Consider the following 57,671-nt stretch of genomic DNA (forward strand, 5'->3'; position numbering starts at 1 on the left):
CAGGATCAGCGCCAGCGGCATCAGCCCTCCGGCGCCCTTGAGGCCGGTGCGGGTAAGCTCGTCGAGGCTCGCGCCCCTCTGCGCCAGGAGCATCAGCCACGCGGCCCCCAGGCCGACCAGCACCGCCCACAACACGCTGGTCGACCCCGACCCATCGAGCATCGATCCGCCGCCGGTCACGTACAGGCCGAGCGGCATGGTCAGCACCATCACCGCGATCGGCACCAGCATATTGCGCGCACGCGGGGCGATGCGGCCCACGGGCGTGGGCGAGAGCACGGTCTCGTCCACCATCGGTTGGGCGTTGGGCCACAGCACCTGCCCCTCCGCGGCCCGCATCTCGGCCCGCTTCATGGGACCGAGGTCGATCTTCCACACGATCGACGCGCCCGCGAGCAGGAAGGCGATGAGGGCGTAGAAGTTCACCGGAATCGCGGCGATGAACACTCCGAGCGCATCCTCCACGCCCAGTTCGTTCAGGATCCCCAGGTTGAGGGCTCCCCAGGCGTTCAGCGGGATGAGAATGCAGATGGGCGCCGAGGTGGAGTCGACGATGTAGGCGAGGCGTTCGCGCGAAATGCGGAAGCGGTCGAAGAGGGGACGCGACACGGCCCCCGCCACGAGCACGGTGATGTTCGATTCGATGAAGATCACGATGCCGATGATCCACGCCAGGAACTGGGCGCGGCGTCCGTCGGTGACCCAGCGGTTGCCCTCGATCCAGCGCACGAACCCGCGCACGCCGCCCGCGGCTTCCAGCGTCGCGATCATCGCCCCGATCACCAGGGTGAACAGGATCACCTTGGCGTTCCCGGGGTCGCCCAGCACCGCTACGGTCTGCTCGATGGCGGTGGCGAGGCCGGTGAGCGGGTTCCAGCCCTCGAGGATCGTCCAGCCGATCCAGATGCCCGCGGCGAGCGACACGTAGACCTGGCGGCTCCAGATGGCCAGCACGATCGCGAGGACGGTGGGAAGGAGCGAAATCCAGGAGGGTTCGTTCATCGGGTTCCGCCTGTGCGCCGGGAGACGTGAGGATTGCCGTGGAGGAAGAAACGCAGTTCGCGCTCGCGCGCCCGCGTCACGCCGATGCGCGGCGACCGCGCGATGATCTCTGCCGGAACCGGCTTCCGGGGAACGAGGCGGAGCGGCGCCCGGTCGAGCGTGTGCCCGTCGAGTTCGCCGGTGACGCCCAGCGCCTGGCAGAGGCGCGCCGGTCCGGAACACAGATCGCAGTGCCGGCCCCGCCGCGCCGCCATCGTGGCCTCACCCGTCACCGGCTCGAGCGCGCGCACCAGCACCGCGGCCGGAAAGTCCTCCCGGCCGGTCACGACGTTCAGGCACCAGTGCATGCCGTAGATCAGATAGACGTAGGCGATGCCGGGGGGACCGAACATGGAGGCGTTGCGGCGGGTGCGGCCGATCCGCTCGGCGGCGTGGGACGCCGGGTCGTCCGGTCCGGTATAGGCCTCCACCTCCACGATGCGGCCCGATGTCGTCAGGCCGCCGACGGTCGACTCCACCTCCCAGCCGAGCAGGCCGGGCGCCACCGCGCGCGCGCCACCCGACAGGAGGCCGGCGAGCGCCCCGTCCACGGCAGCACCGGATGACACCACCCGCTCGACGGGGCGTGCCCGGTCAGGAAGACCCGCGCCGCCGTCCCAGACGGGTCCGGCGCGCCGTGGCGGTTGCCTGCCTGTCGGCCTTCGATTCCGCCCTGGACCGGCGGGAGAAGTCGTCCTGCCAGGCTTCGGCGAGCTTGGCCACCCGATTGCGCGGCAGAACCCCGTTTACCTTGTCCGGGGAGTCGTGCAGCACATGGAACACCCGGTCGCCGAAGGCCTCGATGAGGCGTTCCGCGGTTTTCTCGCCCACGCCCCGATAGCGGTTGGCCAGGTAGCGCTGCACCGCGCTCGCATCGGTGGGCAATCCGAGCCGGGCGGGATCGAACGCGGGTTTCGTGTCCGCACGCCCGTCCTCGCCGGCGCGCTCATCCCTGTCGCGCTCGCGGGCCCGCTGGCTCTGGCGCCACATGCGCTGACGGGGCGAACGCGGTGTGCGGCGCCCTCCCTTCTTTGCCGAGGGCGACGCCGTCGGCTCCGCCGACTCTGCAGAGGCGGCCTCATCCACCGCCGCAGACGCGGCATCCCCTTCCCCCCCTTCGGGGGCCGCGCGCGGCGCAGGGGCCGCAGCCGTTGGCGACGCGCCGGATGCCGCTCCATCTGCGCTGGCGGGCGTTTCGCTCTCCTCTCGCGATCCCGTGGAGGCAGCGTCGCCCTTGCGCGCCCGGTGCGACCGCGGAAGCCGCACGACGAAGTTGCCCGCTTCGTTCCGGCGGATGCGTACGACGTCGTGCTCGTGGGCCTGCGTGAGGAACTTGCTGAACTTGCTGAACCCGAGCCCGGTCTCATCGAAGTTCCGGTCGAGATCCAGCATGCGGCGCTTCACGTCCGAATCCCGCGTCCAGCTGTTGTCGGGGCTGATTTCCGCCAGCGACCGGCGCAGCAGCTCGTACGCGTCGGCCAGCGGGTCCGCGCCCGTTGTCCCGTTCTCGGACGCGCCCTCGCGGCGGGGCTCGCTCTTCGGGGATTCCGCTTCGCCGGGGGCTGCAGCTACCCGCCCGCGTTCCGGCCCACCAGCCCCCCCCGCCCGGCTGCGCGCGCCCGGTTGTTGAGGGGTGGGGCTGGCTGCGGCATCTCGCTGACGCCCCCCCGCGGCAAGGATCTCGTGCTGTCCGTTCTCCAGCTTGCGCAGGCGCACGAGGCCGCGGGCGGCAGCTTCGGCAAGGAATCTGCTGAACTTGCTGAACCCGTGCCTGGATTCCTCGAAGCCCGGGCTCATCTCCAGCATCACCTGCTTGAGCCTGTCCGAGCGCATCACGTCCCCGCGCTCGATCATCTTCTTCGATGCCTCACTGACGAGATGCCAGGGGTCCACCGATTTGCCCTTGTCCCCCACGGAGGCCTTCTGGAGACCGGCGATGGACGAGTACGAGTAGTATTCGTCGCAGTTCTGGACCAGGATGTCGGAACTCGATTCCTGGATCCCGACCCCGATGACATACTTCCCGTACTCCTTGAGCTTCAGGACCAGACTGGAAAAGTCGCTGTCGCCCGTGAGGAGAATGTAGGTTCCGATTTCCGGACGAATGAAGACCAGCTCCATGCCGTCAATGGCCATGCGGATATCGGTGGCGTTCTTCTTCGAACTGCCGTATGCGGGCGCGAAGATCAGGTCGACCGACGCCTCCGAGAGCGGCACGATGTACTGGGGATACCGCCGCCAGTCGGCGTAGGCCCGCTGGACGGTGACCTTGCCCTTGATGATGTCGGAGTTGAGGAGCGTCTTGATCTCTTTGGAAAGATCGCTCCGGATGCCCATCGTCACGTTGTCGAAGTCGATGAGCAGCGCCGCGTTGGGCGCCGAAGACAGGATCGGGCCCGCCCCTTCGACATGCGGGGCGCGCGTGAAGTGGTTGATCATGTGATGTTCTCTCGCAACCGATGTTCCGGTCGCCGAGCTTCCCTCTCCGGTCCACCCTCTCTCCGGCGGCGCACGCCGTGATCGGTCGTGGAGCGGGGCTGGGAAGCCAGGGACCTAGCCGTGCCGGCGCAGGGCCTCGGCCCGCAACAGGCGAGCCAGTTCTCCGCGTCCGACCTTCCCGGCCGCCGTCGCCGGGAATTCGTCAAAAAAGTGGATCCGATCGGGCACCTTGTAGGTGGCCAGCGAGGGGCGGCACCACGCTCTCAACTCCTCCGCCGAGACCATGGCCCCTTCGATCATGTGCACGCAGGCGCAGACGGCCTCACCCAGGAGTTCGTCGGGGAGGCCCACCACCACTACATCCCGCACCGCCGGGTGGGTCGCGATTCTGTTCTCGACTTCCCGGGGATACACATCGAACCCAGCCTTAATGATAACATCGCCCTGGCGACCTACCAAATGCAGGTAGCCGTCCTCGTCCACGATGCCCATGTCGCCGGTGTGAAGGAACCGGTCGGCGTCGAAGTGCCGCCGGGTATTGTCGGGCTGCCGATGGTAGCCGCGCATCACGCCGGGGCCGCGAACCCGGATCTCCCCCAGGCTCTCGACCGGGAGCACGGACCCGTCGCCGTCGCACACGCGCACCGAGGCATCGGGCAGCGGCCGTCCCACGGTAAAGCGCTGCTTTTCGGGAGGATCTTCGGCGCGAGTCATGGACAGGGTGGACCCGGCCTCGGTGAGTGAATAGGCCACCTGCAGGTTCGGGCAAAGCTCCTCGCGCACATGGCGCAGGGCCGGATCCCCGATGGGGCCCCCGGTGACGATGCCGCTGCGCAGGCTGGAGAGGTCGCGCGGCATGCGCCGCTGCTGGTACAGCTCCGTCAGAAAGTGCGTGGGCACCCCGTAGTGCACCGTGACGCCGTGCCGTTCGATCAGATTCAGCGCCTCGTCGCCGTCGAAGCTCTCCTGCAGCACGATCGACGCACCCGTGCTCGCGGTGCCGAGGATGGCGGGACCCAGCGCAAAGGCGTGAAAGATGTCGCTGGGCCCGATGACGCGGTCCGTGGAGGTCACCCCCAGCTCCGCCACGGTCTGGCGCGCCGGTACCACCAGGTTGCCATGGGTCAGCTCCACCCCTTTCGGCTTACCGGTGGTTCCGGCGGTGTAGAGAATCGCGAAGAGGTCGTCGGAGGCGACGTCCGGGCGCGGACATTCCTTTCCCCGTCCCGCCGAGACCAGGTCTTCAAACTGGTAGATCTGGTCGTCGTACCAGAGGTCCTCTTCGCCGACGGTGATCACATAGCCCAGTTCCGGCAGATCCTCCAGCACGTCCTCGGCGAACTGCAGGTAGTCGATCCCCTCGAACATCTCGGGCGTCACCGCAGCCACGGCCTGCGAGTGACGGAGGCGGTAGCGCAGCTCCAGCGGCGGGAGGCGGGGATTCAGAGGCACCACGACGATCCCCAGCCTGGCCGCCGCGAAGACCGCCACGATGAACTCGGGGCAGCCGGGCAGCAGGATCGCGAGACGCTCGCCCCGCTCGATGCCCAGGTGGTGCAGGGATGCCGCCAGGTCGCGGGCCTGGCTCTCCACCTGGCCGTAGGTCATCATGCCGTCCCCGGAAAACAGAAACGGCCGGCCCGGAGCGGCGGCGGCGGCGGCCAGTACCGCGGCGGCAGTGGAGGGCAACGGACCTTGCGGAGAACTCATTCCGCCTCGCCAAGTACGGCCAGCACGACTTCGTCGGGCACGGCGTGCGTCCATCCGCCAGTCCCGTCCACTCGTCCGATGCGGTCCAGGAGGACGTAAGCGACGGACCCCGCGCGCATCTTCTTGTCGGTGCGCGTGCGCGCCAGCACGGCGGCGGCATCGGTGCCCTGAGGAAGGACCGTGGGGAGGCCGCAGGCGTCGAGCGCCTCGCGCAGCCGGTCGGCGGTACCCGGCGCGGTTCGCCCGATGCGCCCGCCCGCCCGCGCCTCCAGAATCATGCCGAGCGAGACGGCCGAACCGTGCGGAAGGGTGTAGCCCGATTCCGCCTCGAGCGCGTGCCCGAGGGTGTGCCCGAAGTTGAGCAGTTGCCTGAGCCCCCCTTCCCGTTCGTCGGCGCTGACGACGCGGGCCTTCAGTTCCACCGACCGGCGCACCACCGCTTCCATGGCGGCGCCGTCTCCAGCCAGCACCCCCGCGGCGGAGCGCCCGACCTCCTCGAAGTAGTCCTCGTCCAGGATCGCCCCGTGCTTGACCGCCTCGGCGAGCCCCTGGGCGCGCTCCGCCGCAGGCAGCGTGCCGAGGTAGTCGGGATCGGCAACCACCAGCCGGGGCGGGTGGAAGGCTCCGATCAGGTTCTTGCCGGCCCGGGTGTCCACCCCCGTCTTCCCCCCCACCGAGGCGTCCACCATGGCGATCAGGCTGGTCGGCACCTGCACCACCGGGATGCCCCGCAGCAGGGTCGCGGCCACGAAGCCGGCGAGGTCGCCGGTCACCCCGCCCCCGAGCGCGACCACGCAGCCGTCGCGTCCGAATCCGGCCGCCAGCAGCTCGTCGGAGAGGCGCGACCAGCTCCGGCGGATCTTGTTCTCCTCCCCGGCGGGAAAGGTGAACAGCTCCCCCCGCGCGCCGCCCGCGGCCAGGCCGTCCAGCAGAGCGTCGCCGTGCAGCCGGGCGACGTTGGAGTCGGCGATCACGGCATAGCGGTGGGCGGGCGCGTATTCGGCGAGCAGCTCCGGCATCGCATGGCGCAGGCCGCGGGACACGAGCACGGGATACCCTCGTCCCCCCCTCGTGCTCACCGGCACGGCGTGCGCCGCCGACGCGCGCGAACTCATGCGCCCTCCACGATCTTCGCCAACGGTGGAGCGGGTACCTCGCCGACCATCAGGACCGCCGCCGGCCGGCCATCCAGCATGCCGGGGTCGAGGGTCGCATCGGTCAGCGCCGCGGCCACCGCCTGGCCGCGGGACACGAACGCATCGCGCGCCGCTTCGTCCTCCCAGACCGACCACCACACCAGCCCCCGGCTGCCGCCGCCTTCCACAAGGGCAAACTGGTCGCCTTCCCAGCCGCGTATCGGCCGCCCATCCCCCGCGACCTCCTCGAAGAGAATCCCGATCTCCGCCACCCCGAGCGAGTTCGTGTAGGTCACCGAAGCACCGCCACCGGAGAACTCGATGTCGACCGGGGCATCCGGTTCGCGCCCGAATGCCCGTTCCGGTTCGAGCACCTGCTCGGTGGAGTGAGGAAGCAGCTCTCCGAAGGGAGGCGGCCGGCCGGGGCGCCGCTGCCACAGCACGCGGACATACTCGGTTCCCTGGACGTAGGGAAAGATGAGCGACTCGCGCACGATTCCGGGAGCGGTGCTCAGGACCGGTGACGAACTCGCGGCTCCCGCCAATGACGGCCCCATCAGGTCGATGAAGTTGGGAATCGCCACCAGGTCCACCTCCGCCCCCTGCTGCTTCTCGAGCGCGTACTCGAGCATCACGAGCGTGGCGTGGCCCTCGGCCGCCGCCTGGGCCGCGATCTGCCGGTCGTTGCCGCGCGCGCGCGCGGTCAGCGCGTCGAGGTCGACGGACTGGTCCTGGGCGGCATGGACGAGCTCGTGGACCAGCACGCTTTCCACCGTCTCCTCGTCCTGGCCGGATCTCACATAGAGCGCTACCGAGTCGGGATCGTAGAAGCCGGCGACCTGCTCGGTATACAGCGCCAGGAAGAGCGCCTCCAGATCGAGTGTTTCGGGCACGAGCCCCAGAAGCGCGTAGCTGTCGCGGATGCGCTCCACCTCGCCCTCCTGAAACTCCTCATCGAGCTTGAAGGTCAGATACCGGACCAGTTCCTCCTCGCTACGCCACTCGACGCGCACCGGCCTGGTAAAGCTGAACCCCGAGCGCTCGCTGATGTCCTCGAGCAGCGCGTTGGCCATCTCCTGCAGGGCGGCATCCGACGAAACGACCAATCCGCTGGTGGGCGATTCCTGGCTGCACGCAACGCTGGGCAGGAGGATGACGACCAGGAGCGCCCACCACCGGGCCGGCAACGCGGCCAAGTCGAGCATTCGGTGGATGCCCGGCCTCATCCCCGTCGCCCGGAACTCCCCGCGCGCCCATAGCGATCCGCGAGCCGGACCACGTCGTCCAGTTCGGGCGTCGACGCCTCCAGGATGTCCACGTCCGTCACCGCCTCCATGCGGTGCACGGTTCCGGGAAGGATGCGCACCGCATCCCCCTCCCTCATCATCCGCTCCTCCAGGTCATCCCGCGCGGGACCCAGCCACAGCCGCATCGACCCGGTCAGCATGTACAGGGTCTCATCCTTCTCACGATGGTACTGCAGCGAAAGCGCTTCGCCCGCGTTCACATGCAGGATCTTGCCCACGTAGCGTCCGGTGTGCGCCCAGATGAGTTCGTAGCCCCAGGGCTTTTCGACCCGGACCGAAAGTGTCTTCATCTCCAGGACTCCGCCAGTTGCCGCATCGCAGGGAATCTATCACCCGGGGCAAGTGCCGGGGACACCGGCTCCCGCCCGCGAAAACCCTCTGCAACAAACGCGCCCGCCACCCCTGCAGGCGGCGGGCGCGGATTGTTGCGGCATGCCGGCGCCGGCGTCAGCCTCCGAAGAACTCCTTGAACTTGTTCTTGTAGTCGTCGCTCTGCTGCACCCACATCTCGGTAATGGACGTGATGCCGTCCGGCTCCAGCACCAGCAGATAATGCGTGAACGACGCGAAATCGCCGACCTGCGCGGCTTCCAGGCGGTCCATCGCGTTTCCGCGTGCATCCAGCGTGATCGTGTTGCCCCGCGACGAAGTGCCGACGCCCGTCGGCGATATGGCCGCGAGGTAGCTCTGGTAATGCAGTCCCGCAGGTGGCGCCGGCAGCCGGTTGAGTTCCACCAGCAGCGAGCTCTCGTAGAAGGACCCGGCGCCCGAGCCTCCACCGAAGAAGGGCCTTATCCCCCCGTCCGCACCCAACTGGCCGAAGGTCATGGCCCCCTGCTGCATGAGGTTGGCGGAGCTCAGGTACTCCTGGAAGAGGAACGGCCCCCCGTTTGGCGAACTCGCCTGCCCGGACTCCGCGCTTACCGCGACGTGCGTGAAGTCGGCGAAGTCCTGATCCATCGACACTTCCAGCTTCGCGTGGTACACGTCCTCCGAGGATGACGGCGAGAAGGTCGAGCCCATCATCATCATGTCCATGTCCATCGCGGGGTAGATCGTGGCATCCGCGGCAGAGTAGGAACTCGAGCCCGCGTCGTACAGCCAAAGCTGGTACGAACCACCGGAGAGCGGCGAGAAGCCTTCCAGCGTGACATCGATCTGGCCCGGCGCGGCGAAGGAGTTGGCGCCCCCGGAGAGCTCGGGTGCGTTGGGCACCACACCAGCCGGGAAGGGCGCCATGGCGTTGTTGATGACGTTGCCGTCGGCATCGACGTCGGGACCCAGCTGCATCCGGACGGTCGGCGGCCCCTCCGGAATGGCGTCCTCGCCCGGCGGCCCCTCGTACAGGAGCAGATAGTTGTACTGCCCGGGCGCGACGTTGGCGCCCACTTCGTTCGAGCCGAACGGGGCGTTGGCCGCAGTGAAATCGCCGGCCGTGGTGACCTCCGCGCCTTCCGCCGGCACCGGCCAGAGGTCGCCGGGAGTGGCCCTGATGATGCAGTCGACTGTGCCGTTGCCGTCGGCGTCGGTCTCGATGATGCCCAGCGCCACCGGGTTGACGGGCGCGCCTACGCGCGTGATCGCGCTGTAGTTACACGTGACGCCCGAATAGACCAGTTCCCGCCCTGGGAGGAACGACAACTCGTCGGGAGCATCCACCGGAAGCCCCGTCAGCACCTGGTTGTGGTCCAGGTCACCGTTCACCTGAAGCGCCATGCGCGCCAGGACGACCGTATAGACCGTGGAAGGCTCAAGACCCGTAACCTCACCCCACATGTCCCAGTCGCCGGGCGCAAAGGCCGGGTTGCTGGAAATCGAAACCAGTTCATACATGCCGAAGTGATTGCCCAGCGCGGCCGAACTCTCCTTGAGGGCGGGAAGCCGGGGATCCTGTGAGGAGTTTCGGACGGCAGGGCCCATGTCCACGGCGGGGGCCGTAAACTGTCCATTGTTCACGTCGCGGAAGAACCCCCCCGCTCCCGTCCCCCGGTCGAACCCGTCCGGAACCGAGAAATCGAACCCGGAGACGACCGCCTTCGAGAGCGCGACCGAGCCGGAGGGGAACACCGCATCCCCGGGCGCGATCGTCATCTTTAGGACCGGCCGGTCCTCGGTGAGGTCGGTGATGTTGTCGGTCTCGCAGGCGGCCACGAGGAGCGCGCCGCACAGGGCGACGCCCACCGCGTGCAGCCGGATTCGCGTGCGTGCTGCTTTCATTTGATCGCCTCCTGCCCGCTAGCGGTTGAGTCCGGGGACGTACGTCAACCCGATCGACAGGCGGATGTTGTGGATCATGTCCTGTTTGTCCGGGAGGTCGGTGCGTTCCGCATCCGGGAACCGGCAGGTCCCGTCGCTCTTGCAGTTGCGGAGTCGCTCCTGGACCGGGTTCAGGACATCGCGGTCGAAGTCCCGGTAGATGACGTCGCGCACGTCCACCTGGATCCCGGCGGCCTCCGTCACCGCGTAGCGCACCCCCGCCCCCCCCAGCACCATCTGATGGGTCACGCGCCGGAAGTCGTCGTTGGCCTGCGTATCCAGGTAAAGCGTGGCTCCGCCCCCGCCGACGACGACATATGGATCCAGCGAGCTTCCCGGCATGACGCTGATGTGCGCGTTCAGGCCGTAGTGGAGCGCGCTCAGCGTCTGGCCTACCTCGTAGATGCGGGTGCTGTCGGCACCGAAGTCGATGGCGGCCACGTAGAAGCTGCCGTCTGTGTCGGCGCGGTGGAACTGAATCGCAGGCCCCACCGCGATGCGCGGGGTGAGCTGATACAACGCCTCCAGCGCGAGCATGGGGCTGTTCATGAGCGAACTCGACGGGGCGTACATCTGGGTTCCCGCGGATACCTCTACGCTCCAGGCGCCCTGTTCGGACTGGGCGTGCACGGCCGAGGGCAGCGCCATCACCAGCCCGGCCAGCGCCAACCGGTTCAGTACTCTCATCAGTCTATTTCCTCCCGTTTTGCCACGGGGTAGCACGGCCAGGCCTCCCTCTCTGCAAGCGAGCCGCATCAGAACTGCAGCTGGAAGCTGAAGACCTGGATGTTCTCCAGCTGCTCCATCGACGTGTAGGCGTAGTCCACGCTCAGCGTGCCCAGCTCCCCGACCGGGAGCCGCAGGCCTCCACCCGCCGCGGCCGCGTGCATGAGCCCGTGGTCGATCTGGTCTTCGTTCGCGAAACGCTTGCCGGCCCGCACGAACGCCAGTCCCATGAAGCCGTACTCAAGTCCAAGCGCGGTTTCCTGGGGCGCGTCGACGGGATCGTTGATGTCGGCCATCAGCCGGAGCGACTGGTCCGCGTCCGGAGATACGATCGCATCGGCGCCCCCGATCAGGTCCAGCATCACGCTGAAGCGGAACGACGTGGGGAGCTCGAGATGGTCGGTCGCCGCGGACAGTTCCACCACCCGGATGAAATCGGCGAGTTGGGACTCGGAGAACGAAGTGTTGACCCGGCGGTCAAGCAGGTTTCCCTGGAATCGGCCCGAAGTCCCGAGGTTGGTGAGCGACGCCCCGAGGGTGACGCCGTAGAGCCCGGTGCGGAACACCGTGCTCATGTCGACGCCGACGTAGCTCGCCGTCGCGTTGGTGATCCCTTCCTCGACCACCTTGCCCGCCACGCCCACCGTGAGGCGGTCGGTGATGGGCTGCGCGAAGTGCAGCCCGATCGCGGTTCCCGTCCAACTGAAGGCCGCGGCGGTCGGATCCTGTTCGCCCCCGTAGCCGGCGTTGGGCCAGTACTCGCTCTGCCAGGGCATTTCCCCGGAGTCGAGGGTGTTCACGCTCACGCCGATGCGGGTGAACCCGAAGGGCATCACCACGCCCACAAAGGTGTGCTGGATGTCGAGTTCCTCGAAGAGCCGCGCCGTCGTCATTCCGGCGGAAAAGCCGTCGATGCGCGACATGGCCGCGGTGTTCCAGTAGAGCGACGTGACATCGTCCGACGCCGCTCCGAAGGCGCCTCCCAGCGCCTGGCCCCGCGCGCCGACGCCCAGCGCGAGGAAGGCGGCGCCCCGGGTTCCGACCCGGGTCACGATTTGTTCCGGCGTCGAGGTCAGCGTTTCCTGAGCCTCAAGCATCTCCGCCGTCGCCACGAGCGTGAGCGCTAGCAGCAGTGCACGGTTCATTGATCTATCTCCTTGGCCTCAGGCTCAGCGAATGACGACGAACTTGCCCATCTTCTTCTGGCCGCCGGATTCGAGAACGAAAATGTACAGTCCCGCTCCCAGGTTGGTGCGCTCGCGGGTCTGCATGTCCCAGTTGAGGTCACCCCCGCAGTCTCCGGCGCCGCAGTAGGCATCGATCCCCTGGAGATCCTCGGGACCATAAATGATCTCCTGGATGAATCGCCCCGCCACGTCGAAGATGCGGATGGTCCCTTCCTGGGGAAGGTTCGTGAACTTCAGAACCCGTGCGTCGGTCGCGCGCTCGAACGCGCTTGCGTACAAGTACGGGTTGGGCACCACGTGCACGTCGTCGAGGGAAACCGCACCCGTCGCCGCGGCCTCCGCCGCCGTGATCGCCCTTTGAACGTCCACCACCACCTCGTCGCCCGACTGAAGCGGGACCAGCCACGGGACCGTCAGCGTGACCTGCTCGGTCACCGGGATGTAGCCGGATTCGGTCGACCCTCCGGTGGTCGGATCGCAGGAGGGACGCGGGGCGTCGCAGCCGAGGGTCACGTCGAAGGTCGCGACCGTGGCCGTTTCCGTCGCGGGCTGCCCGCCCGCGTCGAGGACCGTGTTGCCCTGGTCGTCGGTCACCTCCCGGGTCACGGTCTCGACGAAGTAGATCTGGTCGCCCGGCACCCACACGCCCGCCGGAACCTCCACCCGGGCCGTGTCGACCCCCTGTCCGACGAGCACCGATTCCTGGTGGTCGACCACCGCAATCTGCACATCGCGGCCGTAGGTGTTATTGCGCACCGAGAACGGAAGCGAGTACGACTCCAGGGCTTCGACGTCCGGATTGACCTCCTGAACGGCTGCCAGGACATCCTCGCCCGTGCTCGAGGTCGAGGCCGCCGGCCGCCCCGACAGGGATGCGGCTACGGTGGCCTCGATCGCGGGATCGGGAAGCTGGAAGGGCGCGCCAGCGCCCCAGGAGTCCGCGTTCCAGACGATCGCGTACTCTCCGTACTCGTCACCGCCCGCATACCCTGACGGACTCGTCAGCCACCACACGGTGGGCTGCACGCGCGGCGCGACGGTGTCGGCCGATTCAGTGGTGAAAACCCTGGACGGCGGGTCCAGCGTACCCCCCTCCGCAGCGTCCACCGACACCGTGAAGAAGGGAAAGTCCTCGCGGCTGAAGAAGGCGCCGGGGGTGGCCTCGTCGCCCTCGAGGGTGGTCGACGCGAGCAAGGGGGTGGACCCGGCGGCAACCACCATGCCGAAGCCCCCCTCGAACACGGTGGTGCGCTGCATCGAGCTCTGCATCGCGCTGTCCACCGGCAGTTCCTCCAGCCCGGACATGGTCACGGTGCCGGACCGGTTGAAGTCCACGCTGGCAATCACGACCTCCTTCGGCTCCCCCTCCATGCCGGTTATGGTGCGCACCGTCTGCGCGGCCACGGTGGTCTGGGAGGAGGTCGGCGAACCGGTATCGTCCAGGTTGTCCACCTGGTTGACCACCAGCTTGTCGCCGAAGACGACGCGGTACTGCCCGGAGACGGGCGAGGTTCCGACCACGGACAATTCGACCGGCACGGTGGAGTTCCCGCTGCGGGAGACCTCGTTCAGTTCGGCCCGGCTGGCACCTGCCGCGAGGTTGAGGGGCGCGTACACCACCGCCACGTTAGGGTTGGTGCCCGACGCGGACACGGCTCCGATCAGCTCGGGCGCGAACACCACCTCCTCGGCCAGCAGCGAGTCGACGTGCGTGCCGCGCACCACGTTGAATGTGGCTCCGCGCGTCTCCGTGACGATGGAGTAGGTGTAGGTGACGCCGGGGATCAACGATTCGTCCTCGAATACGTTGGGCAGCGTGCCATCGTCCTCGGCCTCGAAGGTGGTGTAGGGCTGCCACCCGAAGTTCGACCACTTGGAGGTCTCGTCGAAGACCGGGTCGCCGTCGCAGTCCCCGTCCTGCGTCCAGGTGGAACCCCCGTCGCAGGATTTGAAGACGTGGATGGCGGCCACGTTGTTGTTGGAGCGTGCCGCGATCGAATCCGCCAGCCAGTAGTTGCGCGCGACGTCGGCGCTCACATCGAGGTTGGCCAGGTAGGGATCGACCCATTCCTCCGGGGTATCGTCGAAGAAGAGCGAGATCTCGTTTCCGTCGATCTCACCCGTAGATGCGGCCTGGCCTCCAACCACATCCACCGCGGATATCACCGGCGGCGGCGCCGTCTCGGGCCCGAGGTACATCTGCTGGTAGAAGCCGATGGCGTTGTCCAGGGCGGACTCCATCGAGGTGGAGTCCGCGGCGCCCACCAGCGCCACCACGAAGGGGACGGTGTCGCCGGGGGCCATGTGCACCGGACCCACGGCGATATCGGCGATATTGCCGTAGCTGTTGGTATAGCCCGACGGAAGCGTGTCCGCCCACAGGGCCACGCACCCGCGGCTGCCGCAGGCGTCTGCGTAGATGGTGTCCGGCTGGCCATCGTGGTTCCAGTCCCAGGTGGGCGCACCCGCTTCACCCTCGCCAGGGACGTACTTGTTGTAGACCCCCGTGCGCTCCGGCCACGCTTCCGGCCGGAAGATCCGGTGGTAGGCGCCGTCGGAAAGGTCGCCCGGCGTCTCCCCGTCCAGCGTGTATTCGCCGATCGAGGCGAAGTGCCCGAAGTGGGCGCGCTGGCTGCGGCTCCAGGTGCGCGGAATGCAGCCCCCGAACCCGCACTGGCGCTGGTGCTGGAACATGATGGTGTCGCCGGCGCGCGGGTGCGCGGGATTATAGAAGTCGCTCGACGGGTCGCTGAAGAGCTTGTAGCGCGCGTCGCCGATGGGCGTCTTGAGGAACACGATGCCCGCGCCCGCGGCGCCGTTGTCCCAGTCGTCGCTGCCGGTCCGGTTGCAGCCGGAACCCGGGGGATCGATCGCGTCCGCGCAGCGGCTTCCGGTCTCTTTCCAGAGCATCGCGCTGCGCACGGGATCGAAGTAGTGGGCGTCGCCCTGCCCCTGCAGCAGCGGATCGACGTTGATGCCGATGTAGACGGAGTCGTAGGTCATCCCGACGCCGTACACTTTCTCGGACTCGTTGACGATGATGGACTGGAAGTACATCACGTTTCCGACCGTCGGAAGTCCGAAGTAGAACCCGTCGTAGAACTGGGTGAGTCCCAGCGGCCAGCCCGCGTAGTTGGGCGATCCGGCGCCTCCGGGAATCACCGTCCCGTAGCGTTCGAGAGCGTTTCGGTACCAGTCGCTCAGCTCGCCGTAGGTCTGCCAGTCGCCGAGGAACTTCTCGGTGCTCTGCATCTCCTCGGGCACGCGCCAGAACGCGAACGGATCATAGCCGTACGGATCCATGGAATCGTACATGGCCCCGAATTCCGGCGCGGAGGCCTGGAGTTCCAGATACGATTCGGCCGGGATCGGGTGGCTGCCCTGCCATCCGGATGCGGGGAGCGTCGTCTCGCAGTCGGAGGTAGGAGTGAGCTGGAATCCGGAAAACATCCAGCCGTCACGCGGGGCCGAGTGATTCGTGCAGGTGGCGTCCTCGGTGGTCTTGGCCGCCAGGTTCAGCAGATCGACCGGGCTCCGGTCTGAAGCCCACAGCTTGTCGCCCCCACCCTGTACCGCCCCCCCGATGATGAGGGTCGTCATGTTCACCGTATAGCCGCCGCCGCCGAGCCCGCTGGTGGCCGGGTCGATCACGTCCGGCAGGTCGCTCGCGGGCGCGCCCCACTTCATCCCCATGTCGAAGATGGCGGAAGTGTAGAATCCGTTGATCTGGCGGACATACCAACCGGTGCGGCAACCGAAGTTGAAGCGGCTTGAGAAGCCCTGGATGTTCTGCAGGCACCATACGTTGGATCCGTTGGTGCGAACCCCGGCCGCGCCCTCGTCGCCGAACGCCCGCAACTGGAAGAGGTTCGGGCGCGTTGGCACCACAAGATCGTTACCCACACCCCCCGCGTCGATGACCGTCACGTCTTCCTGGGCTCGCGCTTCGCCGGGCGTACCCAGCGGCAGCACCAACAGGCCCGCGATGAGGAGGCCTCCTCTGCGCGTAAGAAGTTTCTTCATGAGAACTCCGATTGGACAAGTTTGGCGTCTCTTTGCATGCCGGCGGCCCATGGGCTGTTAGAAGGTGACCCTCATGCCGGCCGTGATCGTCCTGCGCTGCCCGATGAAGTGCGGGCGGTCGAAGAAGGTGGAATCCGTGCTGGTCCCCACCGTGTTCCCCGCGCGGCGCCGGCTCTGGTCCTCGGAGCCGTCGGTGCACTTCCCGGTCGACTCGTATACCTGAATGCAGTTCAGGCGGTCGGTCAGGTTGTTGACGTTCACGAAGAACCCGTAACGGACGTTGTTGATGGTCCAGTCCTTGCGCGCCTGCATGTTGAGGGTCATGAGCATGGGCGCGCGCCCGCTGTAACGGTCGAACTGTTCGAGTTCCCCGAAGCCCTCGAACGTCAGCGTCGGCGTGTAGGGCAACCCGCTCGACCCGGAGAAGATCACCGAAAGGTTGGTGTTGGCGAGCACGTCGCCGAACGGGATTTCGGGCACGTCGTCACGCACCGCGAGCCGGAAGACGCCGGTGAACTTGTGGGGCTGGTCGATCTCGCAGGGGATCTCGTCCCTGATGAAGGGGTCGCCCTCGTCCGTCTGGGCCTCGAATTCCCGCTCCGGGTCCGCGGCGTTGGTGCGGCACGCCGAGAGGCCGTAGTTCACGTCGAAGCCCCAGTAGTTCTCCACACGCCGGCGCAACGCGATCTCGATACCCCGCGTGGTCGCGAAATCCTGGTTGGTCAGGACGGCGTAGTCCGGCGCGGAAAAGCCGTAGGTCGCGCCCGGATCGATGACCGTATAGGGCGGGCTGCCGACGCGGGCCACCCCCGTGAGGCCGCTCTGGTCCTTCGAGAAGATGACGGCGGAAAGGGCGTACTGGCCGTCGATCTCCTGCGAATACCCGATCTCGTAGGTGGTCGCCTGCTCGGTGACGAGGTGCGGGTTGCCCAGGAAGGGAGTTTGCCCCGCCGAAGCGTTCACGAAGATTGCGGGTCCCGCGATGGTTCCCTCGCGCGCGGTGCCGATCCCCGAGTTCCGGTAGTTGTTGATGAGAATCGGGTTCTGCGAGAGACGCTGGAAGTTCAGGAACAGGCTCGAGCTCTCCGTGACCGGGAAGCTCACACCGATCCGGGGAGAGAACTGTGAGCGGGTATCCGCCTCCGAGAAGTCGTCGGAAGACGCGATGCGCGTGGCTTCGTCGCGGACGTCGAAGGTGCAGCCGGCGAGCGTCCAGCTCGGATCGGCCGAAACCGTGGACGTGCTGACGGTTTCGGTCGCCGCATCGTACTCGCGCACGGTGACGTTCTGCCACTGCGAGGGATTGCTGCATACGTCGAGCGCGGTGGTGCCGTTGGTCGGATCGACGGGATTGGCGAAGAATAGCCCGCTCGCCCTCCCGTAGTCGAAGCGCGCGCCCAGCTTGAGCGTCAGGAAGTCGTATTCGATCTGGTCCTGGATGTAGACGGCGCCGTCCCAGGGCTGGGCCTCGAATAGCTGGTGCAGCTTGACCACGTCGTTGACACCCACGTCGTCCCATTCGTCATAGGTAAGGTCGTGACCCTGGTAGAACACGCCGCCCGAGATGTTGTGGTTGTCCGAGACCTGCGACTGGAAGTCGAAGCGGCCCGTTGTCGTCAGCACGCTCTCCCCGCCCCAGAAGCGGTCGGTCCCGGCGGTGGGCGTGTTGTTGTACACCGCGGGGCCCGGAGCCACGAAGCCGCCATTGAAGTTGGGGTCCTCGTAGTGGTTCTCCAGGCAGACACCGCTCATGACGTTGCAGGTCTCGCGGCTCTGGTCGAAGCGTCCCACCGTGATCTTGTAGGCGGAACGTCCGAAGGTGTGGTCCCAGCGTGCGATGAACAGGTTGCGGTCCAGCCGGAGCGAGTTCTGCACCAGGTTCTGGTAGTCCAGAGTTCTGGTCCGCGCCAGGTAGTAGGCGCTGTCGGTGGCCGTGGTCATGTACTCCAGCGGGTTGACGGCGAGGGTCCAGTCGAAGTCGTAAGGCTTGTACTCCCGCTCGTACCCCGCCCAGGAAAGGTTCAGCTTGGCCGCCGGGGTCGCGTAATAGGTTAGCTTGGCGTAGCCGTCCCGTACTTCGTCGAACCCGGTCGCCCGCCAGCCGGGGATGACGTCGTTGGCGTCGGGGGTGTTGAACTCGGTGGACGGGTTCGACGGGTCGAAGACATCGTAGTCGAACTCGTAGGCGCGGGCCGCTCCGTACCTCTGTCGGCCGGCGATGAGGAAGCGCAGGTTGTCGCCGGTCATGGGGATGGGACCCGATATGACCCCTTCGAACATGTCGAACCCGCGGGTCTGGTCGTACTGGTTGCCCAGCCATCCGCCCACCTCGGAGGACCGGAACTCAAGCTCGCCCTGCAGCTCGTCGGAGCCCTCGGGGGTAGCGTAGTTGACGACGCCCGATAGTGCGTTGCCATACTGAACGTCCAGCTGCCCCGTGAAGATCGCCACCTGCTCGATGGCCTTGTTGGTGATGTCGAAGGCCGGGCCGCCGAGCGCGAAGTTGTTGATCGGAATGCCGTCGATCATGACCGTCGTCTCGGCGCCCCGTCCGCCGCGGATCCGGAGGGCTGTAACTCCCTGCCTCTGCTGCGCGAAGGAGACCACCGTGGTGTTGTCTTCAGGAACCTGCAGGAAGCCCTGCTCCAGCTCGAGCACGCCCATGATGTCGGTCACCGGGAGCGCGTCGATCTCGTCCCTGGAGATCATCTCGAGCGACCCGGTCTGGCCCTCCACCACCAGCGGGGTGCGGCTGGTCGACACCACGACTTCACCCAGTGCGATGGCCTCGGTGGCCAGCTGGAAGTTCTGCTGCACGGTGACGTCGATGGAGACGGCGACGTTCTCGCGCCGCTCGCTGGCGTAACCGATCAGTTCGGCCACCAGCGTATAGGTGCCGGGCGGAACGTTGATGATGAAAAAGCGGCCGTTGTCCTGGGTCAGCGACCCGCGCCCGGTCCCGTCGATGAAGACCGAAGCGTTTGCGAGGGGCTCGCCGGTGGCTTGATCCGTGACCACGCCGGTCACTTTTCCGGTTTGGGCGGCTGCCGGCGCGGCGGTGAGCAGAATCGCCGCCGCGGCGATCCCGAGCAGTCCCGGGGTCGCGGAGAGAATACGTGTCATGATCGCCTCCTTGAACCAACGAAAAACGGGCGTCACCGCAGAGGTGCGCCCGCTCTCGAAGCGCCGATACGACAATATCGGTGTCGGATTAGAACGTTTTTGGTTTCCTGTCGGGTTTTTTGTCGGTGTCGATCGAACAATGGATTGCGTCACAGGCAACCTCCCTGCCGAGTGTGTACCCGGAAACCGCTTCCGAACACGCCCTGCCGGACGGCGACCTTCCCCAATCCCCCTCACGTACCTGCCCCACCCGAGTCGCTGACCTCGGTACGTCAGCCCGGATTGGGAGCATACTAACACAGCCGCCATCCCCTGCAAAGGGGACCTTCCGGTGCGGGATCCGGGACGCACGAGGCGGGGTATTTGCAGCGGAGATCGGCGGAGTGCGACGAAATCGCGGTTACCTTTTCGTTACATGAGCCTGACCAGACCGTGACATCATGTTTCCCGCAAAGGCCCAACCCCGGATAGACATGAAGACCCCTGTTTCGGCGATTCGAGCACTGCTCGCGGTGCCGGCGGTATCGTGGAGCCTGCTGGCGACGGCCGCGCTGGCCGGCGGCTTCGTGTGGGGTTCCTGGCGCAACCTGTGCGGCGACTGCCCCTCCATCGCCCAGATTCACAACTGGGAGCCCCGCCAGACCTCGAAGCTGCTCGCCCGCGATGGCCGCATCATCTCGGAGTTCGGCATCCAGCGCCGTACCCCGGTGGCCATAGGCTCGCTGCCCGCCTATGTCCCGGGCGCCTTCGTCGCGGTCGAGGACAAGCGCTTCTACAACCACGGTGGCCTGGACCCGATCGGCATTGCGCGCGCGGCCCGCGACCTGGTTCTCACCCGATCCATGGAGCACGGCGGGGGAAGCACGCTTACGCAGCAGCTGGCGCGCAACATCTGGGAGGAGGACATCGGCTTCGAGAAGCGGCTGGTACGCAAGCTCAAGGAGGCGCAGGTCGCGCTGGAGCTGGAGCGGGCCTACACGAAGGACCAGATTCTCGAAGCCTACATGAACCAGGTGAACTACGACGGGGTGTACGGCATCGAGGCGGCCGCCCGCAAGTACTTCGGCAAGCCGGCGACGCAGATCAACCCGGCAGAGGCCGCGCTCCTTGCGGCGATCCCCAACCGTCCGCGCCGCTACAACCCCTTCCTCAACCCGGAAGAGTCCCAATCGCGGCGCGACCTGGTTCTGCGCCGCATGGCCGAGCAGGGGATCATCAGCCCGGCAGAGCTTGAACGGTGGTCGGCGGTTCCACTCCCGACGCCGGGCACCCGCAGCGGGGGACCGGTGGCGCCCTACTTCGAGGAATGGATCCGCCAGATTCTCGACGACCGCTACGGCAGCCAGCTGTACACGGCGGGCCTCGAGATCCAGACCACGCTCGACCTGGACATGCAGTTCCTGGCCGAGCGGGCCATGGAGTGGGGATTCGGGCGCGTCGAGGCGCGGCCCGGGTTCGACCACCCCCTTTATGCGGAGTTCGCGGAGGCTACGGAAGCCTTCGAGACGCCGTATGTCCAGGGGGCGATGATCGTTCTGGAGCCGTCGACCGGCGAGGTGCTCGCGATGGTCGGGGGCAGGGATTTCGTCCACTCCAAGTTCAACCGCGCCACCCAGGCCATGCGCCAGCCGGGCTCTTCGTTCAAGCCCTTCGTCTACGCGGCGGCGGTGGAGAGCGGAATCCCGCCCTCGCACGTCGTGGTCGACGCGCCCTTCGCCTACATGCAGGTGAGCGGCGAACCGTGGCTGCCGCAGAACTTCGACGAGATCTTCAAGGGGCGCATGACCATCCGCCAGGGCCTGCGGGAATCGCGCAACATGATCGCCATCAGGCTCGGGTGGGACGATGTCGGCATCGAGACTGTCGCCCAGATGGCGACCCGGCTCGGCCTGAGCACCGACATCCCGCGCTTCCCGTCGGCCACGATCGGATCGGCGGAGGTTCTTCCCATCGACATGGCCAAGGCGTACGCCTCGTTCGCGACCCTGGGCACGCGCGTCGAGCCGCACGGCATCCTGCGGGTGGAGAACGCCGAGGGCCAGGTGCTCTGGGAGCCCCAGCCGGAGAAGACGCCGGTGATGGACAGCCTCGAGGCCCGCGTGATCGTGCACATGCTGGAGGACGTGGTCGCGGCCGGAACCGGCTACACGGCGATCCGCATCATCGCCGGGCTTCCGCACGAAGTCCCCGCGGCCGGCAAGACCGGGACGACCAACAATTCGACGGACGCCTGGTTCAACGGCTTCACGCCCGACCTGCACGCGATCGTCTGGTACGGGATGGACCAGCCCCAGGAAATCCGCCCCAACTCTACCGGCGGCGGCGACGCGGCCCCCGTCTGGGGCACCTTCATGCGCAGCGTGTACTACGGGTGGGAGGGCGACGAGACCCGCCCCGACATGCCCCCGCTGCGGGAGATTCCGTCGCGCTGGCCGCTGCCGGAAGCCCTCCTCCGGCTCCAGGTGGACAACAAGACCGGGCTTCTGGCCTCCGAGTGGTGTCCGGAGGTTCAGCGCTACCAGGAGATCTTCATTCCGGGCACGGAGCCGACCGAGCCCTGCGACGCCTCGCGGATCTTCGGCGGCGTGCCGCGCTAGAGCTGCTCGACTCCGTTCGCGGTTACCCGGTGGGACAGCAGGGGCGTCTGCGGCGGCGGAACGTCCTGAGCGACCCGAATCGCTCGACGGAGCATCTCCGACGCCCTGTCGGCGTCCTCCGACGTGGCCGCGTACACGACCCCCAGGGTGCTGCCGGCCGCTACCTTTTCCCCGACCTGGACTTCCAGCCTGAAGCCTACACCGCGGTTGATGGTTGCCCCGAGCCGCGTCCGGCCGCCACCCAGCTCGACCACCCCGTGGCCCAGCGTCCGCGGATCGATGGCCGCCGCAAAGCCGGACGATTGCGCGCGCACATAGCGGCGAACCCTTGCGGCCGGCAGCCTCTCGGGACGGTGAACCGCCCGGGTGTCGCCGCCCTGAAGCGCCACCACGCGCGCGAAGCGTTCCAGCGGGCGGCCCGAGTCGAGCGCGGCGGCCGCCCGCGCCCGGGCGCTTCCCGCATCGCGCGCGAGACCTCCGACGACCATCATCTGGGCAACCAGGCCGAGCGTCACTTCCCGAAGATCGGCGGGACCGCCGCCGGCCAGGCAGTCCAGCGCCTCCGCCACCTCCAGCGCGTTGCCGATGGCGCGCCCAAGGGGACGATCCATCGCCGTCACCAGGGCGACCGTCTCGACTCCGGCACGCTCGCCCAGGGTCACCATCGTCCGCGCCAGTTCCAGCGCGCGCTCGATCCCGGGCAGAAAGGCGCCGGAGCCTGCCTTGACGTCGAGCACCAGCCCGGTCAGCCCCTCCGCGAGCTTCTTGCTCATGATGCTGGTCGCGATCAGGGGAATCGACGACACCGTGCCGGTCACCGAGCGAAGATCGTAGAGCCGGCGGTCGAGGGGCGCGATCTCCGGGGTCTGCCCGATCATCGCGAACCGCTCCCCCTCCAGTATCGACACGAAATCGTCGAGCGCGATGTCGGTGCGGAAGCCCGGAATCGATTCCAGCTTGTCGAGGGTGCCGCCCGTGTGGCCGAGACCGCGGCCCGACATCATGGGCACGTAGAGCCCCAACTCCGCCGCGAGGGGAGCCAGAACCAGCGACACCTTGTCTCCGACGCCACCCGTAGAGTGCTTGTCGACCCGCGGGCCATCGAGATGGGAGAGATCCAGCGAGGCTCCCGAGGCGATCATCGTGTCGAGGACGGCATCCAGCTCGGCGCCCGAGAGGCCACGGAACCAGACGGCCATCAGAAAGGCGGCCATCTGATAGTCGGGGACGTCACCCTCCAGATACGCGCCAAGGAAGGCCTGCAGCTCTCCGGCTTCCAGGGTCTGGCCGGCGCTCTTGCGCTCGATGATGCGAATCGCGCTCATGGAGGTACGCGGGCGGTCGACGGCGACCGGAGCCGAGTGTGATGTTGTTGGGGTCATTTGTGAGTGCGGGTAGGATCCAATCCGGAAAACAGCCTCCAGAACAGTGAGAGACAGCCTCGCATGCGCGTGCTCGGCATCGATTATGGCGAACGGCGAATCGGTGTCGCAATCAGCGATCCGACGGGTACCTTCGCCACGCCCCTGCCTACCCTGACGCGGCGGCGCGGCAAGCGGCCGCCCATGGGCGCCCTCCAGGCGCTCGCGCGTGACCACGGCGCGATCGCGCTGGTCGTCGGGCTCCCACTCGCCGCAGACGGGACCGAGACGGATTGGTGCGCCGAAGTGCGCCGTTTCGGAGATCGACTCGGTGGCAGCCTGGAACTCGACGTGTACTATGTCGACGAGCGCATGACATCCGCCAGCGCGGAGAGGGTCGTACGCTCGCTCGCACTGCCCCGGCGCAAGCGGGAGCAAAAGGAACGCGTGGATGCGGCGGCGGCCGCACTGATTCTGCAGAGATGGCTGGACGCGGGAGAGAGGCGCCTCAGGTGACCAGGTGGGTGCAGGCCGCGGCGACGGTCATTGCCGGGCTGGTGCGGAAGGTCCCCCGCGGGTGGACGAGGGCCGCGGCCGCCGGCGCGGCTTCGATGCTCCGGAGGGTCGTCGCCGGAAGCACCTCGGCAACGCGGGCCATCGGCAGGCGGGGCGCGGCCCTGGGCTGGCCGAGGATCGCGCTCGCGACGGCTGCCGGCGTGATCCTGCTCGGCGGCGGGTCGGTGCTGCTCTGGCTGGCGGCGCCGGTCGAGACGCCCGGCGGCATGCCACCGGACGGCGAGACCGTGGTGTTCACGGTCGCGCCGGGAGCCACCTTCGGGCAGATCACCGACACGCTGGTGGCGCGCGGACTGATACGCCGACCGCTCCTCTTCCGCGTCTACGCGCGGCTGCGGCGCGACGAGCGCAACGTTCGCGCCGGCACGTATGCGCTGGACGCCGGAACCGGATGGCCGCGCCTGCTCGACGCCCTCGTCGAAGGCCGGGTCAGGATGGTGGCGGTCACCATTCCCGAAGGCTTCACGCTTCCCCGGATCGCCACCCGCGTCGCCGGCATCACCGAACTGCCCGCCGACACCGTGCGCGTCAGGCTGGGCGGGGAAGACGCCCACACCCGCTGGAATCTGCCGGGGCCGGGTCTGGAGGGGTACCTGTTTCCGGACACCTACCTCTTCGCCGGCGGTGTCCCGCTCGACGCCGTGGTCGACGCGATGAGCGAGCGCTACCGGAGCTACTGGACCTCCGAGCGGGAGGCGCGGGCCGCGGAGCTGGGACTGTCGGAGCGGGAGGTGGTGACGCTGGCGTCGATCATCCAGGCGGAGGCTCGCGCATCCGGCGAAATGCCCGCGATCTCGGCGGTCTACCACAACCGCCTGCGCATCGGCATGCTCCTGCAGGCCGACCCCACCGTGCTGTACGCCCTGGGCGGCCATCGCCCCCGCCTGCTCTTCGCCGCGATGGACTCGGTAGCCGATCACCCCTACAACACCTACACCCGGGGGGGGCTTCCCCCCGGCCCCATCGGGGCGCCCGGAGCCGCCGCGCTGGACGCCGCGCTGCATCCGGCCGAGGTGGACTACCTGTACTTCGTCGCCAACGCCGACGGCTCGCACACCTTCTCGCGCACCCTGAGCGAGCACAACCGCGCGGTCGCGCGGTCGCGGCGGGGGGCCGCCGGAGCGGGTCCGGGCGGCCGATGACCGGCGCCGCGGACCCGCTCCGGCGCGCGCTCCGCCTGTTGGTAGTCACCCACCCTCGCCCCCGCTGCGGGCGGTCGCCGGAAGAGGTAGTGGGGGAGGTCGTGGCGGCCGGCGCCACCGCCGTTCAGCTGCGCGACAAGGAGGCGCCGCCGCGCGAACTCCTCGCCCTGGCCCGCCGCCTGCGCGCCGTCACCGCCCGCCACGGGGCCCTGCTGATCGTGAACGACCGGCTCGACATCGCCCTGGCGGCAGGCGCGGACGGCGTCCACCTGGGCCCCGACGACGTACCCGTCGCGGCGGCGCGCAGGGTGGTGCCCGACGGCTTCCTGCTGGGTCACTCGACCGACGATCCCGGCGTGGCTCGCCGGGCGGAGGCCGACGGCGCCGACTATCTCGGCTGCGGGACCGTCTTCCCCACCACCAGCAAGCCGGACGCGGGCGCGGTCATCGGGGTCGGCGGGCTCGCCGCCGTGGCGCGCTCGGTCGGCATCCCCGTGCTCGCCATCGGCGGCGTGACCGCCGAGCGCGTCCCGCTCCTGGGCGGGAGCGGGGCGGGCGGCGTGGCGGTGATCTCGGCGGTGATGGCGGCCCGTCGCCCCGCGAACGCCACACGCCGGCTGCGCGAGGCGGTGGAGGGGTGGCGCTGACGAAGCCCGGCTATCGCCCCTACATCCCTCCCGCTTCCAGGAACCCCGCCACTTCATCCCCGAAGACGCAGAACTTCCCCAATGTTCCCGAGTCGGGACCGTGCCAGTCGGAGCCACCGGTCATCAGCAGGTTCCACGACCGAGCGATCCGTTCCAGCGAGAGAATGCGCTCGGGTGAAGTTCGGGGCCTGTAGACCTCGATCCCCCTCAGGCCGGCCAGCTTGAGCCCGGGAAGAAGCCCTTCCAGAAGTTCGTAGGGAGGATGGGCCCAAACCGGAATGCCGCCCGACTCCAGGATGATCCGAATGGCTTCTTCAGCCGAAACGAAGGCCGTTGGAACGTATGCGGGATGCCGGTTCCCGATGAGCCGGTCGAACGCGTCCGGAACGCTGTCCGCGTACCCCTCCGCCACCAGAGCCCGCGCGAGATGGGGCCGACCCAGGCTGCGGCGCGAGGGCCCGGCGATTTCGACCACCGACTCGTAGCGCACGTGAACGCCGCGGACGGCAAGCCGCTGGATCATCTCCCGCATCCGCTCTTCGCGCCGGTGGCGGGCCCGGGTCTCGTACGCGCGCAGCCGGGGCGTCGAGGGATCCACGAAGTAGCCCAGGATGTGGAGCCCCCTGCCCGCGTGCGCCGTGCTGATCTCGATTCCGGATACGATCTCGATCGGGACTCGCGCGGCGGCCGCGCGGGCGCCGTCGAGACCCTGGGTGGTGTCGTGGTCGGTGAGCGCGATCACGTCCAGCCGCCCGGCGGCGGCGGCCTCCACGACACCCGACGGAGGCTCGGAGCCGTCCGAGGCCTGGGAGTGCAGGTGCAGGTCCAGACGCACCGGTTCAGTCGGAAGAGGTGGTGCGCCCCGACTCCGTAAGGACGATCACTTCATCGGCGAGTACCTTGAGCACGCCGCCCGAAACCGGATGTCGGGCACTGCCTCCGCCCACGAGATCCACATCCACCTCACCCTGCCCGAGCAGGGTGAGGAAGGGGGCGTGGCTGGGCAGGATGCCCACCTTGCCGTCCCATGCGGGCGCGACCAGCGAAGCCGCCTCGCCCTGGAAGAGCACACGCTCCGGGTTTACCACCTTGACGTTGAGGCGACTCATGCCGAACCCCCCAGCTCCTCGCCGGCGGCCACAACCTCGTCGATCCCGCCCTTCATGTAGAAGGCCTGCTCCGGCAGATGGTCGAATTCGCCGGCCACCACCCGCTCGAACGACTCGATGGTGTCGCCGAGCTTGACGTATCGCCCGGGGATCCCCGTGAACTGCTCGGCGACGAAGAACGGCTGGGAGAGGAAGCGCTGCAGCCTGCGCGCCCGGTTGACGATGATCTTGTCCTCCTCGCTCAGCTCGTCCATGCCCAGGATCGCGATGATGTCCTGCAGGTCCTTGTAGCGCTGGAGGATCTGCTGGACGCCGGTGGCCACCTCGTAGTGCCTCCTGCCCAGGAACTGGGGATCCAGGATGCGCGAGGTGGAGTCGAGGGGATCCACCGCGGGATAGATGCCCAGCTCCGCGATCGAACGGGAAAGCACCGTGGTGGCGTCGAGGTGGGCGAAGGCGGCCGCGGGCGCGGGGTCGGTCAGGTCGTCCGCGGGGACGTAGATGGCCTGCACGGAGGTGATGGAACCGTCCCGGGTCGAGGTGATGCGCTCCTGCAGCTCTCCCATTTCGGTCCCCAGGGTGGGCTGGTACCCCACCGCCGAGGGCATGCGTCCCAGCAGCGCGGACACCTCCGAACCCGCCTGCGTGAAGCGGAAGATGTTGTCGATGAAGAGCAGTACGTCCTGCTTCTCGACGTCGCGGAAGTACTCCGCGATGGTCAACCCGGAGAGGCCCACCCTCAGGCGCGCGCCGGGGGGCTCGTTCATCTGCCCGTAGCAGAGCGCGGTCGAATCCAGGACGCCGGATTCCTTCATTTCCAGCCAGAGGTCGTTCCCTTCGCGGGTGCGCTCGCCCACGCCGGAGAACACGGAGCGGCCACCGTGCTCCATGGCGATGTTGTTGATGAGCTCCATGATGATGACGGTCTTCCCCACCCCGGCTCCCCCGAACAGGCCGGTCTTGCCTCCCTTGACGTAGGGAGCGAGCAGGTCGACCACCTTGATCCCGGTCTCGAAGATCTCCGTCTTGGGCTCGAGGGCGTAGAACCGCGGCGCCTCCCGGTGGATCGGCCAGCGCTCGGGCGTGGCCCCGTCTTCCCCCTGCACCGGACCCATTTCGTCCACGGGTTCGCCGATGACGTTGAGGATGCGTCCCAGCGCCGCCTCGCCCACGGGCACGGTGATGGGCTGTCCGGTGTCGACGACCTCCATCCCGCGGGTCACGCCATCGGTCGAGGACATGGACACCGCCCGCACCTGTCCCCGGCCGATGTGCTGTTGAACTTCCGCGACCAGCGAGATCTCGCGGTCTTCGCCGGAAGTCGCCTGCAGGCGCAGGGCGCTGTAGATCTCGGGAAGATGGCCGGACTCGAACTCGACGTCGAGCACGGGACCGATCACCTGCACCACTCGGCCGATGTCTGTCTGGGACATGATCTGGGTCGTCTTATCGGTTTTCTGGATATGGACTCCGGCCCGCCCGAACAGGGCGGAAAAGCCTGGCGTATCGTGAGGGTTAGCCGACGCCTTCCGCGCCGCCCACGATCTCCGCGATCTCCTGCGTGATCTGCGCCTGGCGGGCCCGGTTGTAGGTGCGGGTGAGGTGTTCGATCATCTCTCCCGCGTTGTCGGTTGCGTTCTTCATGGCCGTGCGGCGCGCGCCCTGCTCCGCGGCCGCATTCTCCACCAGCGCCCGGTAGACCATGTTGCGCAGGTACAGGGGAATGAGATCGCGCAACACGCCGACCGCCGAGGGCGACAGGATGAACGCCTCGGCCGAAAGGGCTCCTTCAGACGGCTGCAGAGGCAGCAGCCGGAGCGTCCGTGGAGGCGTCGACATGGCGGAGCGGAACTCCGACGAGATCAGGTACACGGCGTCGATCTCACCCGCCTCGAAGGCCTCCCGCAGCGACCCGGACAGCCCCTCGGCGTCGCCGACGGTCGGGTCGTCGCTGATGTCGGTCCGGCTCGAAGCGATGGCCTCGCCGCGGAACCGGAAGTAGGCGAGCCCCTTGCGCCCGGCCAGATGCAGATCGACCTCCACCCCGTCGCTCCGCAGCCTGTCGAGCAACTGACGCCCCTCGCGAATCAGGTTGGCGTTGAAGGCTCCCGCCAGCCCCCGGTTGGCGGTCATCAACAGGATGGCGGCGCGCCGCACCTGCTCCGGCTTGCGCAGCACCGGCAGCGCCTCCGCGTATTCCGGTGCGTGCAGGCTGGAGACGATGGCGCTCAGCGCCTCGCTGTAGGGCCGCGCTGCCCTGACCCGGTCGGTGGCCCGCTTGAGCTTGGAGGTGGCGACCAGTTCCATGGTCCGGGTGATCTGGCGCGTATTCTCGACCGAGCGAATCCTGCGCTTGACGTCGCGGGCTCCGGCCATGTCAGCTCGCCGCTCCGTTGCCGGCGGCGTCGGAGTCGGCCAGGTACATCCCGGACCAGGCCTGGATCGCGTCCACCAGGCGGGTCTCGATCTCCTCGGTGAGCATCCCCTCGGAGCGCAGCCCGCTCAGCACGTCCTTCCCGGAGGTCGCGAGGAATTCGTGGAAGCCGCGTTCCCACTTGCGCACCTGCGCCACCGGGATCGCATCGAGATAGCCGTTGGTGACGGCGTAGATGGTGGCGATCTGGTTCTCGACCGGCATCGGCTGGTACTGCGGCTGCTTGAGCACTTCCACCGTGCGCTCTCCGAGGGCCAGCTGCTTCTGCGTGGCCGCGTCCAGATCAGAGCCGAACTGGGCGAAGGCCTCCAGCTCCCGGTACTGCGCCAGGTCCAGCCGCAGGCGCCCCGCCACCTTCTTCATGGCCTTGATCTGCGCGTTTCCGCCCACGCGCGATACCGAAATGCCCACGTTCACGGCGGGACGCACCCCCGAGTAGAACAGGTCGGGCTCGAGGAAGATCTGGCCGTCGGTGATCGAAATCACGTTGGTGGGAATGTACGCCGAGACGTCCCCGCCCTGGGTCTCGATGATGGGCAGCGCGGTGAGCGATCCCCCGCCCTGCTCGTCGGCGAGCTTGGCCGCCCGCTCGAGCAGCCGCGAGTGGAGGTAGAACACGTCCCCGGGATACGCCTCGCGGCCGGGCGGGCGCCGCAGCACCAGCGAGAGCTGGCGGTAGGCCTGAGCCTGTTTGGACAGGTCGTCGTAGATGACCAGGGTGGCCATCCCCTGCCACATGAAGTGCTCCGCCAGCGCGCAGGCGGCGTAGGGGGCGATGTACTGCATGGGCGCGGGATCGGAAGCGTTGGCCGCGACCACGATGGTGTAGTCCATCGCCCCGTGCTCGCGGAAGGTCTCGACCACCGCGGCAACCTTCCCGGCCCGCTGCCCCACCGCGCAGTAGATGCAGATGACGTTGGTGTCGGCCTGGTTGATGATCGTGTCCACGGCGATGGCCGTCTTGCCCGTCCCGCGGTCGCCGATGATCAGTTCGCGCTGGCCGCGCCCGATCGGGATCATCGAGTCGATGGCCTTGAGACCGGTCTGGAGCGGCTCCTTGACCGGCTGCCGCAGCACGATGCCCGGCGCCACCACGTCGATCTGGCGGCTGCCCTCGATGGGGGCGACGGGGCCCTTGCCGTCCAGCGGGTTCCCGAGCGCGTCGACGATCCGGCCGATGTATCCCGACCCTACCTGGACGTCCAGCACGCGTCCGGTGCGGCGAACCTCGTCACCCTCGTGGAGCTGTGTCCAGTCGCCCATGATCACGGCGCCGATGTTGTCTTCCTCGAGGTTGAGCGCCAGCCCGGTGACGGTCTCCCCGGTTTCGCTGGAGGTGACGTCGAGCATCTCGCTGGCCATGGCGTTGGTGAGCCCGTAGATGCGCGCGATGCCGTCCTTGACCTCCAGAACCTCGCCGACCTCCTCGGCATGCAGCTGGTCCTCGTAGCGCTCGATCTCGGAAAGCAGAACGTCCTTGATCTCGCTGGCCCGAAGTTGGGAATCAGTGTGAGCCATACCCTGTCCTGTGGTGCCTCGAAGGCGTCAGCCTCCGCCGTTGGTTGTCGCAGTGCCGCCCAGGGATGCCGCCAGCAGCGAGTGCCGCATCCCCTCCAGGCGGCGTCTCAGGGAACCGTCGTATACGGTGTCGCCCGCCCTCACCACCACTCCGCCGAGGATTTCCGGGTGGACACGGAAGTGGGGAATCGCGGTCCGGCCGAGCAGTTGCGAGAGCCGGACGGCGACGCTCCTCTGCGCCGCGCCGTCGAGCGCGCGCGCCACCGTCACCTCGACGTGAACCCGCTTGTGGTGTTCGTCCAGCAGCTCGTTGTAGCTGAGCGCGATCTGCTCGAGCAGCGCCTGCCTGCGCTTGTCGACCGTGACCAGCACGAAGCTGAGAAAGCGTCCCGGGACGCGACCCTCGAGCGCGGAGCGCAAGACCGCCTTCTTGTCCGCGGCAGCGATGCGCGGCGTGGCCAGGAAGTTTCGCAACCCGGGGCTCTCGTTGAGGGTTCCGACCAGGGCAGCCAGCGCGTCCTGGTACGCCTCGACCCCCTCGTGACGCTCCGCCAGCGCGAAGAGGGTCTCCGCGTAGTTCCTGGCGACGGTTTCCTCTCTCACGCGTCGCGCCTCTTGCCGATGGCGGAGAGCGACGACAGGTAGTTGTTCACCAGTTCGCGGTCCTCCGGCGCATCCAGACGCTGCCGGACCAGCCTGGACGCAGCCGCGAGGGCGAGGCCCACGGTCTCCTTGCGGATCGCCTCCAGCACCGCGTCCCGCTCCACCTCGATCTCGCGCCGGGCGCGCTGAACGATGGCCGCGCTCTCCTGCCGCGCCTTCGCTTCCAGTTCTCTCCCGAGGCCCGCCGCAGCCTCCTTCGCCTCGGCGATGATGTGCTGCGCCTCGTGGCGCGCCTCGCGCAATTGCAGCCTGTGCTCGTCGAGCGCGTCGGACGCTTCCTTGCGCAGCCGCGTGGCGTCGTCGATGGAGCTCTGGATGTTCCGTTCCCGGGTCTCGAGCGCATTCAGGATCGGACCCCAGGCGAATTTGGCGAGGAGCAGAAGCAGGATCAGGAAGACGATCAGCGCCCACAGGCTCAGGCCGGTGTTGATGTCGAAAAGCCCCATCTCTTCCTGAGCCAGGAGGGATGCGGGAAGGGCGTTGAGTGCTGCCGCCGCGGCAGCCGCCGATAGTGCTCTCATAATCGTGACACCAGGGTTCCCGGACGGACCCCCGAACCCGGCGGGATGTGGGATCCGGCGTGGGTGAAGGACACGCCCGGGGGGACGGTTTCTGGCTAGAGTTGCTTGTACAGGAAGGCGAGCACGAGGCCGAAGAGGGCCGCCCCTTCGATCATCGCCGCCAGGATGATGCCGGTGTTGAAGATCCGGCCCGCAGCCTCCGGCTGGCGCGCGATCCCTTCGGCCGCGCCCTTGCCGATGAGCCCGATGCCGATGCCCGCTCCGAGCACGGAAAAGCCGAATCCGATGCCCGCGCCAAGCAGGCTCAGGTAGTTCTTGGCCGTCTCGAGGTCCATGGCGGCCTCCTGGACCGCAGTCAACGTCGCGTGCAGCATGGTTGGTCTTCTCGTCCGTGGTGTGGGTTTGGAATCGGTCGTGGTGTAGCGGAAAGCGCCCGCCCGTCAGTGGGCGTGGCGGATCAGGCCGATGAAGACGGCCGAGAGCATGGCGAAGATGTAGGCCTGCAGGAAGGCCACGAACAACTCGAGGACCATCATCAGCGTGGTGGCCGTCACGGAAGCGCCGGCGACCGCCCATCTTGCGAAGGTGAGCTGCGCGAAGATGAAGATGAGGCCCAGGAGAGAGAAAATGAGCGTGTGTCCCGCCGTCATGTTGGCGAAGAGACGGACGGCGAGGGCGAAGGGCTTGGTCAGCTTGCTCACCACCTCGACCGGGATCATGACCAGCAGCATGACCGGCTTCATCCACCCGGGAATGCCGGCGGGGACGAAGAAGATGGTGCGCGCGTAGCCCGCTGGACCGAGGGCGCGGAACCCGGACACTTCGACAACCAGGAAGGTGACGATCGCGAGCACCGCGGTAACGGAGATGTTTCCCGTCGCCGAAGCCCCCCAGGGGACCAGCCCAAGGAGGTTCATGGTGAGGATGAAGAAAAAGAGCGTCAGAATGAAGGACGTGTACTTGTCGGCGCCCTCGCCGATGTTCTTGCGCACCACCTCGTCCCGGAAGTAGAGCACCAGCGCTTCGATCGCGTTCGCGAACCCCGAGGGTGCCTCGTGTACCTTGCGCCGCCGCGCGGTGCGGCCGACCAACGTGAACAGCAACCCGCAGATCACCGCCGCCAGCAAGAGGAACACGACGTGTTTGGTGGGCGACAGGTTGACCGCGAGGGGCCCGAGGTGGAGGGGCTCCCACTCCGGCAGATGCCACACCGCACCGAGCGGACCTTCGATTTCGTGGGCATCCACGATGTGGTGCATCAGGGTGCCGCCGAGATCCAGCCCTTCGCCCTCCGCCCCGTGGGCGGGCGCACCGTGCCCCTCCTGCAGCAGCGCGGCCGCGATCATGCGGTCTCCCCCATCAGGCCGCTTCCGCCGCGGACCGCATGCGGGCGGCGAGGAAGACGGGTTCGAGCATCAGAAGCACGAAGAAGAATGCCGCGCACCCCAGCAGGGTGGTGACGGGGGAAAGAGCCGGCAGCAGCGTCACCGCCAGCCCCACGGCGACTACGGTCGCCATGCGAACGACCGCGGCGCCGATCCAGACGACCAGCCCCTCGGCGGGCCGTACCGCGTGCTTGCAGAGCAGGGCGAAGGCCGCCACCTGAACCGGAAACGTGATGGCGGCCGCGGCCAGGAGGCCGGCCCTGCCGGGGCCGTCGAGCCAGGGGAACATCACGCCGTTTGCGGCGGCCAGGATGGCGAGGGCCGCCCCCGCGTACTTGAGCGTCATCGCTCGTGTTCTTCCCGTTCTCTCTGCCGGCGTGGTTCCAGGACGACGTGGTAGTAGAGGCTGTACAAGCCCGCGGCCGCTCCGACGAAGGCGCCCAGGACGGTGAACACCGGCACCGTCCCCAGCCGGTTGTCCAGCCACCAGCCCACCCACAGGAACAGCCCGGTCGCGAGCGCCAGGGTCAGCCCCTGGCCCGCAACGCGGGCTGCATCTGCCCGAGGATTCCACGGATCTCCTGCCGGAGCTCGCGGGGGCTTTTCGTCGCCCACCTGATCAACCTCCCACCGGTGCGATCCTGCCCCGGAAACAGCCGACAGAAGCTAGAAGGTTGGCGCATCCGGCGCAACCTCCGGAACGCCCCGTTTTCGCTGGTCCGGGAAGCACGCGCGGGCACCCCTTTTTCCACAGCGGCGGCTGGCGCAAGGGGGGCCGGTGCCCGTACCTTCGGCATCGCTCGGCGCGAGCCGGGATCCTGTCCCGATAATCGGTTTATTCTCGCTAGGCTTGCGGAATCTGCGATCCCCGCGGATGCGAGGGGCATCCGCCGCCCGTTCCTCGATTCGAACCCGGAGCTGCAGCCTCACATGAGAACGCTCGAGAACACGATGGTGGACGATCGGGATCTGCTGTTGCTCGATCGGGTCGGCACGGTCACGCAGGCGCTGCGGAACGAAGTCGCGAAGCGCATCGTGGGTCAGGAGGCGATCGTGGGCGGGCTTCTCACGGCCCTGCTTGCCAACGGACACGTTCTCCTGGTGGGCGTGCCGGGACTCGCGAAGACGCTGCTGGTGTCGACCCTCGCCGACGCCCTCGACCTGGAGTTCGGCCGCGTCCAGTTCACGCCCGATCTGATGCCCACGGACATCACCGGCACCGAGGTGATCGAGGAGGACCGGACTTCCGGGCGGCGGGTGTTCCGCTTCGTGCGCGGACCCATTTTCGCCAACGTGGTGCTCGCGGACGAGATCAACCGGGCACCGCCGAAGACCCAGGCGGCGCTCTTGCAGGCCATGCAGGAACGGGCGGTCACGGCATCGGGCGAAACCATGCCCCTCGCTCCTCCGTTCTTCGTGCTGGCGACACAGAATCCCATCGAGCAGGAGGGCACGTATCCTCTTCCGGAAGCGCAGCTTGACCGCTTCATGCTCGAGCTGCGGATCGGCTATCCCGATCAGCGGGAGGAGGAAGAGATCGCCATGAGGACCACCGGCGCCGACGACGGCCTCATCTCGCCCGTCGTTGCCGCGGGAGAGCTGATCGAGCTCCAGAACCTGGTGCGGCGCGTGCCCGCTTCGCCGGCGCTCATCTCCTTCGCGGTCCGTCTCGCGCGCGCGACCCGCCCCTCTCGGGAAGCGCCCATCGTCACGAGGAAGTACGTGAGCTGGGGAGCCGGGCCGCGCGCCTCCCAGTTTCTCGTGCTGGGCGCCAAGGCGCGCGCCGCGATGAACGGCGAGGCAATGCCGTCGATCGACGACGTGAGCGCCGTGGCGGCCGACGTGCTGGCGCATCGCCTGGTGCTGAACTTCGAGGCGGAAGCCGACGGCCGCGGCACGCACGACATCATTCGCGAGCTGCTTGAGGAGAGCCGCCAGTGGAGGTAGATCCCAGCAGTACCAGCGCTTCCGAGCCTCCGTCAGGCCGGCGGAGCCGGCCCGCGCGGGTCGGATCGGCGGCCGGTTTCCCGTGGACGGGAGACCTCCCTTGACTACGATCCTGCTGGGTCTCGGGCTCCTGCTGGTGGTCGGGTCGGCGCTCCTGACCGCGGCCCAGACCGCGTGCGTCACGGTGGGTGAATCGCGCATCCGCACGCTCGTGGACGAGGGGTTCCAGGAGGCCGACAAGCTGTCGCGGCTGCGGGAGGAGCCGGGGCGGTTCCTGGACTCCTACGTGCTCTTCGACACGGTATTCAACGCGGGTGCCGCCGCGCTGTGGGTGGGAGCGTCCGCCCGGGTCGGGGCAGGATCCCTGGTGATTTCCGCCGTCGTGGCCGTCGGCATGGTTCTGGTCTCGGGAGAGCTGGTGCCGCGGGCCGTGGCCCAGGCCAGGCCGGTTCGCCTGGCGCTTCTCGGCGCGCCCGCGTTGCTCCTGCTCGAACGGCTCTCGCGTCCGCTCCTCTACCCGGTGCGGCGATTCGCTCGTTACTGGATCCACCGGCCGGGCGATGAAGGCCGTTCGGCCCAGGAGCGCGAGGTGAGCGAACTGGCCGAACTGGGTCAGGAGGAAGGCGTCGTGATGCCCGAGGAGCACGAACTGGCGGAACGGGCCTTTCGCCTGGACGAGACCACGGCCGGGGACGTGATGACGCCACGCGTGTCCATCTTCGCCTGGAGCGACTCGCTGACCCTCGGCGACATCATCGAACAACTGCCCGAGGTGCCGTACTCGCGGGTGCCGGTGTACGGCGACTCGATCGACGACGTTACCGGCATTCTCTATGTGCGCGAAGCCTATGCCGCCCACTCCGGCGGGCAGGCGAACGAACGGTTGTCGGAGCTCTCGCGCGAGCCCTTCTTCGTCCCCGGATCCCTGCCTCTGACGCGCCTGCTGCGGGACTTCCAGAGCCGGCGCATCCACATGGGCATCGTGGCCGACGAGTTCGGGGGCACCGATGGTCTCGTAACCCTGGAGGACCTGCTCGAGGAGCTGGTCGGCGAGATCGTCGACGAAACCGATCCCGCGTCCGAGGCCATCGTGCGCGTCTCGCGCACGGAAGCGATCGTCGAGGGTTCCACGGAACTGCGCGAGATCAACTACGCGATGAACGTCTCCCTGCCCCACCTGGAGCACCGCTCGCTGAACGGGTTTCTGGTGGAAAGGCTGGGCCACGTGCCCGCCCCGGACGAGGTTGTGGTGGTGGCGGGCGTCGATATCCGGATCGTGGAGGCCTCCGAAACCCAGATCCTGCGCGCACGGCTGCGCAAGGTGCCCTCTCCCGGGGGCGAGGGCGAATAGGGGAATGGCGTTGATTCTGTCCTTCAACGGGCACACCCCCAAGGTCGCCGAGAGCGCCTTCCTGGCTCCCACGGCGGTCCTCATCGGCGACGTTACGGTGGGAGAGGAGGCCAGCATCTGGTTCGGCGCGGTGCTGCGGGGGGACAATCCGGAGCACGGCGTCGTCATCGGCGCACGCAGCAACATCCAGGAAAACTGCGTGGTGCACGTGGGCCACTGGGGGCCCACGGTGGTTGGCGAGGACGTAACCGTCGGCCACGGCGCGAAGTTCGAGAGCTGCGAGATCGGCGACAACACGGTCGTGGGCATGAACGCCGTCATCCTGCAGGGGGCGCGGGTGGGCGCGGGCTGCGTCCTGGCGGCGGGAACCGTCGTGCTCGAGGACGCCGACATCCCCGCGCACAGCCTGGTCGCGGGCGTGCCCGGGCGGATCAGGAAGACCCTTGAGGGGGCGTCGGCGCGCTGGGTGGAAGGAGGAGGCAGCCACTACGTGCGGCTGTCGCGGCGGTACATGGAGGAGCTGGGCCTCAAGTGAGCCCGGACAGCCGCAGATACCAGGCGAGGAGGGCGTCACCCCACCACAGGGTGATGGTGGCGCCGACCGCCAGGAACACGCCGAGGGGAACCAGGTGGCGGGTTCTCAGCAGCAGCCGCAGCTTGAGGTAGGCCAGGATACCCGCGAGGGCTGCCAGGAATACGGTCAGAACCGCGCCCCACGGGCCGGTGAACGAACCCACCAGCGCCATCATCTTGACGTCGCCTCCTCCCAGCACGGCTCCCGGGGTCACGGGCGCGGTGGAGTCCGCGTCCTCGCCCAATCCCTCCACCCAGGCGACCAGGACGGCCAATCCGGCCGCGCAGGCCGCCACCGCCGCAGCTACGCCGACCGGCCCGAACCACCATCCGACCAGCACCATCACGGGAAGGGTCGGCAGCAGCGCCGCCAGCTGGCCGCGCGGCCTCGCCAGGACGCGCACCCCCCGTGCGCCACGAGCCCGCCGGCGGCCCCGGGCGTGTTCCCGGCCGGCCTCCTCCAGCCGGCCGGGACGAGCGCGCGCGAGCACCCAGGTGCCCGCCGCGCCCACCAGCCACATCCCCCCGAACCCCACCACCACCCCCGTGGTCGCACTGCCGGGAGCGATTCCTCCCGGCGCGAGCGAGAGCGCCAGGCCCGCCGCCGCGCCGCCCAGGGAGAACTGGTCGGGGATCAGGTAGAAGCGCGCGTCGGTGAGCGCGATGCCCAGCAGGACGAGCAGGAAGAAGGCGGCGGCGGCCGCCTCCAGGCTCATACCGCGGGTCAGGACGACGAGCACGCAGATTGCGGCGCCGGCCGTCTCCACCAGCGGATACGACAGGGAGACGCGGGCACCGCACTTTCTGCAGCGGCCGCGCAGCAGGGACCAGTTCACCACCGGGATCTGGTCGTACCAGCGGATCGGCGCCGAGCACGCCGGGCACGCCGAGCGCGGCCCCACAACCGAACCACCGCGCGGCCAGCGCGCCACGCAGACGTTGAGGAAAGACCCGAGCGCCAGGCCGACCAGCCCGACAAGGGCGAGCACTACCGGATCGGTCATCGGCGCGTAAGCGCGTAGAGCACGATCGCGCCCGCGACCGCCGCGTTGAGCGAATCGGCCGCCCCGGCCATGGGCACCGCTGCCCAAGCGTTCGCCGCCTCGCGGATCTCCGCGCGCACACCCCCGCCCTCGTTGCCGACCACCAGCATCCACGGCGGCTTGACGGAGAGGCTGGCCGCGTCCCGTCCGGCGGCGTCCGCCACGATCACCTGCGCGCCGGCGGCCCGGGCGCTCACCTCGGTCCACGGAGCGCGCACCACCGAAATGCGGAACACGCTCCCGGCCGAGGCTCGCACCGCTCTGGCGTTCCAGGGATCCACCGTCCCGTCGAGAGCAATCACGCCCGTGAGGTCAAACGCGCGCGCCGTACGCACCAGAGTACCCAGGTTGCCCGGATCCTGGATGCCGTCCAGCGCCAAGAGGCGGGCCTCCGTAGCGGCGGCCGTCGCCAGCGTGGTCGACGGCTCCTCGCAAACCAGCAGGATGCCCTGGGGGCTGGAGGTCGCGGACAAGGCCGCCATCTCGCGCTCCCCCACCCAGTCCGGCGTCAGCCCCCTCGCCTCCAGTTCCGCGAGCAGTTCCTCGCCGGCGGACGAGCGCGTAAGCGCGCGCGAACATACCACGAAGCGCACGACCACCCCGGAGGCGAGTGCCTCGGCGGCCGCGCGCACCCCTTCCACCAGCACAAACCCCTCGCGGACACGCCCCCGGGCGCTCCCGAGCCGCGCCAGCATCCGCGTCCTGCGCTTGCTCAGCACCCGCTGGCGGGAACCCGTCACGTCAACGCCTCACCGGCGCAGGGATCGCTCATCGTTCTCCGCCTGCTCACGCCTCTCTCCCTCTGCTCATCCCCTCTCCACGCTGCTCATCCCTCCCCAAGGGGATTATCTTTGCCTGCGCCGGCCTCGGGGCCGCGCCACGGCCCCCCGTAGTCGACCCACGCCACCGTCCCATGCCCACTGCACCAGAAACAGGCCCCGGCTCGCTGCCGGTCGCACTCACCATAGCGGGAAGCGACTCCGGCGGCGGCGCGGGCATTCAGGCGGATCTCAAGACCTTCCACGCCTTCGGTGTGTTCGGCACCTCGGCGGTGACCGCCATCACCGCCCAGAACACCCTCGGGGTGACGGCAGTCCACCCCGTTCCGGCGGAGGTGGTGCGCGCGCAGATCGACGCGGTCGCCGCGGATCTTCATCCACGCGCCCTCAAGACCGGCATGCTGGCAACCGGCGAACTGGTCGACACCGTCGCCGAGGCCATCGCCGCCCACCAACTGCGCGCCTTCGTGATGGACCCGGTCATGGTCGCCGCCAGCGGTCATCGCCTGCTCCAACCCGACGCCGAAGCCACGCTGGCCCGCCGCCTGGTCCCGCTGGCCGCGCTGGTGACGCCCAACCTGCACGAGGCGGAGTTGCTCACCGGCCAGGAGGTCGCATCGCTCGCGGCGATGAAGGCGGCGGCCCGGCACCTGGTCAAGATGGGGTCGCGCGCGGCGCTGGTGAAGGGCGGCCACCTGCCCTCCGGTGAGGCTGCGGACGTGTTCTGGGACGGGAATGAGGAGCGCATCTGGCGCCGCCCGCGCATCGCGACCCGTCACGTGCACGGCACCGGTTGCACGCTTTCCGCAGCTGTGGCCGCCGGCCTGGCGCGCGGAGCACCGCTCCCGTGTGCCGTGGACGCAGCCATCGACTTCGTCGCGCGCGCGATCGCCTCCGCGCCGGGACTGGGGGCGGGGGGCGGCCCCATCAACCACTTCGCCGGGCCGCGCACCGGCCGCGACTGAGTTCCGTCAGGCCGAAAACGCGCCGCCCGCCAGCATTCCCCGGATCACCCGCTCCAGCACCGCACCCGCCCGGTTTCCCACCTCCAGAACCTCGTCATGCGAGATGGCGTCCGCGCCCTCCGCCCCCGGGGCCATTCCCACCCCGCACGCCATGTTGGTGACCATGGCGAAGGCCAGCACCCGCACGCCGCGGGCGCGCAGGGTGAGCACCTCGGGTACGACCGACATGCCCACCACGTCCCCGCCCATCCGCTCGACCATGCGGATCTCGGCGGGCGTCTCGAAGCTGGGGCCGAGCAGGGCCGCATAGGTGCCCCGCGCCAGACGCACGCCCAGCCGGGCCGCCTGCTCGAGCGCGGCCTTCTGCAACTCCTGGTCGTAGGGCGCGCTCATGTCGGGAAACGGGTTCGCATCGCCCGCCTGCGCGGGCGGCGGCAGCGGCGTGCGCGCGAGCAGATTGATGTGGTCGTCGATCAACATCAGGCCGCCCGGGCGCAGCCGCCGGTCCACACCCCCCACCGCTGCCGTAACGACGGAACTCCGCACGCCCATCGCGGCCGCGATGCGGGCCGGGGCCGCGATCACCCACGGTGGGTGACCTTCGTAGAAGTGCAGCCGCCCGCATTGCACGACGACCGGCGCTCCCTCGCAACGCCCGAAAAGGAAGTGGCCCGCGTGACCCGCGACCCCGGCCGACGGGAGGCCGGGAATCTCCGCGAACGGCACGATCTCCTCGACCTCGACCAGCCGTTCGAGTCCGCTCAGCCCCGAACCGAGCAGCAGATGTACTTTCGGAACCGTGGCGATTCGCGCCCGCAGCGCCTCCACCACCGCTTCGAAGTCGTCTCCTGGCCCCACGCCCGGCGTCACAGGATCATCCCGGCCACGGTCGCCGTCATGAAGGCGGCGAGCGCCCCCCCGACCATCGCCCGCAGCCCGATGCGGGAGAGGTCCTGCCGGCGTGAAGGCGCCAGCCCGCCGATGCCGCCGAGCTGAATGGCGATGGAGGAGAAGTTGGCGAAGCCGCACAGTGCGTAGGTGGCGATCACCACCGAGCGCGGGTGCAGGGTGGAACCCTCTCCGAGCAGGCCCGCGAGTTCGACGTAGGCCACGAACTCGTTGAGCGCCGTCTTGATCCCCATCAGCGAACCCACCTCCGCGGCGTCGGCCCAGGGCACTCCCATGAGCCAGGCCAGCGGCGCCAGAGCCAGCCCCAGGACGGACTGCAGGGTGAGATCGGGCAGGCCGACCAGCCCTCCTGCCCATCCCATCAGCCCGTTGATCAGATAGACCAGCGCCACGAAGGCAAGCAGCATGGCGCCCACGTTGAGGGCGAGGCGGAGCCCGTCCCCCGCCCCGCGCGCCGCCGCGTCGATGACGTTGACGTCCGGTTTTTCGACGCTCGTGACCAGGCGGCCCGCGGTCTCGGGCTCGCCGTCCTCCGGGTACATGAGCTTGGCCAACATCAGCGCGGCCGGAGCGGACATGACCGACGCGGCCATCAGGTGCCCGGCGATGTCCGGGAAATAGGAGATGAGGAAGCCGACGTACGCCGCCATCACCCCGCCCGCAACCGTCGCGAAGCCGGCGGTCATCACGGCGTTCAGCTCCGACATCGTCATCTTCTCGACGAAGGGCTTGATGAGGAGTGGGGCCTCGGTCTGGCCCACGAAGATATTGCCCGCCGCAGACAGGGTTTCGGCGCCGGAGGTGCGCATGGTGCGCTGCATGACCCAGGCCATCCCCCGCACCACGAACTGCATCACGCCCAGGTGATACAGCACCGTCATGAGGGAGGCCAGGAAGATGATGGTGGGCAGCACGGTGAAGGCCACGTAGGCCCCCGGATTGGCGACCTGTCCGGGGATCGGGTTGAAGTCGCCGTTGCCGGGTTCGCCGGTGCCGATGGGGATGTTGTTGTCGACCAGGTTGCCGAAGATGAAGCGTGCTCCCTCGAGCGTGTACCCGAGCAGCCCCACCACCACCGTGTTGGCCCCCTGGAAGATCGCCAGCCCGACGGCGGTCTTGAGGATGAAGAAGGCGAAGATCAGCTGGAGCGAGACCCCCCAGGCCACGACCCGCCACGGGATGGCGGCCCGGTTGACGCTGAAGACCCACGCGAGCCCGCCCAGCGCCAGCATGCCGAGCAGCGACCTCAGGCGCTCGGGCAAGGAGGTGTCCAGTCCCTCCGACGCGATCGATATCCCGAGTCCCGGACCCTGCTGGACGGTGGCCGCCTCCGCCGCTGCCGGCACGTCCGCCGCCCCGCCCGCGCCCGGCGAGGCAGCTGCCAGACCGGCTCCGACAAGAAGCAGGCACACTACCCACAGTATCCGGAGCGCGGGTCCGGGACCGGCTCGAGGTCCGGCAGGCGCCCGGCTCATGGGGCCACCCGGGCGTCGGAAACGGTCGCGGCGACGAAGGAGCTCGGACCACGGGAGACGGAAGGCGTGGAAGGCATGGTGGATCCGTGGGCTGTTTGGTGGCACAAGGCTCAAGCGCGAGGCTCATGATAACCCGACCGCCCGAAAACCGCGCTGACCGGCCTGGGAAGTCTGCCATTCTGTCAGGTCCCGGCGGAAAAGTCTGCCATTTTGTCAGGTCTCCGGCCCGGCACGGGGGCACGAACGTTGCTCCACACCCGGCGACACCCGGTAAACCGGGGACCCACAACCATTCAAGGAGCACAGATGAGCAAGGTCATCGGCATCGATCTGGGGACGACCAACTCGGTGGTCGCGGTCATGGAGGGCGGCGAACCGGTCGTAATCCCCAGCGCGGAGGGAGGGCGCACGACGCCGTCGGTGGTGGCGTTCACCAAGGACGGAGAGCGTCTGGTCGGCCAGGTGGCCCGCCGGCAGGCCATCACCAACCCGAAGAACACCATCTTCTCCATCAAGCGCTTCATGGGCCGCAAGTCCTCCGAGGTCAGCGAGGAGCGCAAGCTGGTCCCGTACGAGGTCACCAGCGACGCCGGGGGGCGGGTGCAGGTCCGGATCCCCAACGCCGACAAGACCTTCAACCCCCCGGAGATCTCCGCGCTCATCCTCCAGAAGATGAAGCAGACCGCGGAGGACTACCTCGGCCAGAAGGTCAGCCAGGCGGTCATCACCGTCCCCGCCTACTTCAACGACGCCCAGCGCCAGGCCACCAAGGACGCCGGCAAGATCGCGGGGCTCGAGGTGCGCCGCATCATCAACGAGCCCACCGCGGCGGCGCTCGCCTACGGGCTGGACAAGAAGAAGGACGAAAAGATCGCGGTCTTCGACCTGGGCGGCGGCACCTACGACATCTCGGTCCTCGAGCTCGGCGACGGCGTCTTCGAGGTGAAGGCCACCAACGGCGACACCCACCTTGGCGGTGACGACATCGACCAGGTGATCATCGACTGGCTGGTGACGGAGTTCAAGAAGGAGCAGGGCATCGACCTGTCAAAGGATTCCATGGCGCTGCAGCGGCTCAAGGAGGCCGCCGAGAAGGCCAAGATGGAGCTCTCCTCGACGATGCAGTCGGACATCAACCTGCCCTTCATCACGGCGACCCGGGAAGGCCCCAAGCACCTGAACTACTCTCTGTCGCGCGCACGCTTCGAGCAGTTGGCGGACGCCCTGCTGCAGCGCACCATCCCGCCGATGAAAGCCGCGCTCAAGGACGCCGGCCTGACCCCCGACGACATCGACGAAGTCATCCTGGTGGGGGGCTCGACGCGCATCCCGAAGATCCAGGAGATCGTGCGCAGGTTCTTCGGCAAGGATCCGCACAAGGGCGTGAACCCGGACGAGGTGGTGGGCATCGGCGCGTCCATCCAGGGCGGCGTACTGGCCGGCGAGGTCAAGGACGTGCTCCTGCTGGACGTCATTCCCCTTTCCCTCGGGATCGAGACCCTGGGCGGGATCATGACGCCGCTGATCGAGCGAAACACCACCATCCCGACGCGCAAGTCGGAGGTGTTCTCGACCGCGCAGGACAACCAGACCACGGTGGAGATCCACGTGCTCCAGGGCGAGCGCAAGATGGCGCTGGACAACAAGACCATCGGCAAGTTCCAGCTTACCGGCATTCCCCCCGCGCCGCGCGGCATGCCGCAGGTGGAGGTGACCTTCGACATCGACGCCAACGGCATCCTGAACGTCTCGGCGAAGGACCGCGCCACCGGCAAGGAGCAGAAGATCCGCATCGAGGCCTCGAGCGGGCTCTCCGACGCCGAGATCGACCGCATGGTGCGCGACGCCGAGAAGCACGCCCGCGAGGACGAGGAGCAGAAGGAGAAGATCGAGGCGCGCAACCACCTCGACTCCCTGGTCTACCAGGTGGAGAAGGACACTGGCGAGTGGGGCGACAAGGTGGGCGAGGCGACGCGCGAGCGGCTCGACGAGGCGCTCTCGAAGGCGAAGGACGCGCTCAAGGGCGACGACCTGGCAACGCTCAACTCGGCCCGCGACGAGCTCATGCAGGCGTTCAGCGCGGCCGGCCAGGAGATGTACCAGGCGCAGGCCGCCGAAGCCGGCGCGGCCGAGGATGCCGACGACGAGGAGACCGGCGACGGAACCGGGAACGGGGCGGCCGAGGACGATGACGTCATCGAGGCCGACTACGAGATCGTCGACGAGGAGAAATAGGCCCTCCGGCGACTCCGTGGCGCGCCGCGCGGGACCATGTCCCCGCCGGGACAACTCTGGCGCGGCGCGGCGCATCGAAAGGGTGCACACGGACAAGGAGAAACCGGTGGCGCGGGGATGGGTAGCAGCAGTCAGCATCCCTCGCGCCGGCTGCAGCGATACCACAGGAGGCCAGGCATGTTCGATCCCCTGAGAATCAAGATGAGAGTGCTCTTCTACGTCGCCCTCGCGTTCCTGGTCGGCGTGGGCGTCGCCTCGGGGATGGGATGGACGCAGGACGCGGTCGCAACCCCCGCGATCTCGGTCGCCCCCCAGGTGCCCGCGGAGGCGGTTCAGCCGGCGCGCGACCTGAGCGAATCCTTCGTACGAGTGGCCGAGGTGGTCACGCCCGCGGTCGTGAGCATTACCACCCGCCGCACGGTTCGGGCCACCAGCAACGACCCCTTCCGCAACTGGTTCGGGACGCCGGACCCCGAGCCGCGCACCGGCAGCGGCAGTGGATTCCTGGTCTCGGACGACGGCTACATCCTGACCAACAACCACGTGGTGGAGGACGCCGACGAGATTACGGTCCAGCTGGAGGACCGGCGCACCTTCGAGGCGACGCTGATCGGCGGTGATCCCACCACCGACGTCGCGGTGATCAAGGTGGAGGGAAGCGATCTGCCGACGCTCAGCCTGGGCGACTCCGACGGAGTTCGAGTGGGAGAGTGGGTGCTGGCGGTGGGCAACCCGGGGTTCCGGTCGGCCGGGGGACCGACGTCCTTCAACCATACCGTGACGGCGGGAATCGTCAGCTTCAAGGGTCGGCCGCTGGGCATCATCGGCAACGAGCTGCGCAACGACCCCGAGTCCCAGGAAGCCGCCCAGTACGCGATCGAGGACTTCATCCAGACCGACGCGGTCATCAACCCCGGGAATTCCGGGGGCCCCATGGTCAACCTCGACGGGCAGGTGATCGGCATCAATTCCGCGATCGCCAGCGGGGACGGCTACTATCAGGGATACGGCTTCGCGATTCCGATCAGCCTTGCGCACAGGGTGATGGAGGATCTCATCGAATACCGCGCGGTGCGGCGCGCCTTCCTGGGCGTGCAGATCGGGCCGGTGGGACCCGAGGACGCCGAAGTCTACCAGCTGCCCGAAGTGAGCGGCGCGCTGGTTCAGGACGTCACCGGCACGCCGGCCGAGGAAGCGGGGCTGCAGCCGCAGGACGTGATCGTCGCCATCGACGACGACCCCGTCGACTACTCGAACCAGTTGCAGCAGCTGGTAGCGCGCAAACGGCCGGGAGACCGGGTGCGCATCGCGTATTACCGTGATGGCCGGCGGCAGGAGACGGAGGCGCAACTGGGTCAGTCTCCGCTCAGCGAAACCGCCACCGCTGCGGCGCCCGAGCCGACGACGCGTGCCGAGGAGAGGCTGGGAATCGAGGTTGTGGACAACAGCCCGGAGGTGGCCCGCCGCTATCAGTTCCGCATCGACGAGGGCGTGCTCATCAGCGGCGTCACCCGCATGGGTCCCGCCGCCCGGCGCGGCGTCCGGGCCGGCGAGCTTCTGGTACGCATCAACCGGCGGCAGGTGGAGTCCGCGGATGAAGTCACGGAGTTGCTGGCCGAGGTGGAGCCCGGGGAAATCGTCACGCTGGTCCTGGCCAATCCGATGACCGGCGGGCAGCGCTTCATCAACATCCGCATGCCGGAGTGACCGGTTCCGGGGGAACCGCTAAGTTTGTACCAGCTTCGGGGATGCTGCGGAGGAGAACTCCGCCCGGACCCGGGGTTTCCGCGAAAGTGGCGGAATTGGTAGACGCGCGGGATTTAGGATCCCGTGGCCCCGGGCCGTGGGGGTTCGAGTCCCCCCTTTCGCATCCTGTCCGCGAAGTCGCACTTCGCTCGCCGAAGCGGACCTGACACAGCCATGACGAGCCTCGACCCTTGACCATCGATCCCTCGCGCCTGCGCGTATCCGTCACCGAGGGCGAACGCTGGCGGCGGGACCTCGCCATCACCGTTCCCGCCGACATCGTCGGGCGCGAGCGCGCCCGCGTGATGGGCAGCGTCTCGGGCCGGGCACGCATGCCGGGCTTCCGCAAGGGCAGGATTCCGGCGAGGGTGCTCGAGCAGCGCTACGGAGCCGCCGTCGAGCAGGAAACGCTGGAGACGCTCCTGAACGAGGCGACCCGGGCGGCCATCCAGAGCGAGCAGTTGCGGCCCATCAGCGATCCCGAAGTGGGCGCGGTGCGGAGCGAACCGGGCGAGGACCTCTTCTTCGAGATTTCGTTCGACGTCGAGCCCCGGATCGAGATCGAGCGCAGCGGCGGATTCGTGGTGGAGAGGCCGGCGGTGGAGGTCGGCGACGCGGAAGTCGAGGCGGTCCTGCTACGCCTGCGCCAGCAGAACGGCGCCTGGCGTCCGCTGGAGGCCGGGCTCCCGGACGCGGGCAACGCGGTCGGGGTGAACATCCTGCAACTGGACCGCGAGGACGCCGAAGCGAGGGACTACGAGTTTATTCTGGGCGAGGGCGACGCGATTCCGGATGTGGAGCGCGCAATCGAGCAACTGGAAGTGGGAACGGAGGGAGACTTCGTGGTCCGGTTCCCCGACGACTTTCCCAACGAGGAGCGGCGGGGCGAGGAAGAGCGCCTGCGCATCCGGCTCGTCAGCCGAAAGGTTCTCGACCTGCCGGAACTGGACGACGACTTCGCGGCCAGCCTTGACTTCCCGAACCTCGACGATCTCCAGGACAAGGTCCGGGCGGACCTGGAGCAGAACGCCGCAGGCCAGGCGGAACAGGTGGTCCGGGCACGCCTCATGGAGTTTGTCCTGGAGGCGAACGCCTTCGACGCGCCCGGCTCCATGGTCGACCGGTACCTGGAGGCGGTGGCCGGCGAAGGACCCGAGGACACGCCGCCCGAGAAGGTGGAGGAGATGAAGGCCGCCATCCGTCCGCGCGCGGAGAGGGCGGTTCGCACCATGCTGGCGGTGGAGAGCCTGGCCCGGGCCAACGACCTGGTCGCCAGCCCGCTCGAGGTGTCGGAGCGGGTCGACGAGATCGCGCGCAGGAACGCCGTGCAGCCGGAGACGGTGGAGGCCCAGCTGCGCCGGAACGGGCGCATGGAGTCGCTGGAGCGAGAGATCACCGAAGGAAAGGTGTTCGAATTCCTGAAACAGCAGTCCGAGATCATCCAAGCCGACTGAGCCGGACCAACGGAGAACGAAAACCCGATGCCTATTTTTCCTCCGTACGTCATCGAGCGGACGAGCCGCGGAGAACGAAGCTACGACATCTTCAGCCGCCTGCTGATGGACCGGATCGTCTTCCTGGGCTCACATATCGACGACAATGTGGCCAATGTCATTCTGGCCCAGTTGCTCTTTCTGGACGCGGAGGATCCCGAGCGGGACATCTATCTGTACATCAATTCACCCGGCGGGAGCGTCTACGCCGGACTCGCCATTTTCGACACCATGCAGCACCTGCGGGCACCGGTCTCCACCTACTGCGTGGGCATGGCGGCTTCGATGGCCGCGATCCTGGTAGCCGCGGGAGCGCCCGGCAAGCGCAGCGCCCTGCCCAACTCGCGCATCATGATCCATCAGCCGTCCACTGGGGCGCAGGGCACCGCGGCAGACATCGAGATCGCCGCCCGCGAGGTGCTCGACATTCGTGAGCGGCTCAACGGCATCCTCGCCGACTGCACCGGGCAGCCGATGGACAAGATCGCGCAGGACGTGGACCGCGACCGCTTCATGAGCCCCGACGAGGCGCGCGAATACGGCCTGATCGACCGGGTGCTGGTGGGCCGGGAAGAAGAAGCCGCCAGGGACGTGCGCCTTGAGGAATAGCAACACACCCGGATCCTGACACCGCATACCGAGCAGACGCGTGCCCACGACCAGCGACAAGTTCCCCCGCTGCAGCTTCTGCGGAAAGACCAAGGACTCCGTCAAGAAGTTCATCTCCGGGCCTCAGGTCTACATCTGCAACGAGTGCATCTCGCTCTGTAACGAGATTCTCGCAGAAGAGGAGGAGCGCGAGGCGGTGTCCGTGGTGGTGCCCACCATGGTGCCCGCGGAGATCAAGGCGGCCCTCGACCAATACGTCATCGGGCAGGAGGAGGCCAAGAGGGCGCTGGCGGTCGCGGTCTACAACCACTACAAGCGCGTCAACCACCAGGGGCAGATCGACGATGTCGAGATCGACAAGGCGAACATCCTCCTGGTCGGGCCCACGGGCGTGGGCAAGACGCTGCTGGCACAGACGCTCGCGCGCATCCTGAAGGTGCCCTTCACCATCGCCGACGCCACCACGCTGACCGAGGCGGGCTATGTGGGCGAGGACGTCGAGAACATCCTGGTGCGCCTGCTTCAGGCCAGCGACTTCAACATCACGGCCTGCGAGCGCGGGATCGTCTACGTCGACGAGCTCGACAAGATCGCGCGCAAGTCCGAGAACCCGTCGATCACCCGGGACGTCTCGGGCGAGGGTGTGCAGCAGGCGCTGCTGAAGATCCTCGAAGGCACCGTCGCCAGCGTGCCCCCCCAGGGCGGACGCAAGCATCCGCAGCAGGAGTACCTGCAGGTCGATACCCGCAACATCCTCTTCATCTGCGGCGGCGCCTTCGACGGGCTGGAGGAAATCGTCGAGCAGCGCATCGGCCAGCGGCGCATCGGCTTCGGCAAGAGTTCCGCGGAAGGCACCGGCGACTACCGCAACCGCGACGATCTGGTCAGGCTGGTCGAGCCCGAGGATCTGCAGCGCTACGGGCTCATCCCCGAGCTGGTGGGGCGGCTGCCGGTCTCGGTAGGCCTCTCGGAACTCGACGAGGACGACCTCGTGCGGATCCTCGAGGAGCCCAGGAACGCCCTGGTCAAGCAGTACCGCAAGATGTTCGAGCTGGAGGACGTGGGGATCACCTTCGATCGCCAGGCACTGCGCGAGGTGGCGAAGAAGGCTGCCGACCGGGGCACGGGAGCGCGGGGGCTGAGGGCGGTGCTCGAGGAAGTGATGCAGGACGTGATGTTCGAGGTGCCGTCGCGGCACGACGTGCGCGAGATTGTGATCACGGTCGAATCGGTCATCTCGGGGACCCCTCCCCTGCTGGTGCTCGAAGGGGAGCGGCAGAAGAAGGAGGCCTGAGGAAGCACCCGCGAGAACCCATGATCATTCGCAGCGTCGAGTTCGCGGGCAGCCACGTCGATCCCGGCGTGTCGATCGCGCCCGAGCTGCCCCACGTCGCCTTCTGGGGCCGCTCCAACGTGGGCAAGTCATCGCTCATCAACCTCCTCCTCCGGCGCACGCGCAAGAAGGTGGCGCGCGTGTCGGCGCGCCCGGGGAAGACCCAGACCCTCAACTTCTACATCGTCAACCACCGCTTCGTGCTGGTCGATCTTCCGGGCTTCGGCTACGCGAAGGTGTCGCGCACGCTGCGCGAGAGCTGGCAGCGGCTGGTGCGCGACTACCTGAAGCGAAGTCGCGAGCTGGCCGGGGTGGTGCTCCTGATCGACGCCCGCCGCGATGCGGCGCCCGCGGACCTCGCCGCGGTCGAGTTGCTGGGTGAGGTCGGCTTGCCCGCCCTGATCGTAGTCACCAAGATCGACAAGACGCGAAAGAGCGCCCGGGAGCAGCGGATCGCGCGCCTGCGCGAGCAGCTTGCGGTGTCGAGGGACCAGTTGGTGGTGTCGTCCGCGCGCACCGGCGAGGGGCGGGACGAGCTCCTGGGCGCGATCGGGGGTCTGCTGGACGCCGGCGGCTGAGGTCCGCGGCGCGCGGACGCCCACATGGGCTCAGGGCAGGAGGACGATCCATGCGCGACCAGGATATGGCAACCCCAGGCCGCCGGTGGATCGTGGCGCTGGCATGCCTTGCCGCGTTAGCTACGCCGGCCGCCGCGCAGGAGCCCGAGGAGGAGGACCTGGTTCCGGCCGGCTTCGGGACCCTGCTGCAGGACGAGGTGTCGCTCTCGCTCCGCTCCCAGGATCTGCTGATCAAGGCCACCCCGCTGGCAGAGGAGGTGACGCGGCTCACCGCACCCGATACCCACGCCCGCCTCTCGGCGCTGGCCGCCGCGCACCGCGAGACGCTCGAATTCCAGACGCGGTCGACCGACCCGGTGCTCTTCCTGGTGTCGGTGTTCAGCTACCAGCCCGACGTCACCTACCAGCCCGAGGACATCAATATCGTCAACCAGGGGATTCGCGAACGGCCGCTGGCCATTCAGGCGATCACCCCGGGATGGGGCGTGCAGCGGCTGGACCAGCAGGAAACGCAGATGGCGATCTACGCCTTCAGCCCCTTCATCAACCTCGACCTCGACCTCGAGATCGAGTACAGGGACGCGCGCAACGCCGGCTGGCAGCGGATTCTGACCGTGCTGGAAGCCGAGCGCGCGAAGGTGCGGGCACGGGCGGGGGGCTGGTAGCCCTGGCGCTGCGGCGTTACTCGAGGCCGTAGCGGCGGATCTTCCGGTACAGGGTTCGTTCGGCGATGCCGAGCAGGCGCGCCGCGTGCCGGCGGCTGCCGTCGACCTTCTCGAGCGCGGCCAGGATGGCCTGCCGCTCGATGTCCTCCAAGGTCATGCCCGGCTGCAGAACGATGCCGCCGGGCGGGGCCGCGGGTTCCGGCGGTTCCGGTTGGGGCGGTCGTTCGGCGGGTTCGGAGGCGTCCTCCGAGGCGGCGGGCGAAGGGGCGGGGGGTTGGTCGGGCTCCGCGGCATGGTCGGGAGGGCGGTCCGTCGCGGGGGCTTCATCCGGGGATTCGCCGGCCGCGGGGGCGGTGGAAGCGTCGTGGCCGGAGGGGGCGTCGAGGACGGGGATCGCCGCTTCAGTGGCCTGGCCGGGCTCTGCGGGCGGAGGTTGGTCGAGCCCGGTGGCGGGGGCGTCGACGCGCGGGGCGACGATCTCCACGCGGCCGGTCTCCTCGGGGAGCAGCGCCTCGTCGAAGCGGTGTTCCTGCCGGTAGGCCTCGAATTCCCGGCGCAGGTCGTCCATGTCCACGCGCAGTTCGACCAGGGTGCGGAAGACGAACTCGAGCTGCGGGCGAAGCTGGCCGGAATCTCCTTCCCCGGGCCCGGGACCCGGCGTGGGGACGGGAAGCAGGGGCGACGAGCCGGGGGAGCGCACCTGGGCTGGGATGTCGTCGGGGCCGATCTCCCTGCCGGGGGAGAGCACGACCATGCTCTCCACCAGGTTGCGCAGCTCGCGGACGTTCCCGGGCCAGGCATACTCGCATAGAATGCGCATGGCGTCGGCATTGATGCCCGCGAAGCGGCGGTCGTTGCGGGCGCTCACCTCCGCGACGAAAGCCTCCACCAGGCGGGGAATGTCGGCCTGGCGGCGGCGCAGCGGGGGCAGCTCGATGTGCAGGACGTTGATGCGGTAGTAGAGGTCGCGGCGGAATCGTCCCGCTGCCACCTCGTGGCGAAGATCTTGGTTGGTCGCGGCGATCACGCGCGCGTCGACCCGGATGGGCGCCTCGCCCCCCACGCGCAGGAACTCCTTCTGCTCGAGCACGCGCAGGAGCTTGGTCTGGATGGCGGGCGGTATCTCGCCGATCTCGTCCAGGAAGATGGTGCCCCGGTGGGCCAGCTCGAAGAGCCCCCGGCGCGAGTCGATGGCACCGGTGAAGGCGCCCTTCTCGTGGCCGAAGAGCTCGCTCTCGAGCACCGTAGGGGAGAGCGCCGCCACGTTGACCGCGATGAAGGCCTTATGCCGGCGGGGCGAGAGCGCGTGCACCCCCCGCGCGAAGAGTTCCTTGCCGGTGCCCGACTCGCCGGTGATGAGCACCGTCGAGTCGACGGGCGCGATCTGCACGACGCGCTCCAGCGCCTCACGGATGGCGTCGGTTTCCCCGACGATCCCGGTGAGCCGCTGCAGGCGGCGCCGTTCCAGCAGGGTGTGGGCGATGAGGAGCACCTCGTCCGGGTCGGCCGAGGAGGCGAAGGTCTCCGCCAGGCCGAGGGCGCCGAGTTCGCGCTCGCGGCCGGGCGCGGCCACCCCGAACACCGGGACGTGCAGCCGGTCGCGGGCCTGCGCCGCGAGCTCTCCCGCCGATTCGGCCAGGGCGTCGGTGAGGACCAGCAGGACGCCGGCGCCCGGGTCCAGCTCCTCGCGCGGGGTGACCAGTTCCACACGGTAGCCGGACGACTTGAAGGCGCCCCGGAGCGCACCCGCGGTGGGCAGGTGGTGGGTGCTGATCAGGACCGTGTCCTTCACGGGGATGCGGAGGTGCGGGGGGCGTGCGAGACCGAGGTGCCGCGCGAGAGTTCGACGGCGTGCTCGAGGACGGGGTCGAGGATCTCGAGCCCGTCGCGCACGCCGCCGGTGCTGCCGGGGAAATTGACGATCACGGTCCCCCCACGGAACCCGGCCACGCCCCGCGACAGGTTCGAGTAGGGGGTCTTGAGCGCGCCCCGCGCCCGGAGAGCTTCGGCGAGACCCGGAGCCTCCCCGTCCAGCACCGCCAGGGTGGCCTCGGGGGTGACGTCGCGGGCGGTGAAGCCGGTTCCCCCGGTGGTAAGGATGACGTCCGCGTCCAGGCGGTCGGACCAGTCGAGGAGCACCGGCACGATGGCGGCGGTCTCGTCCGGGACGACCGTGCGCGCGACCACCTCGTACCCGCGCGCCCGGCACCACGACTCGATGGCGTCCCCGCTGGTGTCGGCGCGCTCACCCCGGACACCGAGGTCGCTGGCCGTCAGGATCGCCACGGTCAGGGGGCGGGGGGTTGTCGGGTCGCCGGTCACCTCATGGGCCTCCGTGTCAGCGCCGGATCGAGCCGCGGCGGTAGAAGGGGGGGCGGACCACCACGGCGGGGACATCCGCGCGGCGGATGCGCACGGCCACCTGCGTGCCGGGGGCGGCGAGGGGGGTGGGGAGGTAGCCCATGGCGATCCCCTCTCCCAGCGACGGGCTCACCGTCCCGCTGGTCAGGGTTCCGGCGAGCTCGCCCTCCGCGACGATCTCGTAGCCGGGCCGCGGGAAGCCGCGTTCCAGCAAACGCAGCCCGACGAGGCGGCGCGGAATCCCCTCGGCCTTCTGGCGCACCAGCGCGTCACGCCCCGAAAAGTCGCCCTTCCCCGGCTTCACCACCCAGCCCAGCCCCGACTCGAGCGCGCTGTGTTCCTCGTCCAGATCGTTGCCGTAAAGGGCGTATCCCATCTCGAGCCGCAGAGAGTCCCTGGCACCCAGGCCCGTGGGTTCCAGACCGTGCTCGGCACCGGCTTCGAGCAGCGCGCGCCAGACCGCCGGCGCGTCGCCGGCCTCCAGGTACAGCTCGAAGCCGTCCTCTCCGGTATACCCGGTGCGCGCCACCATCGCCGGCACGCCGGCGACTTCGCCGGTGGTGAAGCGGTAGTAGCCTACAGCGTCCAGGTCCGCTCCGGTGAGCCGGGCGAGGATGCCCGCGGCCGAAGGCCCCTGCAGTGCCAGCAGGGCGGTGCGGTCGGAAATGTCGCGCACTTCGCAGTCGAAGCCGGACGCGTGCCGCGTCACCCACGCCCAGTCCTTGTCGCGGTTGGCCGCGTTGACCACCAGCAGGTAGCGGTCCTCGAAGCGATAGACGAGCAGGTCGTCCAGCACGCATCCCGTCGCGTCGCAGAATGCGGAGTACTGCGCCTGCCCCACCTCCATGCGGCCCGCGTCGTTGGTGGTCAGCCACTGCACCAGGTCGAGAGCCCCGGCGCCGCGCACCTCGAATTCGCCCATGTGCGAGACGTCGAAGAGACCCGCGCGCTCGCGCACCGCGTTGTGCTCCGCGCGGATGCCCCGGCGATACTGGACCGGCATCTCGTATCCCGCGAAGGGCACCATCCTGCCGCCGGCCCGAAGGTGTTCGTCATGGAGCGGCGTGCGGGCGAGCCCCGCGCTCATGGAGTCCCTCTTCCGGTCATCGGCTGCCACCTCCGGTCATTCATCATTGCAATCCTCTCCCAGCAGTGCGATCAAGAGTGCCTTCTGGGTGTGCAATCGGTTCTCCGCCTCCCGGAACACGCGTGAACGGGGGCCTTCCAGGACCGCCTCCGTGACCTCCTCGCCGCGGTGGGCGGGGAGGCAATGCAGGAAGATCGCTCGTTCGGAGGCCCGCGCCATCAGCGCGCGATCCACGGTAAAGCCCGAAAAAGCGTCTCGGCGTGCATCCGCCTCGCCCTCCTGTCCCATCGAAGCCCACACGTCGGTGGTGACCACATCGGCGCCCTCGGCGGCCTCGCGCGGCGATCGGGTGAGGTGCACGGGGGCGGCCGCGCGGGCGCGCGCCACGATCTCGGGGTCCGGGTCGAAGCCCCGGGGGCACGCCAGCGCCAGCTCGAAGCCGAGAATGGACGCGGCGTTCAGCCAGGAGTTGGCCATGTTGTTTCCGTCTCCGATCCAGGCGACGCGAATCCCGTCGAACCCCGGCCCGAACTCCTCCTGCATGGTCATCAGATCGGCGAGCAGCTGACACGGGTGCAGGAGGTCGGTGAGGCCGTTGATGACCGGAATCGGCGCCCAGCGGGCCAGTTGCTCCACCTCCTCCTGATCGAAGGTGCGGATCATGATGCCGTCCACGTAGCGCCCCAGGACGCGCGCGGTGTCGGCGAGCGGCTCGTCGCGTCCGATCTGCGTGTCCACCGCGGAGAGGAAGAGCGCCTGCCCGCCCAACTGGACCATGCCCACCTCGAACGCCACCCGGGTGCGGGTGGAATTCTTGCGGAAAACCATCGCCAGGGACTTGCTCCGGAGCGGCGCGCGCGGACCCTCTCCGGCCTTCAGGCGCCGAGCGTGCTCCAGCAAGGACGCCAGTTCGTCGCGGGTGAAATCCTGTAGGGACAGAAAGTCCTTCTTGCGGGCTGGGGTCATGGACTCGGGAAGGCGATCTTCGGATCGGAGGACCGTTGGAGGATGGCTGCTCCAGTCTGCCATTTTGGCAGACGCGCCCCCAAGCTACCAAGGACGGCTGTGCCGGGGAAGCCGCCCAGGGGGCAGGAGCCTGCCATTTTGGCATAAGGTCACGAATCCGCATCTGATGCGACCGGTCTGGAAGCGATTCGATGGGGTCGAGCGGGTAGGACCGATCCTTGACGTAGTGATTCTCGCCCGGACGCGGCGGGAGCGTGTGGCTACCCTTCCCCCGGGATCACGTCCAGGATCCCGATCCGCTCGACATCGACCGGGCTCGAGTTGCACGGGCCGCAGACACCTCGTATCACGTTTCTGCCGACGCCGTCGTCATATTTCTACCTCTGATATAGTTGCTATTCTGCCGATACATGCGTCCTTTTTCTGCCGTTTTTGGTTGCGTAGTCAATCCGGCGAGTCTAGTTTCCTGGTGGACGCGCGACTCTTCCCGAAGCCCGACTTCCTGTTCCGCCAGACCCACCAAATGAGACGATACCTCCCCAGGACCGTGGATCGGGAGATGCGCGAACTCCTCCGCGCCACCGGTTGCGTGGTGATCGAGGGCGTGCGGGGTTGCGGGAAAACCACGACCGCGAGGGAGTTTGCAGCGAGCGAAGTCCTGCTCGACATCGACGAGGACGCCCGGCACCTCGCGGAAGCCGACCCGGCGGAAGTGCTGAGAGGGTCGCCGCCGCGCCTCATCGACGAGTGGCAACTGGAGCCGAGGATCTGGAACCACGTGCGACGGGCTGTCGATGACCGGCGCACTGTCGGCCAGTTCATTCTCACCGGGTCGGCCATCCCCGCGGACGACGCCACCCGGCACACAGGAATGCGCCGCATCGTCCGGCTTCGCCTGCGCCCCATGTCGCTGCACGAAACCGGACGGTCGTCGGGCGCGATCTCGTTGACGCGCCTGCTTGCGGGGGATCCTCCCGGGGCCGGAGACCACACCATTCCCGTCGGCGAGGTCGCGGAGCTGATCTGCCGGGGAGGATGGCCCGAAACCGTGGACTGGCCGCTTGCGCGCGCCCTGCGGGCGAATCGCAGCCAGGTGGACGAGGTGGCCCGCGTGGACATTCGGATGGTGGATGGCGTCCGCCGGGACCCACAACGCGTGAGGCTGCTGCTGCGTTCCCTGGCCCGCAATGTCGGCACCGCCGTTGCGAAATCCCGACTCGTCGCCGACGTGGGGGCCCGCGACAACGGGGGCATGAAGCCGCACACCGCCGCGGACTACCTCAACGCCCTGGAGAGGGCCATGATCGTCGAGAACCAGCCGGCGTGGGCAACCCACCTGCGCTCGCGGGCGGTCCTGCGCAAGCGTCCGGTCCGCCACTTCGTCGATCCGTCCCTGGCCGCGGCTGCGCTGGGAGCCGATCCCGGGCGATTGCTCAGGGACTTCAGCTTCCTCGGTTTTCTCTTCGAGTCGATGGTCGTCCGCGACCTCCGGGTGTACGCCCAGGCCGCCGACGCCGAGGTCTTCCACTACCGCGAGGACGGACGCCTTGAGGTGGATGCCGTGGTGCAGGCCCGCGACGGACGCTGGGCGGCTTTCGAGATCAAGCTGGGGCCGAGGATGATTGAGGAGGGCGCCCGCAATCTGCTCAGGCTTCGTAACCGCGTGGACCCGCACCTGGTCGGACCGCCCCAGGCGCTGGGGGTGATCGTGGCGAGAGGATACGGCTACGAGAGGGCGGACGGAGTGGGGGTGATCCCGATCGGGGCACTCGGGCCGTAGCAGCGCGCCTGATTCAACGCGATCCGGCACGGGTGCATCGCCGCTCGAATGCTGCGGCGAGTCACTCCACCGGCCGCTAAAGGATATATCGGCGCAGGTCCTCGTCCTCCGCGATCTCCTCCAGGTGCGTGCGCACGAACTCGCGGTCGACGACGAGCGGGCGCTCCATCTCCTCGCTGGGCAGCTCGAAGAGTACCTCTTCCAGGAGCGTCGTCATGACGGTCTGCAGGCGCCGGGCGCCGATGTTCTCCATCCGTTCGTTCAGGCGCGCGGCGATGCGCGCGATCTCCTCGACGCCGCCGGCCGTAAACTCGGCCCGTGCACCCTCGGTCTCGATGAGCGCCTGGTACTGCACCAGCAGGGCGTTGCGCGGCTCCTGCAGGATGCGCTTGAAGTGTCCTTCGTCGAGGCTGTGCAGTTCCACGCGGATGGGAAAGCGGCCTTGGAGCTCCGGAATGAGGTCGCTGGGCTTGGAAACGTGGAAGGCGCCGGCGGCGATGAAGAGGATGTGGTCGGTGCGCACCAGCCCGTACTTGGTCTGGACGTTGCAGCCCTCCACCACCGGCAGCAGGTCGCGCTGGACCCCTCCCCTGCTGACGTCGGGCCCGTAGCCGCCGCGGTCGCCCGCGATCTTGTCGATCTCGTCCAGGAAGATCATCCCCATGTCTTCCGCGCGGATAAGCGCCTCGTTGACGACCTCGTCCATGTCCACGAGCCGGTCCAGTTCGTCCTGGATGAGGATGCGGCGCGCTTCCGCGACGGTCACGCTGCGTCGCTTGGTGCGCTTGGGAAGCATCTCCTGGAGCATCTCGGAAAAGTTGTATTCCATGCCCTCCATGCCGCCCATGGGCACCATCATGCCGTCGATGGCCGGA

Annotated in this window: 48 protein-coding genes, 1 tRNA gene and 2 pseudogenes (2 of these 51 cut by a window edge); 17 read left to right on the forward strand and 34 right to left on the reverse strand. The window is 68.4% G+C overall.

Annotation, left to right across the window (positions count from 1 at the left end):
• The 12 genes from OXU32_04770 to OXU32_04825 all read right to left on the reverse strand — a co-directional run.
• Positions 1-1,002, reverse strand: the 5' portion of a protein-coding gene (locus tag OXU32_04770; protein ID MDE0073282.1) for a C4-dicarboxylate ABC transporter. 411 nt of this gene lie to the left of the window's left edge; the window shows 1,002 of its 1,413 coding nt (coding positions 1-1,002); its start codon is at positions 1,000-1,002; its stop codon lies beyond the left edge, outside the window.
• Positions 999-1,610, reverse strand: coding sequence for a DNA-3-methyladenine glycosylase (locus OXU32_04775; GenBank protein ID MDE0073283.1), 612 nt, complete (start codon positions 1,608-1,610; stop codon positions 999-1,001). The genes OXU32_04770 and OXU32_04775 overlap by 4 nt, the downstream gene beginning before the upstream one ends.
• Before the next feature lie 25 nt (positions 1,611-1,635).
• On the reverse strand, positions 1,636-3,480 hold the full coding sequence (locus OXU32_04780; GenBank protein ID MDE0073284.1) for an NYN domain-containing protein: 1,845 nt from the start codon (positions 3,478-3,480) through the stop codon (positions 1,636-1,638).
• Between the two features lie 114 nt (positions 3,481-3,594).
• Complete coding sequence (locus tag OXU32_04785; protein ID MDE0073285.1) at positions 3,595-5,190, reverse strand: AMP-binding protein; 1,596 nt, start codon at positions 5,188-5,190, stop codon at positions 3,595-3,597.
• The gene (aroB, locus tag OXU32_04790) at positions 5,187-6,305 is read right to left on the reverse strand and encodes a 3-dehydroquinate synthase (GenBank protein ID MDE0073286.1); all 1,119 of its coding nucleotides are present in this window, start codon (positions 6,303-6,305) and stop codon (positions 5,187-5,189) included. Before aroB ends, OXU32_04785 begins: the two co-directional genes overlap by 4 nt.
• A complete protein-coding gene (locus OXU32_04795) occupies positions 6,302-7,552 on the reverse strand; it encodes a hypothetical protein (GenBank protein MDE0073287.1) in 1,251 nt (416 codons plus the stop codon). The genes aroB and OXU32_04795 overlap by 4 nt, the downstream gene beginning before the upstream one ends.
• Positions 7,549-7,923, reverse strand: a complete 375-nt coding sequence (locus tag OXU32_04800) for a cupin domain-containing protein (GenBank protein MDE0073288.1) — start codon at positions 7,921-7,923, stop codon at positions 7,549-7,551. Before OXU32_04800 ends, OXU32_04795 begins: the two co-directional genes overlap by 4 nt.
• Before the next feature lie 157 nt (positions 7,924-8,080).
• Complete coding sequence (locus OXU32_04805; GenBank protein MDE0073289.1) at positions 8,081-9,850, reverse strand: hypothetical protein; 1,770 nt, start codon at positions 9,848-9,850, stop codon at positions 8,081-8,083.
• A gap of 18 nt (positions 9,851-9,868) precedes the next feature.
• On the reverse strand, positions 9,869-10,576 hold the full coding sequence (locus OXU32_04810) for an outer membrane beta-barrel protein (GenBank protein ID MDE0073290.1): 708 nt from the start codon (positions 10,574-10,576) through the stop codon (positions 9,869-9,871).
• 68 nt (positions 10,577-10,644) lie between these two features.
• Positions 10,645-11,760, reverse strand: a complete 1,116-nt coding sequence (locus OXU32_04815) for a PorV/PorQ family protein (protein ID MDE0073291.1) — start codon at positions 11,758-11,760, stop codon at positions 10,645-10,647.
• 24 nt (positions 11,761-11,784) lie between these two features.
• Positions 11,785-15,825: a T9SS type A sorting domain-containing protein gene (locus OXU32_04820; GenBank protein ID MDE0073292.1), complete on the reverse strand. Its 4,041-nt coding sequence runs from the start codon at positions 15,823-15,825 to the stop codon at positions 11,785-11,787.
• 57 nt (positions 15,826-15,882) lie between these two features.
• On the reverse strand, positions 15,883-18,948 hold the full coding sequence (locus OXU32_04825) for a TonB-dependent receptor (protein MDE0073293.1): 3,066 nt from the start codon (positions 18,946-18,948) through the stop codon (positions 15,883-15,885).
• A gap of 473 nt (positions 18,949-19,421) precedes the next feature.
• Here OXU32_04825 and OXU32_04830 point away from each other — a divergent pair, with 473 nt between their 5' ends.
• Entirely contained in the window at positions 19,422-21,545 is a 2,124-nt protein-coding gene (locus tag OXU32_04830) for a PBP1A family penicillin-binding protein (GenBank protein MDE0073294.1), read from the forward strand.
• Here the strand turns inward: OXU32_04830 and OXU32_04835 are convergent.
• Positions 21,542-22,870 (reverse strand): thymidine phosphorylase, encoded by a 1,329-nt coding sequence (locus OXU32_04835; protein ID MDE0073295.1) that lies wholly within the window; start codon positions 22,868-22,870, stop codon positions 21,542-21,544. The two genes, OXU32_04830 and OXU32_04835, sit on opposite strands and share 4 nt — an antisense overlap.
• Before the next feature lie 120 nt (positions 22,871-22,990).
• Between OXU32_04835 and ruvX the strand changes: the two genes are divergently transcribed.
• Genes ruvX through thiE form a run of 3 tightly spaced genes read left to right on the forward strand, consistent with a single transcriptional unit; the run spans position 22,991 to position 25,271 of the window.
• On the forward strand, positions 22,991-23,422 hold the full coding sequence (ruvX, locus tag OXU32_04840) for a Holliday junction resolvase RuvX (GenBank protein MDE0073296.1): 432 nt from the start codon (positions 22,991-22,993) through the stop codon (positions 23,420-23,422).
• Positions 23,419-24,624, forward strand: coding sequence for an endolytic transglycosylase MltG (gene mltG / locus OXU32_04845; GenBank protein MDE0073297.1), 1,206 nt, complete (start codon positions 23,419-23,421; stop codon positions 24,622-24,624). The genes ruvX and mltG overlap by 4 nt, the downstream gene beginning before the upstream one ends.
• Positions 24,621-25,271 (forward strand): thiamine phosphate synthase, encoded by a 651-nt coding sequence (gene thiE / locus OXU32_04850; GenBank protein MDE0073298.1) that lies wholly within the window; start codon positions 24,621-24,623, stop codon positions 25,269-25,271. The genes mltG and thiE overlap by 4 nt, the downstream gene beginning before the upstream one ends.
• Positions 25,272-25,290: 19 nt before the next feature.
• Here the strand turns inward: thiE and OXU32_04855 are convergent, their stop codons facing one another.
• The 11 genes from OXU32_04855 to OXU32_04905 all read right to left on the reverse strand — a co-directional run bounded on the left by OXU32_04855 (position 25,291) and on the right by OXU32_04905 (position 33,516).
• Positions 25,291-26,106 carry a PHP domain-containing protein gene (locus OXU32_04855; GenBank protein ID MDE0073299.1) on the reverse strand — a complete coding sequence of 272 codons (816 nt, stop codon included), beginning with the start codon at positions 26,104-26,106 and terminating at the stop codon, positions 25,291-25,293.
• Between the two features lie 4 nt (positions 26,107-26,110).
• A complete protein-coding gene (locus OXU32_04860; GenBank protein ID MDE0073300.1) occupies positions 26,111-26,380 on the reverse strand; it encodes a F0F1 ATP synthase subunit epsilon in 270 nt (89 codons plus the stop codon).
• The gene (gene atpD / locus OXU32_04865; protein ID MDE0073301.1) at positions 26,377-27,813 is read right to left on the reverse strand and encodes a F0F1 ATP synthase subunit beta; all 1,437 of its coding nucleotides are present in this window, start codon (positions 27,811-27,813) and stop codon (positions 26,377-26,379) included. The genes OXU32_04860 and atpD overlap by 4 nt, the downstream gene beginning before the upstream one ends.
• A gap of 82 nt (positions 27,814-27,895) precedes the next feature.
• A complete protein-coding gene (atpG, locus tag OXU32_04870) occupies positions 27,896-28,756 on the reverse strand; it encodes an ATP synthase F1 subunit gamma (protein ID MDE0073302.1) in 861 nt (286 codons plus the stop codon).
• Between the two features lies 1 nt (position 28,757).
• Positions 28,758-30,332 (reverse strand): F0F1 ATP synthase subunit alpha, encoded by a 1,575-nt coding sequence (atpA, locus tag OXU32_04875; GenBank protein ID MDE0073303.1) that lies wholly within the window; start codon positions 30,330-30,332, stop codon positions 28,758-28,760.
• Positions 30,333-30,359: 27 nt separating this feature from the next.
• Complete coding sequence (gene atpH / locus OXU32_04880) at positions 30,360-30,935, reverse strand: ATP synthase F1 subunit delta (GenBank protein ID MDE0073304.1); 576 nt, start codon at positions 30,933-30,935, stop codon at positions 30,360-30,362.
• A complete protein-coding gene (gene atpF, locus OXU32_04885) occupies positions 30,932-31,516 on the reverse strand; it encodes a F0F1 ATP synthase subunit B (GenBank protein ID MDE0073305.1) in 585 nt (194 codons plus the stop codon). Before atpF ends, atpH begins: the two co-directional genes overlap by 4 nt.
• A gap of 95 nt (positions 31,517-31,611) precedes the next feature.
• Positions 31,612-31,851, reverse strand: coding sequence for an ATP synthase F0 subunit C (locus OXU32_04890; protein MDE0073306.1), 240 nt, complete (start codon positions 31,849-31,851; stop codon positions 31,612-31,614).
• A 105-nt stretch (positions 31,852-31,956) separates the two neighbouring features.
• On the reverse strand, positions 31,957-32,862 hold the full coding sequence (gene atpB / locus OXU32_04895) for a F0F1 ATP synthase subunit A (GenBank protein ID MDE0073307.1): 906 nt from the start codon (positions 32,860-32,862) through the stop codon (positions 31,957-31,959).
• Positions 32,863-32,875: 13 nt separating this feature from the next.
• Positions 32,876-33,247 carry a hypothetical protein gene (locus tag OXU32_04900; GenBank protein ID MDE0073308.1) on the reverse strand — a complete coding sequence of 124 codons (372 nt, stop codon included), beginning with the start codon at positions 33,245-33,247 and terminating at the stop codon, positions 32,876-32,878.
• On the reverse strand, positions 33,244-33,516 hold the full coding sequence (locus OXU32_04905; protein MDE0073309.1) for an AtpZ/AtpI family protein: 273 nt from the start codon (positions 33,514-33,516) through the stop codon (positions 33,244-33,246). Before OXU32_04905 ends, OXU32_04900 begins: the two co-directional genes overlap by 4 nt.
• Before the next feature lie 315 nt (positions 33,517-33,831).
• On the opposite strand from OXU32_04905, the gene OXU32_04910 reads away from it, so the two are divergent.
• The 3 genes from OXU32_04910 to OXU32_04920 all read left to right on the forward strand — a co-directional run bounded on the left by OXU32_04910 (position 33,832) and on the right by OXU32_04920 (position 36,734).
• Positions 33,832-34,848, forward strand: coding sequence for a MoxR family ATPase (locus tag OXU32_04910; protein ID MDE0073310.1), 1,017 nt, complete (start codon positions 33,832-33,834; stop codon positions 34,846-34,848).
• A 100-nt stretch (positions 34,849-34,948) separates the two neighbouring features.
• On the forward strand, positions 34,949-36,199 hold the full coding sequence (locus OXU32_04915; GenBank protein MDE0073311.1) for a hemolysin family protein: 1,251 nt from the start codon (positions 34,949-34,951) through the stop codon (positions 36,197-36,199).
• A 4-nt stretch (positions 36,200-36,203) separates the two neighbouring features.
• On the forward strand, positions 36,204-36,734 hold the full coding sequence (locus OXU32_04920) for a gamma carbonic anhydrase family protein (protein ID MDE0073312.1): 531 nt from the start codon (positions 36,204-36,206) through the stop codon (positions 36,732-36,734).
• Here the strand turns inward: OXU32_04920 and OXU32_04925 are convergent.
• Positions 36,727-37,776, reverse strand: a complete 1,050-nt coding sequence (locus OXU32_04925; protein MDE0073313.1) for a prepilin peptidase — start codon at positions 37,774-37,776, stop codon at positions 36,727-36,729. The genes OXU32_04920 and OXU32_04925 overlap by 8 nt on opposite strands.
• Positions 37,773-38,555, reverse strand: coding sequence for an RNA methyltransferase (locus OXU32_04930; protein MDE0073314.1), 783 nt, complete (start codon positions 38,553-38,555; stop codon positions 37,773-37,775). The genes OXU32_04925 and OXU32_04930 overlap by 4 nt, the downstream gene beginning before the upstream one ends.
• A gap of 173 nt (positions 38,556-38,728) precedes the next feature.
• On the opposite strand from OXU32_04930, the gene thiD reads away from it, so the two are divergent.
• Positions 38,729-39,559, forward strand: coding sequence for a bifunctional hydroxymethylpyrimidine kinase/phosphomethylpyrimidine kinase (gene thiD / locus OXU32_04935; GenBank protein MDE0073315.1), 831 nt, complete (start codon positions 38,729-38,731; stop codon positions 39,557-39,559).
• A 6-nt stretch (positions 39,560-39,565) separates the two neighbouring features.
• Here thiD and OXU32_04940 read toward each other — a convergent pair whose 3' ends face one another.
• Positions 39,566-40,429 carry a purine-nucleoside phosphorylase gene (locus OXU32_04940; protein MDE0073316.1) on the reverse strand — a complete coding sequence of 288 codons (864 nt, stop codon included), beginning with the start codon at positions 40,427-40,429 and terminating at the stop codon, positions 39,566-39,568.
• Positions 40,426-41,700, reverse strand: a complete 1,275-nt coding sequence (locus OXU32_04945) for a NupC/NupG family nucleoside CNT transporter (GenBank protein MDE0073317.1) — start codon at positions 41,698-41,700, stop codon at positions 40,426-40,428. The genes OXU32_04940 and OXU32_04945 overlap by 4 nt, the downstream gene beginning before the upstream one ends.
• A 549-nt stretch (positions 41,701-42,249) precedes the next feature.
• On the opposite strand from OXU32_04945, the gene dnaK reads away from it, so the two are divergent.
• From dnaK to OXU32_04985, 8 genes are all read left to right on the forward strand, one after another.
• The gene (gene dnaK / locus OXU32_04950) at positions 42,250-44,178 is read left to right on the forward strand and encodes a molecular chaperone DnaK (protein ID MDE0073318.1); all 1,929 of its coding nucleotides are present in this window, start codon (positions 42,250-42,252) and stop codon (positions 44,176-44,178) included.
• A 177-nt stretch (positions 44,179-44,355) separates the two neighbouring features.
• Entirely contained in the window at positions 44,356-45,885 is a 1,530-nt protein-coding gene (locus OXU32_04955; protein ID MDE0073319.1) for a trypsin-like peptidase domain-containing protein, read from the forward strand.
• An 80-nt stretch (positions 45,886-45,965) separates the two neighbouring features.
• Positions 45,966-46,048: transfer RNA gene (locus OXU32_04960), tRNA-Leu, on the forward strand.
• A 67-nt stretch (positions 46,049-46,115) separates the two neighbouring features.
• On the forward strand, positions 46,116-47,378 hold the full coding sequence (gene tig, locus OXU32_04965) for a trigger factor (protein MDE0073320.1): 1,263 nt from the start codon (positions 46,116-46,118) through the stop codon (positions 47,376-47,378).
• Positions 47,379-47,405: 27 nt separating this feature from the next.
• Positions 47,406-48,026, forward strand: a complete 621-nt coding sequence (locus tag OXU32_04970; GenBank protein ID MDE0073321.1) for an ATP-dependent Clp protease proteolytic subunit — start codon at positions 47,406-47,408, stop codon at positions 48,024-48,026.
• 40 nt (positions 48,027-48,066) lie between these two features.
• Positions 48,067-49,320 carry an ATP-dependent Clp protease ATP-binding subunit ClpX gene (clpX, locus tag OXU32_04975; GenBank protein MDE0073322.1) on the forward strand — a complete coding sequence of 418 codons (1,254 nt, stop codon included), beginning with the start codon at positions 48,067-48,069 and terminating at the stop codon, positions 49,318-49,320.
• Between the two features lie 20 nt (positions 49,321-49,340).
• Entirely contained in the window at positions 49,341-49,937 is a 597-nt protein-coding gene (yihA, locus tag OXU32_04980) for a ribosome biogenesis GTP-binding protein YihA/YsxC (GenBank protein ID MDE0073323.1), read from the forward strand.
• A gap of 50 nt (positions 49,938-49,987) precedes the next feature.
• Complete coding sequence (locus OXU32_04985; protein ID MDE0073324.1) at positions 49,988-50,602, forward strand: hypothetical protein; 615 nt, start codon at positions 49,988-49,990, stop codon at positions 50,600-50,602.
• A 16-nt stretch (positions 50,603-50,618) separates the two neighbouring features.
• Here the strand turns inward: OXU32_04985 and OXU32_04990 are convergent.
• From OXU32_04990 to argF, 5 genes and pseudogenes are all read right to left on the reverse strand, one after another.
• Positions 50,619-50,762 (reverse strand): annotated as a pseudogene (locus OXU32_04990) (helix-turn-helix domain-containing protein).
• A gap of 771 nt (positions 50,763-51,533) precedes the next feature.
• Positions 51,534-52,094 (reverse strand): annotated as a pseudogene (locus tag OXU32_04995) (sigma-54 factor interaction domain-containing protein).
• A gap of 296 nt (positions 52,095-52,390) precedes the next feature.
• Positions 52,391-52,924 (reverse strand): MogA/MoaB family molybdenum cofactor biosynthesis protein, encoded by a 534-nt coding sequence (locus OXU32_05000; GenBank protein MDE0073325.1) that lies wholly within the window; start codon positions 52,922-52,924, stop codon positions 52,391-52,393.
• 16 nt (positions 52,925-52,940) lie between these two features.
• The gene (gene gcvT, locus OXU32_05005; protein MDE0073326.1) at positions 52,941-54,050 is read right to left on the reverse strand and encodes a glycine cleavage system aminomethyltransferase GcvT; all 1,110 of its coding nucleotides are present in this window, start codon (positions 54,048-54,050) and stop codon (positions 52,941-52,943) included.
• A gap of 36 nt (positions 54,051-54,086) precedes the next feature.
• Positions 54,087-55,016 carry an ornithine carbamoyltransferase gene (argF, locus tag OXU32_05010; GenBank protein MDE0073327.1) on the reverse strand — a complete coding sequence of 310 codons (930 nt, stop codon included), beginning with the start codon at positions 55,014-55,016 and terminating at the stop codon, positions 54,087-54,089.
• Between the two features lie 559 nt (positions 55,017-55,575).
• Between argF and OXU32_05015 the strand changes: the two genes are divergently transcribed.
• On the forward strand, positions 55,576-56,796 hold the full coding sequence (locus tag OXU32_05015; GenBank protein ID MDE0073328.1) for a DUF4143 domain-containing protein: 1,221 nt from the start codon (positions 55,576-55,578) through the stop codon (positions 56,794-56,796).
• Positions 56,797-56,872: 76 nt separating this feature from the next.
• On the opposite strand, the gene hslU is transcribed toward OXU32_05015, so the two are convergent.
• On the reverse strand, positions 56,873-57,671 hold the 3' portion of the coding sequence (gene hslU / locus OXU32_05020) for an ATP-dependent protease ATPase subunit HslU (protein ID MDE0073329.1). 713 nt of this gene lie beyond the right edge of the window; the window shows 799 of its 1,512 coding nt (coding positions 714-1,512); its start codon lies off the right edge, out of view; the stop codon is at positions 56,873-56,875.

The sequence above is a fragment of the Gammaproteobacteria bacterium genome, from assembly GCA_028819075.1.
Classification (GTDB): domain Bacteria; phylum Gemmatimonadota; class Gemmatimonadetes; order Longimicrobiales; family Gaopeijiaceae; genus BD2-11.

Excerpts from the sequence above, each read along its gene's own strand:
- OXU32_04945 (MDE0073317.1), bottom strand. The coding sequence starts at position 41,700 with ATGCTGGCGCTGGGCGGGCTCGCGTGGGTCTTCAGCGTCAACCGGGCC.
- thiD (MDE0073315.1), top strand. The coding sequence starts at position 38,729 with ATGCCCACTGCACCAGAAACAGGCCCCGGCTCGCTGCCGGTCGCACTC.
- aroB (MDE0073286.1), bottom strand. The coding sequence starts at position 6,305 with ATGAGTTCGCGCGCGTCGGCGGCGCACGCCGTGCCGGTGAGCACGAGG.
- OXU32_04800 (MDE0073288.1), bottom strand. The coding sequence starts at position 7,923 with ATGAAGACACTTTCGGTCCGGGTCGAAAAGCCCTGGGGCTACGAACTC.
- thiE (MDE0073298.1), top strand. The coding sequence starts at position 24,621 with ATGACCGGCGCCGCGGACCCGCTCCGGCGCGCGCTCCGCCTGTTGGTA.
- OXU32_04785 (MDE0073285.1), bottom strand. The coding sequence starts at position 5,190 with ATGAGTTCTCCGCAAGGTCCGTTGCCCTCCACTGCCGCCGCGGTACTG.
- OXU32_05015 (MDE0073328.1), top strand. The coding sequence starts at position 55,576 with ATGCGCGAACTCCTCCGCGCCACCGGTTGCGTGGTGATCGAGGGCGTG.
- OXU32_04780 (MDE0073284.1), bottom strand. The coding sequence starts at position 3,480 with ATGATCAACCACTTCACGCGCGCCCCGCATGTCGAAGGGGCGGGCCCG.
- OXU32_04985 (MDE0073324.1), top strand. The coding sequence starts at position 49,988 with ATGCGCGACCAGGATATGGCAACCCCAGGCCGCCGGTGGATCGTGGCG.
- gcvT (MDE0073326.1), bottom strand. The coding sequence starts at position 54,050 with ATGAGCGCGGGGCTCGCCCGCACGCCGCTCCATGACGAACACCTTCGG.
- ruvX (MDE0073296.1), top strand. The coding sequence starts at position 22,991 with ATGCGCGTGCTCGGCATCGATTATGGCGAACGGCGAATCGGTGTCGCA.
- OXU32_04810 (MDE0073290.1), bottom strand. The coding sequence starts at position 10,576 with ATGAGAGTACTGAACCGGTTGGCGCTGGCCGGGCTGGTGATGGCGCTG.
- OXU32_04830 (MDE0073294.1), top strand. The coding sequence starts at position 19,422 with ATGAAGACCCCTGTTTCGGCGATTCGAGCACTGCTCGCGGTGCCGGCG.
- argF (MDE0073327.1), bottom strand. The coding sequence starts at position 55,016 with ATGACCCCAGCCCGCAAGAAGGACTTTCTGTCCCTACAGGATTTCACC.
- OXU32_04795 (MDE0073287.1), bottom strand. The coding sequence starts at position 7,552 with ATGAGGCCGGGCATCCACCGAATGCTCGACTTGGCCGCGTTGCCGGCC.
- OXU32_04890 (MDE0073306.1), bottom strand. The coding sequence starts at position 31,851 with ATGGACCTCGAGACGGCCAAGAACTACCTGAGCCTGCTTGGCGCGGGC.
- yihA (MDE0073323.1), top strand. The coding sequence starts at position 49,341 with ATGATCATTCGCAGCGTCGAGTTCGCGGGCAGCCACGTCGATCCCGGC.
- OXU32_04860 (MDE0073300.1), bottom strand. The coding sequence starts at position 26,380 with ATGAGTCGCCTCAACGTCAAGGTGGTAAACCCGGAGCGTGTGCTCTTC.
- OXU32_04900 (MDE0073308.1), bottom strand. The coding sequence starts at position 33,247 with ATGACGCTCAAGTACGCGGGGGCGGCCCTCGCCATCCTGGCCGCCGCA.
- atpG (MDE0073302.1), bottom strand. The coding sequence starts at position 28,756 with ATGGCCGGAGCCCGCGACGTCAAGCGCAGGATTCGCTCGGTCGAGAAT.
- atpF (MDE0073305.1), bottom strand. The coding sequence starts at position 31,516 with ATGAGAGCACTATCGGCGGCTGCCGCGGCGGCAGCACTCAACGCCCTT.
- OXU32_04970 (MDE0073321.1), top strand. The coding sequence starts at position 47,406 with ATGCCTATTTTTCCTCCGTACGTCATCGAGCGGACGAGCCGCGGAGAA.
- OXU32_04925 (MDE0073313.1), bottom strand. The coding sequence starts at position 37,776 with ATGACCGATCCGGTAGTGCTCGCCCTTGTCGGGCTGGTCGGCCTGGCG.
- OXU32_04815 (MDE0073291.1), bottom strand. The coding sequence starts at position 11,760 with ATGAACCGTGCACTGCTGCTAGCGCTCACGCTCGTGGCGACGGCGGAG.
- OXU32_04835 (MDE0073295.1), bottom strand. The coding sequence starts at position 22,870 with ATGAGCGCGATTCGCATCATCGAGCGCAAGAGCGCCGGCCAGACCCTG.
- atpB (MDE0073307.1), bottom strand. The coding sequence starts at position 32,862 with ATGATCGCGGCCGCGCTGCTGCAGGAGGGGCACGGTGCGCCCGCCCAC.
- OXU32_04920 (MDE0073312.1), top strand. The coding sequence starts at position 36,204 with ATGGCGTTGATTCTGTCCTTCAACGGGCACACCCCCAAGGTCGCCGAG.
- dnaK (MDE0073318.1), top strand. The coding sequence starts at position 42,250 with ATGAGCAAGGTCATCGGCATCGATCTGGGGACGACCAACTCGGTGGTC.
- OXU32_04955 (MDE0073319.1), top strand. The coding sequence starts at position 44,356 with ATGTTCGATCCCCTGAGAATCAAGATGAGAGTGCTCTTCTACGTCGCC.
- atpD (MDE0073301.1), bottom strand. The coding sequence starts at position 27,813 with ATGTCCCAGACAGACATCGGCCGAGTGGTGCAGGTGATCGGTCCCGTG.
- OXU32_04805 (MDE0073289.1), bottom strand. The coding sequence starts at position 9,850 with ATGAAAGCAGCACGCACGCGAATCCGGCTGCACGCGGTGGGCGTCGCC.
- OXU32_04910 (MDE0073310.1), top strand. The coding sequence starts at position 33,832 with ATGAGAACGCTCGAGAACACGATGGTGGACGATCGGGATCTGCTGTTG.
- atpA (MDE0073303.1), bottom strand. The coding sequence starts at position 30,332 with ATGGCTCACACTGATTCCCAACTTCGGGCCAGCGAGATCAAGGACGTT.
- OXU32_04820 (MDE0073292.1), bottom strand. The coding sequence starts at position 15,825 with ATGAAGAAACTTCTTACGCGCAGAGGAGGCCTCCTCATCGCGGGCCTG.
- OXU32_04825 (MDE0073293.1), bottom strand. The coding sequence starts at position 18,948 with ATGACACGTATTCTCTCCGCGACCCCGGGACTGCTCGGGATCGCCGCG.